At 48.8% G+C, this 57,671-nt stretch carries 48 protein-coding genes and 2 pseudogenes (2 of these 50 cut by a window edge); 9 read left to right on the forward strand and 41 right to left on the reverse strand.

The window, feature by feature from the left end; all coding sequences use genetic code 11:
- The 7 genes and pseudogenes from AC0LWN_RS25375 to AC0LWN_RS25405 form a co-directional block, all read right to left on the reverse strand.
- Positions 1 to 568, reverse strand: the beginning of a protein-coding gene (locus AC0LWN_RS25375; protein ID WP_474670303.1) for a restriction endonuclease subunit S. The gene continues 608 nt to the left of window position 1, outside the view; the window shows 568 of its 1,176 coding nt (coding positions 1-568); its start codon is at positions 566 to 568; its stop codon lies off the left edge, out of view.
- A gap of 176 nt (positions 569 to 744) precedes the next feature.
- On the reverse strand, positions 745 to 3,954 hold the full coding sequence (locus tag AC0LWN_RS25380) for a type I restriction endonuclease subunit R (RefSeq protein ID WP_474670305.1): 3,210 nt from the start codon (positions 3,952 to 3,954) through the stop codon (positions 745 to 747).
- On the reverse strand, positions 3,951 to 4,571 hold the full coding sequence (locus AC0LWN_RS25385) for a restriction endonuclease subunit S domain-containing protein (protein ID WP_474670307.1): 621 nt from the start codon (positions 4,569 to 4,571) through the stop codon (positions 3,951 to 3,953). Before AC0LWN_RS25385 ends, AC0LWN_RS25380 begins: the two co-directional genes overlap by 4 nt.
- A 436-nt stretch (positions 4,572 to 5,007) precedes the next feature.
- Positions 5,008 to 5,589 (reverse strand): annotated as a pseudogene (locus AC0LWN_RS25390) (SF0329 family protein).
- Positions 5,590 to 5,664: 75 nt separating this feature from the next.
- Positions 5,665 to 6,654, reverse strand: a complete 990-nt coding sequence (locus AC0LWN_RS25395; RefSeq protein ID WP_474670309.1) for a tRNA dihydrouridine synthase — start codon at positions 6,652 to 6,654, stop codon at positions 5,665 to 5,667.
- Between the two features lie 137 nt (positions 6,655 to 6,791).
- Complete coding sequence (locus tag AC0LWN_RS25400; RefSeq protein WP_474670311.1) at positions 6,792 to 7,079, reverse strand: YciI family protein; 288 nt, start codon at positions 7,077 to 7,079, stop codon at positions 6,792 to 6,794.
- 96 nt (positions 7,080 to 7,175) lie between these two features.
- Positions 7,176 to 8,057: a LysR family transcriptional regulator gene (locus AC0LWN_RS25405; RefSeq protein ID WP_474670313.1), complete on the reverse strand. Its 882-nt coding sequence runs from the start codon at positions 8,055 to 8,057 to the stop codon at positions 7,176 to 7,178.
- Between the two features lie 123 nt (positions 8,058 to 8,180).
- Here AC0LWN_RS25405 and AC0LWN_RS25410 point away from each other — a divergent pair, with 123 nt between their 5' ends.
- Both AC0LWN_RS25410 and padC read left to right on the forward strand, forming a co-directional pair.
- A complete protein-coding gene (locus tag AC0LWN_RS25410) occupies positions 8,181 to 9,140 on the forward strand; it encodes an NmrA family NAD(P)-binding protein (protein WP_474670315.1) in 960 nt (319 codons plus the stop codon).
- Positions 9,141 to 9,155: 15 nt separating this feature from the next.
- Entirely contained in the window at positions 9,156 to 9,662 is a 507-nt protein-coding gene (padC, locus tag AC0LWN_RS25415) for a phenolic acid decarboxylase (protein WP_474670317.1), read from the forward strand.
- Positions 9,663 to 9,826: 164 nt separating this feature from the next.
- Here padC and AC0LWN_RS25420 read toward each other — a convergent pair whose 3' ends face one another.
- The 7 genes and pseudogenes from AC0LWN_RS25420 to AC0LWN_RS25450 all read right to left on the reverse strand — a co-directional run.
- Complete coding sequence (locus AC0LWN_RS25420) at positions 9,827 to 11,140, reverse strand: alpha/beta hydrolase family protein (RefSeq protein ID WP_474670319.1); 1,314 nt, start codon at positions 11,138 to 11,140, stop codon at positions 9,827 to 9,829.
- A gap of 184 nt (positions 11,141 to 11,324) precedes the next feature.
- Positions 11,325 to 11,753, reverse strand: a complete 429-nt coding sequence (locus AC0LWN_RS25425; RefSeq protein WP_474670321.1) for a DUF3021 family protein — start codon at positions 11,751 to 11,753, stop codon at positions 11,325 to 11,327.
- A gap of 14 nt (positions 11,754 to 11,767) precedes the next feature.
- Complete coding sequence (locus AC0LWN_RS25430; RefSeq protein ID WP_474670323.1) at positions 11,768 to 12,214, reverse strand: LytTR family DNA-binding domain-containing protein; 447 nt, start codon at positions 12,212 to 12,214, stop codon at positions 11,768 to 11,770.
- 190 nt (positions 12,215 to 12,404) lie between these two features.
- Positions 12,405 to 16,409, reverse strand: coding sequence for an S-layer homology domain-containing protein (locus tag AC0LWN_RS25435; protein ID WP_474670325.1), 4,005 nt, complete (start codon positions 16,407 to 16,409; stop codon positions 12,405 to 12,407).
- Between the two features lie 546 nt (positions 16,410 to 16,955).
- Positions 16,956 to 17,819: an alpha/beta hydrolase family protein gene (locus tag AC0LWN_RS25440; RefSeq protein ID WP_458967022.1), complete on the reverse strand. Its 864-nt coding sequence runs from the start codon at positions 17,817 to 17,819 to the stop codon at positions 16,956 to 16,958.
- A complete protein-coding gene (locus AC0LWN_RS25445; protein WP_474670327.1) occupies positions 17,816 to 18,403 on the reverse strand; it encodes a TetR/AcrR family transcriptional regulator in 588 nt (195 codons plus the stop codon). The genes AC0LWN_RS25440 and AC0LWN_RS25445 overlap by 4 nt, the downstream gene beginning before the upstream one ends.
- An 837-nt stretch (positions 18,404 to 19,240) precedes the next feature.
- Positions 19,241 to 20,078 (reverse strand): annotated as a pseudogene (locus tag AC0LWN_RS25450) (IS4 family transposase); the annotation flags it as partial.
- A gap of 189 nt (positions 20,079 to 20,267) precedes the next feature.
- Between AC0LWN_RS25450 and AC0LWN_RS25455 the strand changes: the two are divergent.
- The gene (locus tag AC0LWN_RS25455; protein ID WP_474670329.1) at positions 20,268 to 22,106 is read left to right on the forward strand and encodes an HSP90 family protein; all 1,839 of its coding nucleotides are present in this window, start codon (positions 20,268 to 20,270) and stop codon (positions 22,104 to 22,106) included.
- Positions 22,107 to 23,165 carry a hypothetical protein gene (locus AC0LWN_RS25460; RefSeq protein WP_474670331.1) on the forward strand — a complete coding sequence of 353 codons (1,059 nt, stop codon included), beginning with the start codon at positions 22,107 to 22,109 and terminating at the stop codon, positions 23,163 to 23,165.
- A gap of 126 nt (positions 23,166 to 23,291) precedes the next feature.
- Here AC0LWN_RS25460 and AC0LWN_RS25465 read toward each other — a convergent pair whose 3' ends face one another.
- Complete coding sequence (locus AC0LWN_RS25465; RefSeq protein ID WP_474670333.1) at positions 23,292 to 23,504, reverse strand: hypothetical protein; 213 nt, start codon at positions 23,502 to 23,504, stop codon at positions 23,292 to 23,294.
- A gap of 491 nt (positions 23,505 to 23,995) precedes the next feature.
- Complete coding sequence (locus tag AC0LWN_RS25470; RefSeq protein WP_474670335.1) at positions 23,996 to 24,259, reverse strand: helix-turn-helix domain-containing protein; 264 nt, start codon at positions 24,257 to 24,259, stop codon at positions 23,996 to 23,998.
- Positions 24,260 to 24,308: 49 nt separating this feature from the next.
- Between AC0LWN_RS25470 and AC0LWN_RS25475 the strand changes: the two genes are divergently transcribed.
- Positions 24,309 to 24,542 carry a hypothetical protein gene (locus AC0LWN_RS25475; RefSeq protein WP_474670402.1) on the forward strand — a complete coding sequence of 78 codons (234 nt, stop codon included), beginning with the start codon at positions 24,309 to 24,311 and terminating at the stop codon, positions 24,540 to 24,542.
- Positions 24,543 to 24,837: 295 nt separating this feature from the next.
- Positions 24,838 to 25,731, forward strand: a complete 894-nt coding sequence (locus tag AC0LWN_RS25480; RefSeq protein WP_474670337.1) for an alpha/beta fold hydrolase — start codon at positions 24,838 to 24,840, stop codon at positions 25,729 to 25,731.
- Positions 25,732 to 26,719: 988 nt separating this feature from the next.
- Here AC0LWN_RS25480 and rlmD read toward each other — a convergent pair.
- The 4 genes from rlmD to AC0LWN_RS25500 form a co-directional block, all read right to left on the reverse strand.
- Positions 26,720 to 28,285 carry a 23S rRNA (uracil(1939)-C(5))-methyltransferase RlmD gene (gene rlmD, locus AC0LWN_RS25485; RefSeq protein WP_474670339.1) on the reverse strand — a complete coding sequence of 522 codons (1,566 nt, stop codon included), beginning with the start codon at positions 28,283 to 28,285 and terminating at the stop codon, positions 26,720 to 26,722.
- Between the two features lie 203 nt (positions 28,286 to 28,488).
- Positions 28,489 to 29,382, reverse strand: a complete 894-nt coding sequence (locus AC0LWN_RS25490) for a diacylglycerol kinase (protein WP_474670341.1) — start codon at positions 29,380 to 29,382, stop codon at positions 28,489 to 28,491.
- Positions 29,383 to 29,642: 260 nt separating this feature from the next.
- Entirely contained in the window at positions 29,643 to 30,413 is a 771-nt protein-coding gene (locus AC0LWN_RS25495) for a sirohydrochlorin chelatase (RefSeq protein ID WP_474670343.1), read from the reverse strand.
- 3 nt (positions 30,414 to 30,416) lie between these two features.
- A complete protein-coding gene (locus AC0LWN_RS25500) occupies positions 30,417 to 30,707 on the reverse strand; it encodes a YerC/YecD family TrpR-related protein (protein WP_019913624.1) in 291 nt (96 codons plus the stop codon).
- 370 nt (positions 30,708 to 31,077) lie between these two features.
- Here AC0LWN_RS25500 and AC0LWN_RS25505 point away from each other — a divergent pair, with 370 nt between their 5' ends.
- On the forward strand, positions 31,078 to 31,629 hold the full coding sequence (locus tag AC0LWN_RS25505) for a tyrosine protein kinase (RefSeq protein ID WP_458967045.1): 552 nt from the start codon (positions 31,078 to 31,080) through the stop codon (positions 31,627 to 31,629).
- Positions 31,630 to 31,682: 53 nt separating this feature from the next.
- Here the strand turns inward: AC0LWN_RS25505 and corA are convergent, their stop codons facing one another.
- From corA to AC0LWN_RS25540, 7 genes are all read right to left on the reverse strand, one after another.
- A complete protein-coding gene (gene corA, locus AC0LWN_RS25510) occupies positions 31,683 to 32,642 on the reverse strand; it encodes a magnesium/cobalt transporter CorA (RefSeq protein ID WP_458967046.1) in 960 nt (319 codons plus the stop codon).
- A 209-nt stretch (positions 32,643 to 32,851) separates the two neighbouring features.
- Complete coding sequence (locus AC0LWN_RS25515) at positions 32,852 to 33,841, reverse strand: inorganic phosphate transporter (RefSeq protein ID WP_474670347.1); 990 nt, start codon at positions 33,839 to 33,841, stop codon at positions 32,852 to 32,854.
- A gap of 13 nt (positions 33,842 to 33,854) precedes the next feature.
- Complete coding sequence (locus tag AC0LWN_RS25520) at positions 33,855 to 34,472, reverse strand: DUF47 domain-containing protein (protein WP_458967049.1); 618 nt, start codon at positions 34,470 to 34,472, stop codon at positions 33,855 to 33,857.
- Between the two features lie 208 nt (positions 34,473 to 34,680).
- Positions 34,681 to 35,784, reverse strand: coding sequence for a DUF3048 domain-containing protein (locus AC0LWN_RS25525; protein ID WP_474670349.1), 1,104 nt, complete (start codon positions 35,782 to 35,784; stop codon positions 34,681 to 34,683).
- A 188-nt stretch (positions 35,785 to 35,972) separates the two neighbouring features.
- Positions 35,973 to 36,749: a DODA-type extradiol aromatic ring-opening family dioxygenase gene (locus AC0LWN_RS25530; protein WP_474670351.1), complete on the reverse strand. Its 777-nt coding sequence runs from the start codon at positions 36,747 to 36,749 to the stop codon at positions 35,973 to 35,975.
- Between the two features lie 84 nt (positions 36,750 to 36,833).
- The gene (locus AC0LWN_RS25535; protein WP_474670353.1) at positions 36,834 to 37,664 is read right to left on the reverse strand and encodes an alpha/beta hydrolase family protein; all 831 of its coding nucleotides are present in this window, start codon (positions 37,662 to 37,664) and stop codon (positions 36,834 to 36,836) included.
- Positions 37,665 to 37,835: 171 nt separating this feature from the next.
- Entirely contained in the window at positions 37,836 to 38,036 is a 201-nt protein-coding gene (locus tag AC0LWN_RS25540; protein ID WP_458967053.1) for a hypothetical protein, read from the reverse strand.
- 182 nt (positions 38,037 to 38,218) lie between these two features.
- Here AC0LWN_RS25540 and AC0LWN_RS25545 point away from each other — a divergent pair, with 182 nt between their 5' ends.
- Together AC0LWN_RS25545 and AC0LWN_RS25550 are read left to right on the forward strand one after the other, a co-directional pair.
- A complete protein-coding gene (locus AC0LWN_RS25545) occupies positions 38,219 to 38,881 on the forward strand; it encodes a DUF1129 family protein (protein WP_474670355.1) in 663 nt (220 codons plus the stop codon).
- 40 nt (positions 38,882 to 38,921) lie between these two features.
- Positions 38,922 to 39,875 carry a hypothetical protein gene (locus AC0LWN_RS25550; protein ID WP_474670357.1) on the forward strand — a complete coding sequence of 318 codons (954 nt, stop codon included), beginning with the start codon at positions 38,922 to 38,924 and terminating at the stop codon, positions 39,873 to 39,875.
- Positions 39,876 to 39,930: 55 nt separating this feature from the next.
- On the opposite strand, the gene ilvA is transcribed toward AC0LWN_RS25550, so the two are convergent.
- From ilvA to purB, 14 genes are all read right to left on the reverse strand, one after another.
- Positions 39,931 to 41,193, reverse strand: a complete 1,263-nt coding sequence (gene ilvA, locus AC0LWN_RS25555) for a threonine ammonia-lyase IlvA (RefSeq protein WP_474670359.1) — start codon at positions 41,191 to 41,193, stop codon at positions 39,931 to 39,933.
- A 340-nt stretch (positions 41,194 to 41,533) separates the two neighbouring features.
- Positions 41,534 to 41,791 carry an aspartyl-phosphate phosphatase Spo0E family protein gene (locus AC0LWN_RS25560; RefSeq protein ID WP_474670361.1) on the reverse strand — a complete coding sequence of 86 codons (258 nt, stop codon included), beginning with the start codon at positions 41,789 to 41,791 and terminating at the stop codon, positions 41,534 to 41,536.
- Between the two features lie 235 nt (positions 41,792 to 42,026).
- Positions 42,027 to 43,436 (reverse strand): helix-turn-helix domain-containing protein, encoded by a 1,410-nt coding sequence (locus tag AC0LWN_RS25565; RefSeq protein ID WP_474670363.1) that lies wholly within the window; start codon positions 43,434 to 43,436, stop codon positions 42,027 to 42,029.
- 627 nt (positions 43,437 to 44,063) lie between these two features.
- Entirely contained in the window at positions 44,064 to 45,377 is a 1,314-nt protein-coding gene (locus tag AC0LWN_RS25570) for an SEC-C metal-binding domain-containing protein (RefSeq protein ID WP_474670365.1), read from the reverse strand.
- A 184-nt stretch (positions 45,378 to 45,561) separates the two neighbouring features.
- Positions 45,562 to 46,827 (reverse strand): phosphoribosylamine--glycine ligase, encoded by a 1,266-nt coding sequence (gene purD, locus AC0LWN_RS25575; RefSeq protein ID WP_474670367.1) that lies wholly within the window; start codon positions 46,825 to 46,827, stop codon positions 45,562 to 45,564.
- 24 nt (positions 46,828 to 46,851) lie between these two features.
- Positions 46,852 to 48,399, reverse strand: a complete 1,548-nt coding sequence (gene purH / locus AC0LWN_RS25580) for a bifunctional phosphoribosylaminoimidazolecarboxamide formyltransferase/IMP cyclohydrolase (RefSeq protein ID WP_474670369.1) — start codon at positions 48,397 to 48,399, stop codon at positions 46,852 to 46,854.
- A 254-nt stretch (positions 48,400 to 48,653) separates the two neighbouring features.
- Positions 48,654 to 49,265 carry a phosphoribosylglycinamide formyltransferase gene (gene purN / locus AC0LWN_RS25585; protein ID WP_474670371.1) on the reverse strand — a complete coding sequence of 204 codons (612 nt, stop codon included), beginning with the start codon at positions 49,263 to 49,265 and terminating at the stop codon, positions 48,654 to 48,656.
- Complete coding sequence (gene purM / locus AC0LWN_RS25590; RefSeq protein WP_474670373.1) at positions 49,265 to 50,305, reverse strand: phosphoribosylformylglycinamidine cyclo-ligase; 1,041 nt, start codon at positions 50,303 to 50,305, stop codon at positions 49,265 to 49,267. Before purM ends, purN begins: the two co-directional genes overlap by 1 nt.
- A 741-nt stretch (positions 50,306 to 51,046) precedes the next feature.
- The gene (gene purF, locus AC0LWN_RS25595; RefSeq protein WP_474670375.1) at positions 51,047 to 52,543 is read right to left on the reverse strand and encodes an amidophosphoribosyltransferase; all 1,497 of its coding nucleotides are present in this window, start codon (positions 52,541 to 52,543) and stop codon (positions 51,047 to 51,049) included.
- Positions 52,528 to 54,774: a phosphoribosylformylglycinamidine synthase subunit PurL gene (purL, locus tag AC0LWN_RS25600; RefSeq protein ID WP_474670377.1), complete on the reverse strand. Its 2,247-nt coding sequence runs from the start codon at positions 54,772 to 54,774 to the stop codon at positions 52,528 to 52,530. Before purL ends, purF begins: the two co-directional genes overlap by 16 nt.
- On the reverse strand, positions 54,752 to 55,441 hold the full coding sequence (gene purQ, locus AC0LWN_RS25605) for a phosphoribosylformylglycinamidine synthase subunit PurQ (protein ID WP_474670379.1): 690 nt from the start codon (positions 55,439 to 55,441) through the stop codon (positions 54,752 to 54,754). Before purQ ends, purL begins: the two co-directional genes overlap by 23 nt.
- A 5-nt stretch (positions 55,442 to 55,446) precedes the next feature.
- Positions 55,447 to 55,692: a phosphoribosylformylglycinamidine synthase subunit PurS gene (purS, locus tag AC0LWN_RS25610; RefSeq protein ID WP_474670381.1), complete on the reverse strand. Its 246-nt coding sequence runs from the start codon at positions 55,690 to 55,692 to the stop codon at positions 55,447 to 55,449.
- A gap of 270 nt (positions 55,693 to 55,962) precedes the next feature.
- Positions 55,963 to 56,853 (reverse strand): phosphoribosylaminoimidazolesuccinocarboxamide synthase, encoded by an 891-nt coding sequence (locus tag AC0LWN_RS25615; RefSeq protein WP_474670383.1) that lies wholly within the window; start codon positions 56,851 to 56,853, stop codon positions 55,963 to 55,965.
- A gap of 374 nt (positions 56,854 to 57,227) precedes the next feature.
- Positions 57,228 to 57,671 carry the 3' portion of an adenylosuccinate lyase gene (gene purB / locus AC0LWN_RS25620; RefSeq protein WP_474670385.1) on the reverse strand. The gene runs 852 nt beyond the window's last position, so the window shows 444 of its 1,296 coding nt (coding positions 853-1,296); the start codon falls outside the window, past its right edge; it ends in the stop codon at positions 57,228 to 57,230.

Genomic DNA, 57,671 nt, shown 5'->3' on the forward strand with positions numbered 1-57,671 from the left:
CGTTATATAGCTTACGCTGATGAAAGGTGATGAGGTTGTCAAGGTGGGTGAAGAAGGCCGTAATCCTCTCCTGCTCAGGCACGGAAGGTATGCAACACAAAACGTTAATAAACGAGTCCCAATATAGTCTTTTTCTGAAGTCAGTGACTCCGTAAGAGAGATTGTCAATCTGAATAATCGTTTCATCTCGTCGTAAACAATAATCCATAAACAAAGGGTAAAGTTGTGCACTAGGAATAGCAGTAATATATGCAGGACTTACCATCCCTTCTGACTTTACGACTCCGATTGCCCCTTGCCACGCACGCATCATGTTAAAAACAAGATCACCGAAATATACATGTTTATATAGAGACTTATCTTCGCTTCTGCGCACATTTTTCCCTAAAGCATCACTGTCTAATTCTTCGTTTGAAACACCATGATGGATGGAAACAGAAAGGATCGGTAATGAATCGCTTCCTCGTTCTTTCCTCTCTGTGTATAATTCCCCCAACTTATGCTGTTCCCAAGCATCATTAAACCCCGGGAACCTTATTTTTGGTACATTAACTTTGTCTTCACTCATTTCTGCTCTCCTTGTATGTCCTTAAATAAAACCTTTTTGGTGTATTCTTTGTTGTATGTGCAATTTCTGTACTAACCAACTTTTTCAATGGTTGAAGTGGTATTTTCTAAAATGAAAATAACCATATTCCTACTATAATCTAGTGGTTCATTCTTTAACAAGCTGCTTCGACCGGTTTAGCTTTCCGCCAATTCATCCGCTAGTTCATAAATCGCGTCGCGCAAACTGTTTCGATATTTAATTTTAGACAACGACTGCACTACTGCATCATGAGCAAGTGTCTTATAGTCAGAACTTGCTTGAGCAATAATGTCACGGATTTGACCGGTATCATCCAGGTCTTGCAAACCATAGCGATGGCGGCTAAACAACTCACGCATTTGAGTGCTGGTGATAGTATCTGTAATTCCCCACTTCACTCGGAAGTCAAGGAACATTCGATCAAGGCTGATATTGTTCGCCTGCTGGATGATATGTTCACTGTCACTTAGCTTCACTGGATACTTGAAGTCAGAACCTGCGGGCGGGAAATGGCCTTTGACAATTGCGGTAGCCGCATTCACAATCTTGGTCGCATAGTTTCGATCATCCAATCCATTCGCAAATTGGTTGATTTTCTCCTGCGTCTCTTTAGCCTCCTCCTTCTTGCCTTCGTGAACCTGGTTCAATAGTTGTTCTACGAGTTCAGTAAGATAATCATAGTCTACTTTAACATCCTTTACGTGCGTCATCCGCAGTTCGATTTGGTATAGAGGGATTTTCTTCTCCTTGGCAATATGTGACTTAAGTTCATTGGTTAAGACGGTTGTCAACATGACTTCTTGTTCTGCAGTCATCCCTAGCTTCTCTACTAACTCATCCGGATTATCATAATTAAATCCGATCTTCTCGCCATCAACTTCTTCGGGATCGTATTGCTTTAATTTGGCCATTCCCCGGTTATATTCACGAAGCAAATCTAGCATCTCGTCCTTCTTTTTATCAGATGGGGGCAATTGTTGAAATTCAGTCGTCAAGCTGCTTAATTTCTCAACAACTTGTTTCACCTCATTAAACACATCTTCAAATGGTTTGGCAATGATCCCGTCTTCTTGATTAGACTCGCGTTGTTCATCAACAGACAAGATAGCCGAGTTTTTATTCGCATAAACAGCAAGCGCTTTATTCATCAACTTCTCGTTTTGCGCTGGCCATCGGTAATTAACCACACGTCCCCATGGTTTCTCTTGCATATCTGCAATCCGGTTCGTTCGGGAATATGCTTGAATTAAACCCGCACCCTTCAAGGTTCGATCTACATAAAGCGTGTTCAGTTCAGGCGCATCAAATCCCGTTAATAATTGGTCCACCACGATCACCAAATCAAGGAATTTCTTATCTGTGGCCGATTTATTTAAGCGTGAAGTCACGTTTTGCGTGTAGCCCGAAACATCATCCATTCCAAAAGCTGTGCCAAATTCAGCATTATAGGCTTTGATGGCATCGGATAAACCTTGATTTGTAGCAAGCATGCTATCGTTATTGGAGGAATTTTGACTGAACGTAACGGCAACTTTTAAAGTCTGTCCACCGTTCTTCTTATTTTCTTCATTGACATGTTGAAACTCATAGAAATACATCATCGCCATTGGCGTGCTTGCTTTGCCGCCGCCCACGTGAGTTGTAAACAAAGCATTGTACTTGCCTTCATTAGAACGGTTACGCCAGTTTTTGAAGATATCCTCCACAACCAGTTTGATGTGATCCGGATTTTCATCATAGAAGCTGGGTTCCACCGCATCATCCATATCTTCCTGAGAGAGATGGTTGATTTTGTTTTGAATCTGTTCTTCAGTCCATTTTGGATAACGTTCACGGTAAAACTCAGGAAGATATTTTTCTTTCATCTGCTTCTCATCAATCGTTGTCTCAAAATCAACCTTAAAGCCTAATACATTCCGGTCAGCGATCGCTTCACGAATGGTATAGGCATGTAATAGTGGGCCGAATATTTTTTCTGTACGAAGACCCGAAGTTGTTTCATCAAACATCGGTGTTCCGGTATAACCAACCCAAGCTGATTTCTTAAAGGCTTTCTGGATATTCTCAAATGAGTCGCCACCTGTTGAACGGTGAGCTTCATCCACGATAAACACGATATTCTTGTCCGGAGCTTGAAAAGATTTACGTTTCACCAATGTATCCAGTTTTTGAACGGAAGTCACAATGATACTGTTGTCTTTACTTTTAAGCTTGCGGCTCAAATCAGTTGTGTTATTTGTGTTTTGAACGCTGCCAAGTGTGTCTTCTGTCGCATCCGGGTCGTAAGCTTTATAATTTTCATTGGTTTGCTTAGTTAAGGCAATTCGATCCACGACAAAAACAACCTTATCCACTTTAGGCATACGGCTTGCAAGCCAGGCCGTTTTGAAACTTGTAATGGTTTTACCCGATCCGGTTGTGTGCCAGATATAACCAATTTTATTCATACCGAATTCAAAATCAGCACGCTTCAAGCTCTCGATCACGTTTTGTGTCGCATATACTTGATAAGGACGCATCACTTTCAACATTTGTTTATTCTTTGTTCCGTCCAAAATCATGTAGTTGGTAGCCATTTGATGCGCCATTGGAATGGAAAGCATGGAATCCGCAAATTCCTTCCAGCTACGTACAATAGAATTGTCACTCTTACGTTGCCAGTTAAACGCGAAATCCTTATTAAATTTATCTGGCGTGGTATTTGCCATATACTTCACATTGTTTGGCGTGATAGCCACCAGAATTTGCAAGGTCGAAAAAATATCACGGTACTGATTCTCATCAGCATATTGCTTCATTTGATTGAGAGCTTCATTGACATCACGCGTGTTACACTTTTCTTCAATTTGAATAATTGGCAGACCGTTAATCAGAAGAGTTGTGTCAAAACGGCGATTTTCTTTCCCTGTGATCACTGCTGGTCGCTTAATTTGATTGACCACTTGATAAACGGTATCTCCGGCTCCTATTTGCTTTTGATCAAAAACAGTAAGGAATACATGACGTCCGTCGCTCAAATCTATCTCGATTTGCGACACCCCATTTAAACCATACAAGAACTGCCCCGCTTCGTAAGGTGTCTGAATGCCGGAGATTATTTTCTTAACTTGATTAAATTCCACAACACTTAAAGGATGTTCTAGCGTGTTCTGATTGTGTTGTTCCAGGATAGCTTTGAAGTTATCCCAGAGTTGTTCTGTAGTTTTAATATGGGGTTCATATTTCCAATGTTTTGTTTTTACTATGTAATCCACATTTGATTCATTGACAACAAAATTGCTTATCCCTTCGAGATGTTCTGATTTTATAATTGCGCCACTTGTAAGGTATTGAATTAATTCGGTTTCAAATTGATTCTCGGTCATTTACGGCTTGCCTCCCTAAGCTTTTCCAATGCTATAGTAGTTTCTGAATTTGCCGATCTATTTCTTAATGCCTCCAACCGTAATTGGTTAAAATACAGCTCACCGATCAACCGCTGCTTGTCTATCGTTGGCAAATTCGGCAACTCAAGTTCTTTTACTTGCTTCAGCGTATATTTTAGAACCTGAGAGCCCTGCAAGCCCAATTGAAACTGCTTCTTGATGGATTGATCTTCATTAAGCAAGAAAACTAGATATTGTGAATCAACCTGATTACCAGCCACTAACCTGACGTAGTTTTGCGTGTATAGATACCCCTGATGCTTCACACCAACGATAGTAGATTTTCCCGATATCAAACTGAAAACAACGTCCCCTTGACATAGCGTATTGACCTTATCAAAGGTCCGCACTTGTTTACCCTCACTACCACTAGAATCAATACCAACCAAATCCCCTTCCAGATCGGGTTGTCCATAATAGGTGTAGAGTGGCGCTGTATTCTCAGGTGCTTCTTTTATTCTAAACTGCGGCGAACCACTCACAAACTCAACCATGTCCTCTAATCTTCTCATATGGATTCGTGCCTTTCTAAAATTAATATTTTTTTCGATACTCATATCTTATAAGATCGTTTTAAAAAAAGCAAGAAGTAAATTTATTAATTTCAAGAAATTACTTTTCTATTATTCGAAGTGATAGTAAACTCTATATAGAAAAAGTTGCCTACTCTGTTAAAGAGCAAACAACTTTTCCCTCGCTGTTTAGATACCTTTATCATCTGCTTGATTATATTATACTATTTATCGCCTATCATCTTTGTAGAAATGTGTATTCTACTCCGTTCTATTTTTAATAAGATATAGTATCTCTCTTTAATGAATTAACGGATCATTCTACAAAAATTCAATTACATAGAAGCCTCTTAAATTCTTGGCCGCTTCCACAGAGAAGAGGCTGAATACTTCCTGGATAATCTCCCGTAGCTTCTCCCCTGTCTATTTTCCGTGTACCCCTTGCCCATCTATAATCCTTCACAGGTAAAAATTATTCACTTCATAATGTCTTACGCCGCAGTTCATAAAAATACTGCACAACCGGATGCTTCAACTTCATCTTCTCGGACATGCTTACAATCCGCTTTTTCCCAACCCTTCTATCCACCAAAGCCAGAATATTCAACACAATATCATTGCTCTTCATACTTTCCACTATAGGAGTAGTTAAAAACTTACTGCCACAACGATAAAATTCGATTTACTTAATGCAGCCTGTGCTGACGAAAGCTCTTTTGCATGTTCTGTACTTTTTCTACTTCTAGCCATTACTACTAGACGATCCTCCGGTACCGGTCCCTTGGTAGCTTCTGACCGCTTCAATGTCGTCACTAGTGATAGGAATTTGGATATCTGGATCATTCTTAATTTCCAGCTCCGTTTGATACCAACTAATAGGGTTTGTTTTATCGCTCATGTTGAGCACGTTCTTTTTATCTACCGCGATATAACAAATACCTGATTTATCAGGCAGATAACGGTAACCTGGTGCGCGGTATTCTACCCTTCCATTTAGCGCAGGACAGAGAAAGCTCTCCAGTTGTTGCTTCAATTTGCTCCAGGACATGTAATCCCCCTCCATATAAAAACAGAGGAAAGGCTTGTTGGCCCTGGGTTTGTCCCCCTCTCCATTCAGCCGATCCTCAATCTTTGCAGCTTACTCCCCACGTTCCTCCGCCCCATCCGGCTCCTTGCTTCCAAATTCATCGAGCAGCGCGCGCACTTCACTTGTTGACTTGGTGTTCATTAAGTTATTTCTTAATTCACTTGCCCCGCGAAATCCACGCACATATATTTTAAAGAATCGTTGAAGAGGGCTGAACGAACGTGGTGCCTGTACTGAGTATTGATCATGGAGATCCAGATGCAGCCGCAGCAGATCAAGCAATTCTTCACTACTGTGATCCTTCGGCTCCTTCTCAAAGGCAAATGGATTATGAAAAATACCGCGCCCAATCATAATACCATCCACACCGTACTCTTCAGCGAGCCTCAGGCCAGTCTGACGGTCAGGGATATCCCCGTTAATGGTCAGCAGTGTATCTGGTGCCACCTCATCACGAAGCTTCTTAATCTCCGGAATCAGCTCCCAGTGGGCATCTACTTTGCTCATTTCCTCTCTTGTGCGCAGATGAATGGACAGATTCACAATGTCTTGCTGCAAAATATGGGTTAACCAGCCGCGCCATTCGTCTAAGTCACTGAAACCGAGCCTTGTTTTTACACTGACGGGTAGTCCCCCGGCTTTTGCGGCCTGGATGATCTCCGCTGCGAGTTCGGGACGGCAGATCAGGCCGCTTCCCTTCCCGTTCTCTGCTACATTTGCTACAGGACAACCCATATTGATATCAATGCCTTTGAATCCTTCCTTCGCCATACCGATGCTCATTTGACGAAAGTATTCCGGCTTATCTCCCCAGATATGAGCTACAATGGGCTGTTCATCCTCTGTGAACGTCAAACGCCCGCGTACAGCATGGTTCCCCTCCGGGTGACAATAGCTCTCTGTATTCGCAAACTCCGTAAAAAACACATCCGGTCTGCCCGCTTCACTTACGACATGGCGAAAAACAACATCCGTCACATCTTCCATGGGCGCCAGTATAAAAAAGGGCCGTGGTAAATCACGCCAAAAATTATCTGTCATATCAAAAACCTCTCTATGCATACCAGGACAAATCTTTATCCCGAAGTGGTAAAACAGCATGTTCCAGCAAAGTATATCATAACCCCGGGACAACCACGACTGCTCACACGGCAGCTCATAATCATGTAGCCCTTTTTCTAATCAATGAAGCATTTGAAATCGGGAGAATACTTTGTTGGATAGAATTCAATTATTTCATAGTTAGCAATCTTATTTACGTGAAATGGGTCTTCTGATATAATCTGATTCATTTCAGTTTCATCTGTTGCATTAAATAAGATAATTCCTCCGTTACGAGGATTTTTCCTCCCTGAACAGATGAATTTTCCTAATTTATAATACTTTTCCAAGAATGCAATATGCTCTTCTAAATATTTTTCCACCTCTTCCAAAGGTTTTACATAAGTCAAATTTGCAATATACATTTCGTGTCCTCCTTGTAGTAGGATGCATTCACTTGACTAGTATAAAAAACCTGAAGTCAAAGCAAAGATTTCTCATTGCCCGGTTCAGGTTTCGGTTTAAGTGAGTAACTCTTTTATAGTTGAAATCCAGCGTTTTACTTCTAAGCGCTCTTCGCTTCTAAGGCAAGCAAGACCGTAAACCACTTCTTCAGTATAGCTTAAAGGAACAATCGCGATCTCGCAATCCTCTCCAATCACAAAGTCCGGCAGAACCGAAACGCCAAGATCACTTTTTATCATGGTATGGACTGTATTTATGGTATCACCATAGGTATAAATGGAATCGGGACAATTCTCAATAATTTTCCTGTTCATCCTTTTTAGGGTTGGGGGGGATTGGTGTTCGTCAAATAAAATGATCGATTGATGATTTAATTGTTCAATGTCCAGCTCACTTTCATTCGCGAAAGGATGATTTTTGAGCAGCACACAAACATAGGACCCCTGAAGTACCGGATAAAAACAAAAATCAATGTCCTTTCCCAAATTATCTTCCGAAGTAAATATGATATCAAACTTTTGGTTTAATAAATCTTCTTTCTCTCTAGTCAAATTAGACTTTTTCAACTGAATTTGAATCTGCGGGTATTTTTCCTTAAATCGTCTAATCATGTCCGGCAAAACTTTCTTCTCAAAAACAGTCTCCGTGTATCCGATAACCAAAGTGCTTTCATATTTTTCCGAGAGCCGTTTTGCTTTCTTAATGGATTGGTCTAATCTAAATAGAAGTCCTTCCATATCTTCGTAAAAGCTTTTGCCGGCTAAAGTCAAATTAACAGTCCTTTTGCTGCGAACAAATAAAATGATTCCCAGCTCATTTTCTAAACTTTTTATGTTGTGGCTTACAGCAGGTTGTGTCAAATTTAATTTCTCAGCCGTTGTTGAAAAATTCAGTGTCTCGGCAAGAGAAACAAAGCACTTTAATTGCTGAATATTCATTTGAAACACCCTTTTTATTAATAAATCCTTTTTATAAATCATAACATAGGGTAATTTCACTCTATTGTCAACCTATGCTATTCTTCCCTTGTGAAAGCTATCACTAGGGAAGAAGGAATAAACATGCGTTATATTGTAACAGGCGTAGATGGTCAACTAGCAAGCCGTGTGGCGGAAACGGTTCTCGCAGAAGTAGATGGTCGCAATTTAACCTTCACATGCATGAAGAAAGACAGAATTCCCAAAGATACGGTTCAACGTTGGGAGAATGCGGGAGTCAAAATTTTTGAAATCAATTATGATGACATTCCATCCATGGAACGGGCTTTCAAAGATGGTGATCGTATCTATATTGTCTCCGGCCTTGAAGTAGGCAGAAGAGTCCAACAGCACAAAAATGCGATTGATACAGCAATCAAAGCAGGAATCTCTCACATCACGTATAGTTCATTTATCGGTGCGACAGATCCTAATTACGCTCACGTTTTTGTAACCCCAGACCATACAGCAACTGAAAACTACTTAAAGTCAACAGGTATTACCTACAATGCAATGAGAAACAACTTGTATTTAGAAAACTATCTGACCATGTATACGATGTTGGCACTAATGTCCAACAATAAATGGTTAAGCACTGCCGGCGAAGGCCGGGCTACTTTAGTTCACAAAGATGATTGCGCAAGGGCCGCAGCCGCAGCCCTACTCGGAAAAGGCAAAGATAACAAGGCTTATAATATCGTAGGATCAGAGTCTGTTTCCGTAAGGGATCTGTGCAACCTCATTAAAGAAGTTTCCGGTAGAGACCTGGAGTATACTCCCGTGAATGCGGAGCAATATTACGAACACCTGGAAAAACTGCACATTCCCAGAGAAATTACCGGAGATTTCTCCTGCTCGCCTGTTCCATTCTGCGGCGATGATCTCGTGACAACCGATGCCAGCATTAAAGAAGGGCTTTTAAACGTTCAATCCGATGCTATTGAAGCTTTGACTGGACAAAAGCCAAAAACAGCAAGAGATATTATCGGAAAATATAAATATATTTGGGAGAACAATATCCAAAACTGGCGGGATATGAAATAATAAGGAGAACTCTATATGCAACCAAAAGAAGGTTTAATAGACTTTGTAGGAAGCCATATGATTTATACTTATGAAATTGGTTGGGAATACGAAATCTACATCAAGAATGACCATACCATTGATTATCGTATCCATAGTGGCATGGTTGCGGGCCGCTGGGTGCGTAACCAGGAAGTTGATATTGTAAAACTAACAGAAGGCGTTTATAAAGTATCATGGACCGAGCCAACAGGAACGGACGTTTCCTTGAACTTTATGCCAAATGAAAAACGAATGCACGGTGTTATTTTTTTCCCAAAGTGGGTTCATGAACATCCGGAAATTACGGTTTGTTATCAAAATGATCATCTTGAATTAATGAAAGAAGCGCGCGAAAAATATGAAACTTATCCCAAATATGTTGTTCCTGAATTTGCTGATATCACATTTTTGGAAAACGCCGGTATTGACAATCAAGAACTAATTTCCCAAGCGCCTTATAAAGGGATGACAGACGACATCCGTGCAGGAAAATTGAAATAAGTAAATCTAAAAACGAATTACCGAAATGATTCGGTCAAACTGAAGAAGAACAAAAATCGGCCTCTTCGCATGCAATGCGAACAAGGCCGATTTTTCATATGGTAACCCTACTCCCCAAACCCGCTCCACCACTACAATCTCAGCTCTCTGTACGGAACAGATACTCAATACGTCGCTTTTGGAGCAAACTGACCTTGATTCTTTAGAGCATAGTCAAAAAAACGAAGGATAAGTTCATTTTGAGTTTCAATCGCATAATATTTATCTATATCTGCTTTTCCGCCTTGCAACAGGTTTGCCAGTATAGGCGAGAATAAAGGTAGATCGGTTAAGCTTAAATGTTTTGCGCCTTTAAAATGAACGGTGTATGCACCTTTAAAATTTTCATTCGAAATTCTATTCGCGATATACGGAAGATACGAAGAACTGCTGTCGAGCTGTATCCACACATCATCCGAATAAACGTTAAGAAGCGGGATGGTATAAGCTTCGGATTTTGCAGTTAATTCGTTCGTAGCTTTATCATACACAAGCTCACTATAGAACGGAGCATCTATATTTACTACGGCATCAATGTCATCGCGCTCCCTGCTCAGTGCTACGCTTGCCGAACCCCCCATAGAATGACCGAACACGCCTATTTTCTGTGTATCGATGCGTTCATATACAGAGTCTTTTTTTTGCCCGGCTTGTTCCAGGATCGTATCTATGACAAAATCCATATCATCCGTTCGCAATTTCATCCATTTTTGATTAAGCTCGAAAAACTTACCAAGCGGATAAACCCCTTTTATATTTGCATTGCTGAATTCTTGCAAGTACTTGGGATTAACCGTCACGACCTTTCCATCCTCGGAGACGGTATAAAAAGAATGGTAGGGATGGTCAATCGAAACGACAACATAACCGTGGCTCGCAAGTTCTGTAAAGGTAGAAGTGTTGCTTTCTTTAATACCGAATGCTCCATGGGAGAACACAAGCAAAGGATAGGTTCCGTCTGCCTGTTCAGGATACCAAAATTCCACGTTAACAAACCGATTGTCTCCCTTATCCGTAAATTCTTCGATACGATTCTTGTCCACATAGGTGTAAGTGGCGGTCACCACTGGATACGGACCTGTCACTTGCGGCAGCCTATACTGTGGAAAAAGTAAAACAGGAACAAGGGTAACGACTACGGTCAGTGCTAACAAAAAGAATTTCCATATCGTAGAAAAAGCTTTGTAACGCCGAGTGTGTGTTTGTTTGCGCAGGAGTGCAACCATTTCCTTGAACGCTAATATAAAGAGCAAGCCTGCAAACAGCACCCAAGTGTACTCCCATACGACAACTTTCCCCAAGCTCAGTATTATGAATCCTATAAACATTGCGATCCTCGTCCAACTCTTTATCTTGTGGCGGCTTTGCTTGGTTACAATGGAATAAACGGCAATTGCCAGCTCGAAAACCAACGTAACAACAAGTATTAAAATCTCCATAAGACTTCTCTTCTCCTCCAACTTTTTATGAGTTCATCATAATAAATGGAAGAGCAGGAGTATACGCATACACGATAAGCTGTAGCTGAGAGTCAATAAGTTGTAAAAAACAACGCAAAGATGTGTACTTACGCTTCGAATACAACTTTATTGGGGAGCGGTTTGTGCGGTTTGTGTATATCTTCTAAAGCTCTTTTTTAAATGTTCTTAGTCTTTCATTGATCTTTTGAGCTTCCTTTTTGTCATTCTTATACGTCAGCAGGCGAACGATAGCGTATACTGCGGCAATTTGCACAGCCAATAATAGTATGCCGAAAGTGCCGTATACGAGATTCAATAGGACAGCCAGAGAAATTAATAGGGCTTCCAGAAAAAAGAAATGCAAAATCACTCGGAGGCGCATTTTATTCTCGCTAATCCCATCCGGCATATATAAAATGATTCCGGTCAAAGCACCCAGAAAAGAGAAAGCCATAATTGTAAAAATCGTCTTTAACTCGAAACTTGCATCAGGAACATAGATTTGCCGCAAAATAGCGATGATTATAATGATGGAGGCAAATATAATTAAGAAATCTCTAATCATTTCTTTTATGAGCTCGGAATACTTCATATAGGTTCCCCCTTTTATAATCCAAGCATATGTTTAAGTATTGGCACATACTGCCGTGATATGACTACCTTTTCCCCGTTATCCAATAATGCTTGAAAACGGCCGCTGATCGAAGGATGAATACTGGCAATCTTAGCTATATTTAGAATGGTCGATTTGGAGGCGCGAAAACAATGTTTCTCTTTGCAAAGTTCCTCCAGTTCATAAAGCTTTTGTTTGACTTCATGAACGTTGTTCTTTCCATACGCAAACACTTTTCCGTCAACAGCTTCAAAATAATAAATATCACTAAGTTTGATGCGGCTGATCTTATCCTCATGATAACCAAGTATAATGAACGTTTCGGTTTTAATTTTATTAACGAGCTCATGCGTTTCTTCGTCTACTTGGTGACACCTGATGCGGATCTCCTCTTCTTCTGTATGTTCTATTACTTCGATGGAAATTTTGATAGAAATCACCCTCGGAAATTCGAATTAAAACTTTTTTCGACTTCAAGACCTATACATCCTTCTAAGAGAACCATTTTCTCCAAAATCAGTTTAGCCTATCTTCTTTAATCCCGGAGTTTCCGCCTCCCGACGGACGCACATAGCAAGAAACCGCGCCAGCAATAGCTGTCGCGGTTTCCAACTTTCTTATGCGAATCTTTTACTTATTATACAGTCTGTAGAGGAATACCGCAGCTTCTGCTTTGGTTGTGTTTCCAGTCGGATTGACTTTGTTGCCGCTGCCTTCGATCAACCCTTCCTTAACCATGGCAGCTACGCTGTTCACGGCATAGGAAGCAACTTCGGACTTGTCGGAGAATCTCTCCAGATCCGCAGCCGCACCCTGGGTATTCAACTTCTTCTCAAGCTTCAAGGCTCTTTCGGTCAACACCATCATGTCCTGTCTTGTGATCTTACGAGCGCTGCCGAATTTGTCGTTGTCTATGCCATTGGCAATACCAAGAGCTTTGGCAATTGCAATTTCATTATAGTAGTAAGCATTCTTCTGTACATCACTGAAATTTCCATCTACTTTTGCAGTCAAGCCAAGCGCCCTGACAAGGGAGTAAAGAAAATCTGCCCTTGTGATATCGGTTGACGGATTGAATACATCACCCTCTGTCTTGAGAATATCCTTTGATGCAAGTACTTCGACTGCGTTCTTGGCCCATGCTGCCTTTCCGAGATCTGTGAATGTCTTGGATACGTAAGCTACTGCGTAGTCGCTGAAATGAGTTGTTGTGAAGGTTACCATACCGGTCTTGGGAGCATAACGTCCGCTCGGTACTGTTAGAACATTGCCGCTTCCGTCAATGTACCAGACAACAATCATTTCGGGATTCTTCAATTCATCTGCAGACGGCTTGTAAGGCACGGATACGGTTACAGGTGCAACGGGATTGCTCCAGGCCGTTTCTTTTCCATCCACCTTAAGGCTAAGCTGTATGATCGGTCTATCGCCGAGAGCCGCCTTCACTTCCGCCGGGAGCTTGGACTTGTCGCCTTTTCCAATCTCCAGCGCTACTTCCTTGCTGCTGCTTTCAGTTGTGCCTGTCAACATGTTACCGGATATTACTACCTTACCCAATTCCGTAGAAATTGTGAGCTTGTCATCCTTTGTTCCGCTTGACAGTGCTGCAGCAGGCAAGCCTACCGAGTATGAATTCACTCCTTGCGCCACAGGAATGTCTAGGGTAACATTTTTCTCCATAAATTCCTTTGCTTTTGCCAGATCCAGTGTCGGAACAAATGCGGTACCATTCTTCACAGTTGTCTGCATGGTTACTGTCTGGTCCTGAACAACTGGTGCTGCAGATGCAGGGGTTGAAGATGCTGCAGGTACAGGCGTTGAAGGTGCCGCAGGTGTAGGTGTTGCAGATGGTGTTCCGGAGCTTGGAGTAGGCGAAGCCTCTGTCCTGCCATTAGTTACTTTTATGGTGTACGTTTTTACCGTACCGTCCGCAGCTGTCACCTCTACCTTTATATCTGCTTTTGTACCAGGTGTCAGCGTTATGGCTCCGGAAGCTATACCGCTGGCAATAACTGTGCCGTTCACTTTAATGGATGACCTGCTGTCTGCCGCTGTTGTTGTCACTGTAATGCTGCTGGCATCCTGCAGGGATACATCGTACTCTGTGGTGGCTGCGTTGAAAGCCGGCTGGAGTGTTCCCGCACTCAGTGTCAAGCCGCTGAGGTCCGCACTCACACTACCGGGTGTATAGACTCCAAGATCGCCAAGGTCAACGGCAGCATTCTGGATTTTCCCGTATTCACCTGCAAAGAAACCATCCAGATACGAATGTCCAAGAATGAATCTGTCCGGATTCATGGCGCCATAGTAGCCGGCATTAGCATTGCTCTGACTGTCAAACAGGACATAACTTCCCTGCCATCCTGAACCTGCTACGCCCCAGCTGATGATGTGATCTATATACGGGGCGAACTTGGTAAATGTTTTGTACAGCAGCGCGTACTCATAACCAAGGGCATCCGACTGTCTGACATTGAGCACTGCGGGAGCGGTCGCGCCGCCTCCGGGGGCATCGGTCGGCACCTTAAGGTCAAGCTCTGAATAGGTAATACCAGATAGCAGGCCCCGGTCAACGAGAGAGGCATAGAGAGCCATCGCATATTGGTTATCGCTTGCAAGGGTCTTACCAACCGCGTCATGTCCCTGGATACCGATGTCTTCGATAAGGGGTCTTCCATCATATAGCGGATCGGAGCGCCATGCGGTATTTAATTCGAGAACCATGTTGTATACTGTTCTCGCTTTGCTGCGGGTCGCAAGTCCGTAATCGTTGTAGGTCAGCTTCGGAGGATTGTCAACGATGTAAGCGTCAATGCTGCCGTCGTTGTCGTGTCCGTCGAGCTTCATGTACTCCGGAAGGTTAGCGTAATTGGCCTTGTAAGCTGCTGCCATCTTAGCGTTGGGGGCCGCGATGTGCGCGTTTTTGAAGAGCAGGTAAATGTAATGCTCGGTGATATCGCCGCCAATTTGATCATCCGACATTGCAGCAAGCCAGTTGGTGTGTTTAAGGCTCGTTCTCCAGCTGTCCGCATTTGTGGGGATGACTTCGCTGTGACGGCTTTCGTGAACCTCTTCGTTGAGTACATCCCATGAATTGAAGGGAATTACTCCACGGGATACGCTTGAGCCGTACTTCGTATCTGTGGTCAGGAAGTGCCGCATCACATACATGGTGTGGTTAAACTGCACTCTTCTCGCCATTTCTTTGTCTACCTTAACCGTAGTTGTAACGCCGTTGCCAAGTCCGTAGAAATTAGTAGAGCCATTATACCCGGAGGACAGGTTCGCGGGAATAATCTGTGTCATCCATCCAGGGGCCTGGTTGTACCATGCCAAAACATGGCCGTGAGACTTGTACTGTCCGGGAGTTCCGGAATCCCTGATCGCCTGATATGAGTTGGTCGGGAAACTGTATTCAGCTAAGCCAGGGGTAGTGGTTGCGCCGTTCAGGGCCGCGCCGGTAACATCTTTCAGCCATTCGGGGCCACGGGGATGCGTTCCATCGGCCTTTAGATTGTTGCCGTCGACAAAGATTTCATAGTGATTGGCTCTGGTTCCGGTTACTGCTCCAGTTCCGATCGAGCCGACCATGAACAGGCCATTCTCCTTATTGTAAACACTCTTTAGAGGCGCTACGGCACTCTGGTTTTCCTTGTTGACTACTTCGGGAAGCGCAATGCCGTTAGGATCAGGTGCGGTAATTTGGATGTTGGCGACAAGCAGCATACCGGTTTCTGCAGGACGGGCATTCTCGCCATGAAGCTCAAGAATAAAGTTCGAGGAATTGCCCGTTGAGGCGGTAATGCTGTGATGAGCCTTCAACCAGGATTCACCGTTGTAGCTGCCAACCCAGTCGGGATTAAGGTTGTTGTACTGATAATCCCTGAGGTAGGCATCGAGGTTAGTGTTAGTATTTCTGATTCTCCACCTCATATATTTGCCCTGCGCGCTCTTGGGATAGAAGACATCGAATTCAATAGTTGAACCCTCTGTGACATTTACGGCAGGGGACAACGGGGATTCAATACTTATGCCGCCGAACGTGCCTTTTCCGCTATGGGCGTAATTAATCTGGAGCACTTCAGCTTTGTCTTGGGAATCTGCAAAAGGATACGGAATCATTTTGAATGTGCCACCGGCAAAGTCGGCGGGAACACGATTGTCAAGCGGAGTTCTTGCAGTCCAGTTATTAGTGGGCGAAGTAACTTTTACAGGAACTTTACCAGGACCCGGATCAAGACGGAAATAGGGATCAGAACCGTCTGATTTGATATTTTTAGTGAAATTCACTATTGCTTCTTTAAGAATGGCTATAGCTTCGCCCGTGGGAGTGTTCACATTGCGCGCGAACTCAAGAGCATTATTAAGAGCTTGGAGTTCGTCGACGTGTACCCAGGGAAGAGCCCGGTTCACATCGGATCCATAGACGGATCCATAGACAGACTGACTGACTTGGAGCGGGAATTCCTGATTGCCGGTTTTTAAAGCTTCGGCTTGAGCAATGAGGTCGTTCAGTTCAACTGGCAGTTCATCTCTGGCCGCAGCAGCCGGGACGGGAGCATACGTGAATACGGAGAACAACATGATGATGACGAGGAGGCGGGAGATGTTGATTACACATTTTCTACTGTTCATCTTAGTTTGACTCCTTTTCTTAAGGAAGCCTCTAAAGTCTCGTTTTAGAGTCACCCCAATTAATATGTTGTTTCGGTTGAAGATCTGAAAACGCATTCATAAAAACAAACGGGTAGAAGGCCTCGATTATCTACAGCCCTAACATTTGAATACAGTCCAGCTTCTGCTGATCACGCTGATCCGTCAAAAGGTCTTGCGCAATAACATAAAGATGCCCTCTCCCCTTCCGATGATAATTGTATGCGCTTTCCCCAGCAGCACTTAAACGCCAATTACTCCCTGTATCAGCTTTCATATTAACAACAGGAAGGGAAAGTCTAAATATGGGTAATGCACGAATCATTTTAATATATTACGAAAATAGATAAACTTCTCATCTGATCCTATGTAAACAGGGAGTCGCGTTGACGCCACAAAATGTTCATTATAGTACAAAATAAGCCAAAAAAAAAAGAGGGGCTATGCCCTCCTTTCCGCTACACACTCCACGTCAAAACCAAGGCCCAGCACGACCAAAACCTTGATTTTCACTCAATCCAATTAATCTCATTTCCAGAATCTGTTCAGCAGAGAAAAATACTCATCTTGACAGTTTACCATCGTTACATGACCACCAGACTTAAAATGATATTCTTGCGCACCTGGGCATAATTTTAACATTTGTGCCCGTTGCATAGGGTTGGCGATTTTGTCAGTAGGGCTGTCCACGATTAAAACCTCTTGTGGCTTATTTACATACGGCTCAGAGGTAAATGTATAATTGAAAAGAAAATCCTCCATACAACTTGCCATCATAAGAAAATCCTGCTTACTATATCTTTTCATATCTTCTTTACAGAGCCCTATCAACCGATCTGTATCTTTCTGACCTGATTGTAAAGAAAACTTTGGAAAAACCATCCTCCCTAGGGCAGTAGTCAGTATAGATACCGGAAGCACCTTGAGCATCCTGCGCATAAGTTTGTAGGCTTTTACTTCTGATGCATTGGTAGTATAAGCATCGTTTTTATCCATAGAGGTAAGGCTATGGGAAAATATAATTTTATCCGCTACATTCGGGTAACGGCTTATCAGGTTTTGCAGATGCACACCACCGTTGGAATGCCCGATTACGTTACAGATTCTAACATCCTCAGAATCTAACAATGTCTTTAACCCTTCTGCGGTTTCACAAAAAGATTGTATAGGCGGCACGGATAATGCAATCGTTGTATATGTATCACTGAATTCCTCCGCCAAAGGTAAGCCTAGCAGATGACCAGTGGTGTTTGACAGTATAGCCAAAATAAATCTGTTTCCATTACCACTAACAGTATAACGCCAATGTGTATTATTCCAGTTCATGAGCTTTTCCGTCACCGTAATGTTGCCAAACGCATGTGTCGCCACTACCGTAGTATTTATGCTCATTGTACTTCCTCGCTTTCTGAATACAGGCATCGCATTAATATTTCAGTTTTCTTGAACTCATAATCAATAATATCCTCTGTTATTTGTCCTGTCAGCGCAAGAACATTCAATCCGTGCAACATGACATATATATGATTGCACAACTGTTCCGTGGTCTGAGGATTTTCAAATACTTTTGAAAGAATAAGGGTCATTTTGCCTATCGTTTCAGTATAAGCAGCTTGCATTTTGCTTTTTCTAATTTCTGCCGGAAAACTAAAGTAGTATTGATAGGAAATCGAGTTAAGTGTATTTTCAACATTTAATAAATCTGTCTTTTCCGCTTTAAAATACTTTCTAAAAACATTAATTAAACTTTCTATATCATTGACTGCCTCAAAAATACTCCATACATTATCGGTTTCATTAGCTGCTAAATCCAAAAATATTTCTTCTACGGAACGATAATGATAATAAAGGCCGCCAACAGAAAGATTGATGCGCTGTCCAATATCAGACATTGTAACGGCAGAGTATCCCTTTTCTATGATAAGCTCTTTCGACGCTTTCTGGATTTCCAATTTTCGCTTACTTCCTTTTTTCATAGTGCATCATCTCCCTATAAAACCGACAGTATCCTCGGTTTTATACTAGCAAATATTTCAGCCCCTATCAAGAAAATTATTAAATTGACTTCTCAAATCTAATCACTGAGCCATATAATTAGCTAGTTGCTTAAGCACAACAAAGACGCTTCAGGAGTAATTCCCGAGCGCCTTCTTGCTTTCTTTTATGTCAAATTATATTTATTTACTAGTGATTATTTAGGTTTTTCACATCAATTACACATCAATACACAATCAGGCTCGCTGTCCCACTAACTTCCCAGCTTCTGGATCAGCACAAAGCCCCTTGATACACAAAGCTTCTCTCCACTGTACTACTTCAGCTCCAGTAATGCGACTGATTCGATATGCACCGTATGCGGGAACATATTATCCTTGGATACGATCTGTAGTAATCCGCTGAAACCTTGATTTGACGGATTTTTTTCAATACACTTCCGTTCTAGGAAGCTGATTTCCACACGTTTCTGTTGATGTTTTACATCAATTTTACATCAATCAGGTTTAACTAGCACCAGCCCCAGGTAGTGCAAGGTAAGAGGATATGACATTACAAGGCATCGGCACCCCCACCCTGTTGAAAAGCACTTACAGGGGGATTTTGTTTTTGTGAGGAACCGATGAAGTGCGGATTTTATGACAGATATTAAGAGAAAAATGTTCAACGAGGGCAAAAGACTCAAAACTTCTTTGCCTTCCATGAGCTTCAGCTGAAAGTTGCTGCTGGCAGAGTACACAATTCGAGTCTGTCTCTGTATTCGCTTCTCACCTTCCGACGGCCAAGAGGCGAATACCCCAATGCTTGAGCTTCTTTACTCAACCTTCGCAGCTTGAAAACGGCAAGTAAGCCTTGATGTAGTTGGGCAAAGCGGAAATCCAATGCTGGAGTTGACTTTTAATCATAGCGGATAGTTTCTGACCGACTTGATTGGCGATTTCGTTCATTAATTCCACCAGTTGTTGTAAAGCAACTGCCCAATCCAACGTACCAACTTCATCACAAAGCAAATAAAACAGTCCGCCGAGCGTCCGCTGATCGGTGCTTTGCCGATGCTGCCAGGCCAGCAGAATATAGCGGGAAAAGACAATCGTGGTATGGCTAATCAGCAAATCGTAGGAGCGGCCTTGAAACTCTTTTTGTAGACGCAGCAAGGACTTGGTGCATTTAAAAAAGACTTCAATGTCCCAGCGGAGACCATACGTTTGAATGATTTCCGGTGCCGTCAGCGTAAGATCCGTCGACAGAATGGCGAGCCACTCGTTTTTCTTAGAGCGATGGCGGACAAAAACGACTACGACTGGAATACCGGGAACCAGCTCTGTATAAATCTGGCGCAAAATATTCCGATGCCTCCCCTGGACGCGCGAGGCGGCTTGGTAAAGACCTTTGAGATCAACCTGTTTGCCATGAATGAGATACCGCTTGTTGTCGTTTTTCACCATGCCAATGACGTGAAGGCCCCGGTCTACAATCCGCCCGATCAGGGGGGGCATGTGTAAACCAGCTATCCATGAGTACGTAAGCCGCAGAAACCCCGGAAGCGATAGCCCGCTCGAGCAGCTCAGAAACCAGATGCGGGGCAGAAAGTAAGGCTTCCTTCCGGCGTTTGTACCCGCAGGAGCGCTTGTCTATTCCCGGATTCATGCCGGTGATGCGTAACCGTTGAAGCTTGACAGAAACCCAGGTCTTTAAAGCCCTTGGGTTTCTTTTGTATTTCAAGACATCATGCAAACGGGATCACGGGAGGATTGGCAATATCTGTTTCTTATAATGCGGCTTCTGGGTAATACATAGAGTTGCATCCGTCTACATATCAAATGATTACAGAACAGGAGAACAAGAATGGAGAACCAGAACCGGGATACCTACCGCTTCCAGGTCAACTTAAGCGGTATGATCAACATTTTGTCTAACCATTTGTATAGCAGCCCGAAGGTATTCTTAAGGGAGCTGCTGCAGAATGGCATAGATGCGATTACTGCACGGCAGGCTTATTCCCCTGACGGATACGAAGGCAAGATTCATGTCGAGGTAAGCGGGACCTCAACCGGGGCGACCTTATTGGTAGAAGATAACGGAATCGGGTTAAACGAAGCAGAGATTCATGAGTTCCTGGCGATGATCGGACAATCCTCCAAGCGGGGTGAAGACTTTCTCTCCACCAACACCTCTTTTATCGGGCGGTTTGGCATCGGGCTCTTGTCCTGCTTCATGGTGAGTGATGATATCGTCATGGTCACCCAATCCGCCAAGGGCGGACCTGCACTGGAATGGCGCGGGAAGCCGGACGGCACCTATACGATCCGCAAGCTCGAAGGGCAACATGCTCCGGGCACCAAGGTTTTTTTGCGTTGCAAAGAAGGCTCCGAAGCTTACTTCGAGGAAGGCAATCTGCAAGAATGGCTGTTCCATTACGGCGCTCTGCTGCCTTATCCTATCCAGCTGGTGTCAGACCATACCACCCGCCTGATTAATCCGCAGTCCCCGCCGTGGGTCAAAGACCCGCAGCTGGCCCGGAAGCATCGCGACGAGGTGCTGGCCTTTGGCAAGCAGGTGCTTGGAGAGACGTTCCGCGATTTCATTCCCCTGCACACCACCTCGGGCCGGACGGGAGGCATCGCCTTCATTCTGCCGCAGGCGGTGAACCTCAACGCCAAACGCAATCACCGGGTGTACTTGAAGCACATGCTGGTCTCTGAAGCTGCCAGCAATATCCTGCCGGACTGGGCGTTCTTCGTGAAATGCCTGATCTGGACTGATGAGCTGCAGCCGACCGCTTCCCGGGAGCATTTCTATGAGAATGCCCAGCTGGAGCAGGTGCGGGAAGAGCTGGGGAACTCCATACGTCAGGAATTGATGCGGATGGCGGAGTACGACCCGGATCGCCTGCAATCTATCATTTCGCTGCACGCCTTATCCATGAAGGCCCTCGCGGTGGAAGATTTGTCATTCTATTCGATTATTCATGAATGGCTGCCGTTTGAGAGCACATTTGGCAGGAAGCCGCTTGGCGAGCTGAAGCAGCAGCCTCCTCTTTACTTCACTGCGACGCTGGACGAATACCGCCAGATTACCCATGTGGCTTCGGCCCAATCCATGCTGGTGGTGAATGGCGGATTTATTTATGATGCCGAGCTGCTGTCCCGGCTGCCGCTCGTTGACCCGGACGTGGAGACTGAACGGCTGCTGCCGGAGGAGGTATCGTTATCCTTTACCGATATTACCCCTCAAGAGCGGCTGGACTATTATGAATCCGTAAGACTCGCAGACAGTGTCCTGCAGAAATTCCGCTGCCAGGTGCAGCTGCGCCGCTTCAAGCCGGAGGAGATTCCTGTACTCTACACGCTGTCCGAGGAGTCCGCCCAGTGGCGCGTACTTGAGGCAACGAAGGAAGTGAGCACTGACGCCCTGTCCTCCGTGCTGGGCAGCCTGGGCGCTACGCTCAAGGATGCGGCATACGCCACGCTCTACTTCAACCTGAACAACCCGGTCATCGGGCGGGCATTTCATCGGGCGCACCAGAAGATGCTGCCCTCCATTGTCGAAATGCTGTACTGCAATGCGCTGATGATGGGACATTATCCGATGAACCGCCAGGAGATCGCGCTCCTGAACAAAGACATTATTCAATTTATTGATTGGGGATTGACGGCCAGTCACGTCACAGGAGGAGACGAATAGATGAACTTTACCGAGATGAGTTTCGACGACTTGATGGAAGAAGCCTATGGCCTGCCGGGAGGCAAGGCTAAGCTGGAGCTGCTGGAGCAGGCGGTACGGGTGGCAGATGCCGCAGGAGATATCGATCAGGGCTATGAGGCCCGCAGCGAAATCGTAGAGCTGGGCAGCTTCCACGGCTATCCGATGAAGGCGCTGGTCGCCTTTTCCTGGCAGCTGGGACAGTATGACAAGAACCCGGGCCGGTTCGATGATTATAGCCTGATGTGGTCGTACAAGTGGGTGCTGGACCGCATCTCCGCTTTTGCAGATATTAGCCGTGTCCAGATTGAGAACCTGCTGGAGGATATGAAGACCCGCTTTGCGGCCGAAGGCTACAGCAGCCGGACCTATCACTACTACCGGGCGCACATCCTTGCAGAGTTCGGGGAACTGGACGCTTCCCAGGCCGAATGGGACATTGTGCAGACTATGGACCGGGATGAAATGAGCGATTGTCTTGCCTGTGAGCAGCACCACCTTGTCGAGTTTCTGGCGAAGCGGGAAGACGACGAAGCAACCGTGAAGGCTGCCGAGCCGATTCTCAAAGGGAAAATGAGCTGCGGCGAGGTGCCTCATGTGACCATCACGAAGGTGCTGTTCCCCCTCCTGCGGCTGGGCCGTCAGAAGGAAGCGGATAAGCTTCAGAAGAAAGGCTACAAATTGGTAAAGGGAAACCGCGACTTTCTGTATCACCAGGGAGAGCACATTGGTTACCTGACCTTGACCGATCCAATCAAGGCGCTGGAGGTCTTTGAAGAGTATGTCGCCTCCTCTCTCGATCATGAGAACCCGGTCGATCAGATGATATTCAATGCCTATTCGGCCAAGATGTTCCGCCGGCTGGCGGAAGAATCCATCCGGTTCCAGGTCAAGCTTCCGGCAGGGCACCCGTATGAGCGCCAGTCCGGGGAGGTTGAGTCGCTCGCGAAGCATTTCCAGCAATTGGCTCTCGCCACAGCGGAAAAGCTGGATAAGCGAAACGGTAACGCCTACTATACCACACTCTTGCAACAATTGTAGACTGTGTTCCGGCAGCCGTCCTTGATTAAGGACAGGCGCGGCAAAGAGCAGCTCCCGTATTGGGGGCTGCTTTTTGTGTTGAGAAGCAGACACTATGCGTTCCAATCTTTTGCAGACAAACTGCATTCACTGATTCGTTCCCAGCTTTTGCTTAATGGAGCTAAGCTTTTGATTATCGTGATAAGCACCCGCCCGTATCACAGCGTTAATTTTATGAAGATTTTGTACGCTTTCTATGGGGTTGGCGTCCAGAAGGACCATATCGGTGTTTTTGCCAATATCCACGGTGCCCATATCGTTCATCCGATCCAGAAATTCAGCCCCATTCAGAGTTGTCATCTGAAGAACATGAAGCGGCGGTAATGTATCGTATTGGCAATGATAAACGAAAAACACAATCGGCAAAACTGGTTTGTAAGGACCTGGAGGAATTAATGCGGACGCTTAATTATAATGACATCACCGTAACACATCGTCAACACCTCCGGTGTGGGCAGAGCGACCTTTTATCGGTTGTTTGACGACAAGTCGGATGTTGTCCTGTACCAGATGGAATCAGTCTTCACTGAATTACTAAGGAGTGTGGGACCTTATTCCGATTCCAACGCGATGGTTGAGGCTTTATTTGAGATCTGCTATCCTCAGCCAAAAACTGAGCTTCGTTAAAGAAAGGATCGGTTTGGATGACAGGAGCTGGCAGTACTTTATACAAGTCCGCACGGCAATGCTTTTGTCCGCTCTGCGCGTTGCGATTACTCAGTTTAACGAAGACAATCCGCCGGATGTACTGGAGACACTAAACAAGCTTTTCGGCAAACAGCCGGCGTTATTCAATTAAGCGGGGATATCCGCGTGCTTTCGATTCGTCTCAGGTTCTCAGTGTCCCGGGCTGGAGATGAACCGAAGAAGCGGGAGTACTCTCGATTGAACTGTGAGGGACTTTGATAGCCAACATGATATGCGGCACTTGCTACCGGATAGCCCTCAAATGCAATGAGGTTCCTAGCCTCCAAAAGCCTTAATTGCTTTTGAAATTGAATAGGACTTAAACCCGTTGCCCTTTTAAACTGACGGTGAAAGGTATTTATAGCCATACCAGATTTTGATGACTTCAGGTTTTGTTATGGACCTATTGCTATTATAATTTCATCATTGCTTTATGGTTTTGGCTCCGGAACCATTGCGCCAGCGCTGCAAGCTTGGGCAGTAAATGCTTCACCTAAAGAAAGAACTGGTGCAGCAAATGCGACCTATCTGGCGTCTGTTGATTTTGGAATTGCCATAGGATCATCGTTATTTGGCATGATTTCAGCTTATACAGGATTAGCTATGGTCGTCTTAGAGCAGGAAGAATTTCTTGAAGTTATTGAAGAATAGATTTTCGGGGTCTGCGAGTCTTTTTTCGATTGATCTTTATGTGGTGTTTCTTCAAAATATTGTCATCCTGCGAAAGCCCCGATCGGGATGTCCTGTATATAATCTCATCAGTTATCCGTTTTATATATAGTTCTTCCTCATGTATGGGCACAGGATGGTAATATAGGCTTGTACGGCTTATACTCAGCAATTCCGCTTGTGATGAATAAATGTAACTCCATTATCGCTTTCATTAATTTGATGAGTTCATGATAAAGACGGTATCAATATAAAAATACTAAGGGGGATATATGCTATGGCACACGTAAAGGCAAATGGCATACAAATTGAATATGAAATTTTTGGAAAGAAGACAAATCCTACAATAGTGCTTATTGCAGGTAATGGTGCACAGCTAAATTTTTGGGAACCAGATTTTTGTGAAATGCTTGCAAAGGATAACTTACAAGTTATACGCTTTGATAACCGCGATGCGGGATTGTCTACAAAATTTGATGCGGCTGGTATTCCTGATATGGAAAGAATATACCAGGCAGCACAAGAGGGAAAAGCAATTAAGACTGCATATACATTGGAAGATATGGCTGATGATGTGGCTGGTTTGCTCGATGCGCTGGAAATAAAGAAGGCTCACATCTGTGGTGCTTCTATGGGAGGCACGATTGCTCAGGTTTTTGCCTATAGACATCCTTCGCGTATATGTAGTTTAATTTCTATTATGTCATCTACAGGTAATCCAAATAATCCGCCAATATCACCAGAAACATTGGCGATTGTTACAGCAACACCTCCAACTGGACGGGATGCATATATTGATTATACTTTACGTATGTGGAAAAACCTTTGGAGTAAGGGATTTCCTTTTGAAGAAGAACGCGCAAGGCGGTATTGTGAAGAAAGCTATGATCGTTCTTATTATCCACAAGGAGCTGTACGCCAAAATGCAGCGTTGGTCGCTAATGGGGATAGGAGACAACACCTTTCATTATTAACAACTCCAACACTGGTAATTCATGGAACTGCAGATACATTGTTTCTTGTTGAAGCAGGAAAAGATACAGCACGCACAATACCTAATGCTAAATTACTTTTGATCGAAGGAATGGGACATGATATGCCTAAGGGAACATGGAAATGCATAGTTGAAGCTATTGCTAGTCAGGTAAACGACACATCTCATTCATGTTAATGGTGCAAGATGCAACCATGTTTATTATGTGAGCAGAAAATAGATTAATTATTATCAAAAATTCCAGTTTGTCGAATTAATTAAAAATCTTATCAAGCAGAAAAGCGTGCCAGAAGTTCATTTAATACACAGAACTTTTGGCACGCTTTTTATTAATTATTCAGCCTTCCTTGGAACATGGTTGACAATTCACCATAAACTTTTCCCCAGTTACGAATAGGTATAGTCCATTTTTTCGCAGCCTCAAAAGTTGCCAGATAAAGAGCCTTGAGCAATGCCTGTGAGTTTGGAAATACACTTCTTTGGCAATTTAGACTACGGCATGAGGAATTTATGGTGGCCAACTATGAGCGGATCCCTACGTAAAGCTTTCCCATGAATGTAAAGTATCCTATCTTCGGAAATGCCATAAGTGCTTTCAAGAGTAGGCTATGGCTTCAACAGGAGTGTTTCCCTCCAATCTTTTCATTGTAATTAATACGAATCTAAAAAGGCATAAAAAACTCGTCCTGGCTGGCGAGAAGGATCAGGTATGCACCTGTATCCCGGCGCGTCATATAATTCCGACCGCATGTGCGTCACGATAATCACTTTTTCTTTCTGCATTTAATCAACTCCTACTGAAATAAAAAAAGCGCCCTTCAGTTTCAGGTAGAAACCAAAGAGCGCTACATGTTCATCTGCAATCCCTGGTTGGGATAGAGGCAGTCTGCAGCTTTTCCGCCTCACCGTTTTTAATAATTTCGTGGTGTGAGCCGATCCATTGTAAGTCCTCCAAAGCAACTGGCTCGGGAGGGCCTTGTCCATACCGGAAGGATTGGACAACCACAGAGATATATTCCGAGCAGCCGCAGTCCTCTACCAGCTCCTGATATGTCTGAGATCTTTGTATGTCCGCCACTTCAGGAATGCCGCCCATGATTGCGATGCCGCGGATACCGGTGATGGTTTCCAGACCGATGAGAGAAAATATCTTGCTTAATTATCTTTAATTTCTTACCAGCACCGCCACAGACTCCACATGCACCGTATGCGGGAACATATCCACCGGAGTTACCTCTACCGTTCTGTACCCGCCATCCTCCAGCACTCTTAAATCCCTCGCCAGTGTTGACGGATTACACGACACATACACCACCCGCTCCGGCTGCATTGCCAGAATGGTGTCCAAGAGCCGCGGATCGCAGCCTTTGCGCGGGGGATCGACGACGATTACGTCTGGCGTGATGCCCCGCTCTTTCCAGGCGGGAATGACTTCCTCGGAAGCCCCGACCGCAAATTCCACGTTATTCATACTATTAAGCTTCGCGTTGGCACGGGCGTCCTCGATGGCTTCGGGGACGATTTCTACGCCGTAGACCTGCTTGGCGTGTTGAGCCAGGAACAGCGAGATTGTTCCGATGCCGCAGTAAGCGTCGATCACGGTCTCGTTCCCTGTAAGACCGGCGTACTCTACGGTTTTGCCGTACAGCACCTCAGTCTGGGCAGGGTTCACCTGATAGAAGGAACGGGCAGATATGGCGAACTGCACATCGCCGATATAGTCATAGATTACATCTCTGCCCCACAGGACACGGGTTTCGTTGCCAAAAATAACGTTCGTGCGCTGGGTATTGACGTTCTGGCAGATGCTCGCCACCTGTGGAAGCAACTCGCGGATGCTGCCGATCCAGGCGTCCTGGTGCGGAATGTCGCGGCCGTTGGTTACGAGGACGAGCATCATTTCGCCGGTGCGGAAGGCTTTCTTCACGACGACATGGCGCAGCAGGCCTCGTCCGTTCTCTTCATCATAAGCGGTAATTCCCAGATCCTTGCCGATGCTCTTCACAGCGGCTACAACCTGATCATTGTCTTCATGCTGGATGAGGCAAGTCTCCATGTCAACGATCCGGTGGCTGCCGCGCGAGTAGAACCCGCCAACAAGCCCGCCTTCGGTGACGCCGATCGGCACCTGAGCCTTGTTCCGGTAACGCCAAGGCTCGGCCATGCCCAGGGTAGGCCGGACGATGATGCCTTCCGTGCGGGATGCTTTAGGGTTGGCAAGAGCCTGCCCGGAAAGAACCTCACCGTCAGCAACCCCTTCAGCCCTCTCAGCACCATCGCCATCACGAACAGCCTCACCAATGCGGCTGTCCTGACTGCCATCCGTATCTGCAATCTGCAGCTTCCCGATCCGCTGCAGGTTGTCCACCACCAGCTGGCGTTTCCACGCCAGCTGGGCGGTGTAATCCATATGCTGCAGCTGGCAGCCGCCGCATTGGTCATAGATCGGGCAAGGCGGCGCTATGCGGGCGCTGCTTGCCTGTACCAGCTCCAGCAGCTTGGCGTAGCCATACTGCTTCTTGGTCTTCAGGACCTTGGCCCGGACCTTCTCACCGGGAAGAGCTCCCTGCACAAAAAGGGTAAAGCCCTCTACGCGGCCTACCCCTTCCCCCTCATGGGTCATGCCGACAATATCCAGCATCACCTCGTCATTCTTGTTCACTGGCAGGTCGGCGGCAGGGGCCGCACCCTCCCGGCGGCTTGCACTGCGTCCACTGCGGTGTTTACTCATCTATGGGTTCACTTCTTTCATTACATTGTTCTATTAGGCTTTTAAATGGAAAAACTCCAGCTAATCCGCCGCTCAACATCCAAATTGGAGCTTATTGCACGAATTAAGTGGAGCAATTCCAACTATTTCTGCGCCCAGGGGCTTTTCGGCCCATTTAGTTGGAGTTTTTCCCTCTATTGAAGGTATTAATACTGCTACCCCGATTAATTATTCTGCGCAAAAATCCGCAGATGCTGCGGCAGTATATTGAAATTGCCCGGCAGGGTGCCGCCTAGCTCACCGTCCAGGTTAAGCTGGACATATCCCGGTGAGGTGACTTCCATGGCATCGGTGCGGAAATAGACAACCTTCTTGTCCTGCAGATGCTCACCGCGGATCGTCAGGCTGACGAGGCGGATGAATTCAGCCAGGTTGCATTTCTTAACCGCGATTACGTCGAACAGCCCGTCGTCGATACGGGCATCTGGAGCAAGCTTCTCGAAGCCGCCTACGGAATTGGTATTCGCGATCAGGAAGAGCATGAACTCGTCATGGATCAGCTCTTGGCCGTTCGCGCGGATGTACAGCTCCTGCGGAGAGAGGCTGGCCATTTTTTCAATACCCTTCAGGTAGTAAGCAAGCTGGCCCATCATGGTCTTCAGTCTGCTGGGAACCTCGTATGTCAGCTCGGTCAGTCTTCCGCCGCCGGCTATATTAATGAAATAACGGTCATTGGCTTTGCCGAGGTCAATCAGCCGCGACTCCTGGCGGAGAATCAGATCACAGGAATCCTCCCAGTTCTTCGGAATGCCCATCGCCCGGGCAAAATCATTGGTAGTCCCCAGAGGCAATATTCCAAGCGGAGGCAGATTCGGCTTCTCAGCCATCCCGTTGATTACCTCATTTAATGTGCCATCGCCGCCCGCTGCTATAATCAGATCATAACATCCGCGCTCTACGGCTTCCGCTGCCGCTGCTGTAGCATCGCCTTCCCCGGTTGTTGCATGGCAGGAAGCTTCTATGCCGCCAATGTCCAGCCGTTCCAAAACATCGGCGAGCCTCTTCTTCATTTCTTCCCGACCCGAGGTGGGATTATAAATCAATCTCGCAGTTTTCATTACCGGAACGCCACCTGTTTATATGATAGATAACTTTACTGATTATACCCAATTCGGGCCCCCACAAGCAATGTTGAAGACCGGGAAGAGGAATATTTCTATGCTTCTACAGGAACAGCAAGCCCAATGCGCCAGCCAAAAGCATAAATATATGTATGCCTCAGCAGGTAAAATAGATACCAGAAAACGCTATCTTTTTATTCCAAGTAAAAACGGCTACGCCGTCCATATAAGGACAGTATCCGTTTCAAAAAAACAACTCAACTCTGTCCCCGCAACCGCCCCAGCATAAGCTTCACCTGCTGCTCAATCCAATGCGGCAGCAAGGGATGCGGCAGCAGCGTCTGGCCCGAATAGGCGTATTGCAGACCCCGCAGCCGTTCCGGAATCACATGTTTGGTGAAATAGCCCTCACTTAAAAAGAGCGGGGCCACCAGTACCTCATAGCCCTGCTCCTTCCAGTACTCCACCTTGCTCCGCACACTGTCCGGGTTCAGCAGCCCGTAATCCGCCGCTGCGACCCCGCTGATCTGGCGCACACGCTCCGCCAGCGAGGAGATGCCCTGCTGCCAGCGCTGGCGGAAGCCTTCATGCCTGCTGCCGTGGCCCACGAGCAGTATCGCTTCCCGCTGTGGATGCTTCGACAGCCCGCGCAGCTTGTCCCAGATCATGACCGCAATATCCGGGTCATCATCGACCGGATAGCCGAAGTGCACCTTCGCCTTGACCGCAAAGCGTTCAAGCTCCGTCTCCTTCTCCGGCGCAGGTTTGGCTCCCAGCGCATACTCTATCTCATCGACATGCGTACTGCCGGAAGACACAAACAAGGGGATCACTAAGATATCTGTGACCCCTGCATATTCCAAGCTCTGTATGCCATCCTGAATCAGACGGCCTTCTACCAGCTCCAGGAAAGACACCGCTACGGGCAGCTCTTCTCCCAGCGATAAACGACTTACCGCCTCCTCAACCAAAGACACCCAGGCCTTGTCGCGGGAGCCGTGACTGATGATGAGTACGCCCGGCTTCATGAATTATCGTCCCAAACGTTCCAGCGTTAATTTATATCCGTCATTTCCGTAATTCAAGCAGCGCTTCACACGCGAAATCGTCGCTGTGCTGGCTCCCGTTTCCGCTTCAATCTGGTTATATGTAGAACCTTTGCCCAGCATACGCGCTACTTCCAAGCGTTGTGAAAGGGATTGAATTTCGTTAACTGTGCACAAATCATCGAAGAAAACATAGCACTCTTCCATATTTTTCAATGTTAAAATAGCCTCAAATAATTGGTCTATACTTTTATCGTTTAGCTTCTTAAGCTGCATCGATTATCATCCCCTAAATAGCCTAAATTTAACTATCTTGCTCTACTATATTGTACTGGAGCACATTTTTCAAGCATTAACGATTTCACGCTGTAAAGAATGAAAACGATGGACAAACGTCCACCCCAGGCGCACACAATTATTGCAGCTAATCACTTTCTCCTCCACAATTCATAGGATTTGCCACCTTAACTATAGTACTACATAAGCACTGAAAATCAAGCATGGACACGGTTTTTTCACTTCCGAAGCTGCCGGATAGGCGTTCGCCCTTTTCCGCTGCTATCCCGGTAAACCGGGCGTTCGTCTATACCTTATGTTCGCCTATGACATACAGTATAGCAAACCACTAACGAAGGAATGTGATGTTATGCCTGATCATTACTATAATCATTCCCGCCGGAACGGGCGTTCACTGGCCGGGTCATATCCTTCATCGCCATATCCCGGGATTAGCGCATTTCCCCAGGCACCTCAGACGCCACAGTTTGGTGAAGCCACATTGCTCCCTGCAGTAGGGACGGAAGTTGTGGATACCTCGCTCGCTGCACCCGCTGCCGAAGCGGCAGCCTCCAAGGCTGGCGGATTGCTCGGGGGACTTGGAAATCTGCCGAATATGGACCAGATTAAGGGGATTATAGACCGGCTGGGCGGCGTAGACGGGATTGTAAGCTCAATGGGCAAAGTACAGAAGGTTATGCAGGGGTTTCAGCAGATGGCGCCTATGGTGAAGCTCCTTATGAGCAACTTCGGCAAAGGCAAGAAATCGGCAGCAGGGGAAAAGGCGGCAGAGGAAGATGCAGCGCTCTACAGCCCCAAACGGCGTAAGAAGAGACGCCAGGGATCACAATCCCGCAAAAAAACGGCTCCGAAGAACCGTCGCAGATCCGCCCCTTCCTCCGTTAGACGCCGCCGCAGATAAGGCGGCGTTTAACGCTTTTAGCGGGCAGTCGTTAATCGTTCTGAGTTATCAAGCTACTTAAACCAGCCGCTGCGCCGGAACCAGTGAAACATCCCCACGCCAAGCACCAGCATAAGCAGCAGCACCCCAAGGTAGCCATATTTCCAGTCCAGCTCCGGCATTACTTTGAAGTTCATTCCGTAGATCCCGGCAATCAGCGTCAGCGGCATAAATACGGTGGTGATTACCGTGAGCGTCTTCATAATAGAATTCATACGGTTGGAGTTGAGCGAGATGTAGCTGTCGCGCAGATCGGCGGTCATTTCACGGTCTACTTCAATCATATCGGTCAGCTTCAGCAGATGGTCATAGATATCGCCAAAATAGATCCGCTCCTCCCCATTGCTCTGCACATGCTGCGAATTAACAATCCGGTACATCAGGTCACGCATCGGCACAATGGTTCGGCGCAGCTTAAGCAATCTCCCGCGCACGTTAAACACCTGACTCATTAATTCCTCCACCGACTCTTGGCCGCCCTGGCTTTCCAGATCGGCCAATTCGTCTTCAAGAGTGTACAGGCTCGGGAAATAGCGGTCCACCAGCTTATCCATCACCGTATACGCAGCAGCTATCGGACCGCCCGACCAGCCTTTGCGGCTATGTATTTCCGACTTCACTAATTCCCAGGCCTCGTCCATCTCCGGCTTCTCCTGATGGTGGTAGGATACCAGGAAGCTTTTGCTGAGAAAAAGGTCTATTTCTTCCGCCTCCAAGGTCTGTTCATTCAGCGCATGCAGCACGAAAAACTGGACATCCTCGTAATAATCCAGCTTCGGCCGCTGCAGCACATGCATGCAGTCTTCAATCGCCAGGGGATGGAAGTGAAAATAGGTATCCAGCAGCAGCGTTTCTTCCATTGTCGGTGTGGCAAAATCCGCCCAAATCCAGGCATAGTCCGCAAGCACAATACTTTGAAGCGGCAGATCTGTTATCACCTCACCCTTATGTGTTACCGCCAGTGTTCGTATCATCTATGAGTCCTCCGTTAGGTGCAATATTCCGTTGCCGTTGTTCATAATCATTGTACAGCATGAAGCCGTTCTCCCCCAAATTCAGGGTTATAGCCGCCAGCCTGTTTCCACAAAAAAAACCGCCAGCCCGCATTCCAGCGGTCTGACGGCGTACAAAAAAAGATGTCCGCAGCCGTCCGTGGCTTGTCGTGACATCTCATTCATGCTGCTTAGAATATGATTTTGAACACAATTCCCGCCAGCACTGCGCTGATCGGAATCGTAATGAACCAGGTAATGACAATACGTCCGGCTACTCCCCATTTCACGGCGGAGAACCGTTTGGCCGAGCCTACACCCAGAATGGATGATGTGATGGCATGCGTCGTACTTACCGGCAAATGCAGCAATGTAGCTGAGAAAATAACGGAAGCGGCGGAAATATCCGCTGCGAAGCCGTTGATCGGCTCAATCTTGAAAATCTTCGTTCCCATAGTCTTGATGATCTTCCAGCCGCCAATTGACGTACCAAGCGCCATTGAGGTTGCTGTAGCAATCTTAACCCAGAGTGGAACCTCCATTGTATCGAGCCGGCCCGAGGTTACGAGCGCAAAGGTAATGATCCCCATCGCCTTTTGGGCGTCGTTCGTACCGTGCGTGAAAGACTGAAAGGCTGCAGTGATGATCTGCATCGAGCGGAAGCCTTTGTTTACCGTATGCGGGCTGCGTCTGGCGAAGATCCATTTCAGAATCGTCATGACGATATAACCGATAACAAAAGCAATCAGCGGGGAGAATATCAGCCCCTCGACAATTTCAATGAAGCCGTGCCATTTGATATGCTCATCGCCTGCTCCCACATATACCGCTCCCGCGAGCGCACCGATAAGCGCATGGGAAGAGGAGGAAGGGATGCCGAGCCACCAGGTAACCAGGTTCCAGATAATCGCGGCGATCAGCGTAGCTATGACGATATCTACCCCGTTGTCCAGCAGGGTGGGATCGGTGATGCTGCCGCCGATTTTTTTGGCTACTCCGGTAAAGAGCAATGCGCCAATAAAGTTCATCGAGGCTGCCAGAAGAATGGCTGTGCGCGGCCGAAGCGCCCGTGTTGATACCGAGGTGGCGATGGCGTTGGCCGTATCATGGAACCCGTTGATGAAATCGAAGGCAAGCGCGAGAAAAATAACAAATCCTAGCACAAATAATGATGTTTCCATATTTCTAAGCCCCTTATGAGTTGCGCATGATGATCGATTCCAGCATGTTAGCTACATCTTCGCATTTATCGGTTGTAGTTTCGAGCCGCTCGTACACCTCTTTGCGCTTGATCAGCTCAATAGGGTCCTTAACGGTTTCGAACAGGGCTTTGGTGCAGATGCGGAGCACTTCGTCGCCTTGATTCTCCAGATCGTTTAGACGGATCGTATACTCGCGGATCGCAAGCAGCTTCTTCTGGGAGAGCAGGTGAACCGCTTTTTGAATTTCATAGGCGGACTGGCGGAGAATCTCTGCGAACTGCACGATGTATTCATCCGGATCCAGCAGGCTGTACATATAGAAACGTGAGGCTGAAGCTTCCAGACCGTCAATTACATCATCCATGCTTGTAGTGAGGTCCATAATGTCGTCCCGTTCCAGCGGAGTGATGAACGTTTTGTTCAGTTCCTTGATGATGGTGTGCGTGTAAGTGTCGCATTGGGATTCATATTTCTTCATCACCGCTGCGAAGTTCTCGACATTTTCCCGGAGAGAGGTAATATTCTGAGCGAAATAGTCTGCCGCCTGGACAATGGTATCGGCCATATTTTCCAATGTCTCAAAGAATATGTCCTTTTTTCTCAACTTCATTCGATTAAGCCCCTTTACATAAAATTGCCGTGTAAATGAAATGTGAAGCCATTCATATGTAAACATCATGAAAATGAATGACAACCCTTGTTATCTTATCATATCGATAGAAGGTATTGAAGACAAAGAACCGAACTTTTTAACATTAAAATGACATATTTCTAGAATATCCATAACAATTGTCAGATTTGCATGGTTTTCCGCTGCTTCAAGCCTTGCCGGGAGCCGGCGAGATATCTACATGGCTGTCGAAGGACGGGCTGTTCGGCACAATCAGAAAATGGGTCACGCCGGGATACAGGAGCGCCTCTTTGCCGTCCTTCTTCACAAAGCGGATCACATCATCCGGCTTGCGTGCCCATCTGCCCTTGATCACTTGTCCACGCTGAAAGAGCAGTGCTTCTCCCCCCAGCTCCACATCAATTTGCAGTCTCCCCACATCATCCAGCACCTTATGATCCGCTCCCAGCACGATGACATTGGCGGCTTCCACCGGATTCCCGTTGTTCAGATCCAGATGCGGACTGCCGTTCACCCATCTTAGATAAGTTCCCCGTTCCTCACTGTATTTATAACCCACAGTATAGCTCTTTAGCTGAAACTGAACATTGAACTCAGCAGCAGGCTCCCCTTCGACTGGAATATAATCTGGATTTGTGAAAAGATAGCCCGGAACCTGTACGGTCCCGGCGTATCCGAGCTTGTCCGCCCCCTCGCGCAGCTTGGCGGCATTGCTGTACAGATTATGCGGCGCTTTACGTTCCTTGTCCCGCCAGAAATAAGCCCCGGCCCGGCCAATCTCGTCCATGTCATCCTTTTTCTCCTTCTGGAGAATGGCATATGCCGCCTGGCTTCCTCCAGCGTGTACCGTCACGCCCCCGTAGCTCTCGCCAAGGTCGATCAGATAGGGGCGGATGCTGCGGATGGGTCCGATTTTGACGACGCCGGTATGGCTCTGGAAGATCCCGATCAGCCGCGTAATCCCTCCTTCGGCCAGCACCTCATACAAGATATCGGCCTCGCTGATTCCTGATTGCGGCCGGGCGGCCGGCGCGTTGTTGATCATTACCGCTAGCGGCCGGGGGAGCACGCTATCCTGGACCGGAAGCCCTGTCAGACCGGAGGTTAGCCCTCCACTGGCAGGCTCGGCTGTCGGCGATGGCTCGGCAGAAGCAGAAGGCGATGGCGCGAGGGTAGGCGCATCCGTCGGAGAGGGTACGGCCTCCGGCTGCTGGGCTCCGCAGGCGGAGAGCAGCAGGCCCGCAAGCATGCAGCATAATATAAGACGGGAAGAATAGCCACTAAGGGTCATATGTTTTGTTTCCTCCTAATTTCTCTTGAATTTATTTCACAGCAAAGCTTGCTTCGCAAGCAGCCGTCGTTTTGCTGTGCTGTCAGTTATCTTCCATTTAATCACAGCGGGCAGCATTTGTCTTGATCCCGGCGCATTAAAAAGGATACAGCCCATGTGTCCGGCTGTATCCTGCGTTTATTGTATGTCTAGTCAATCATCCAGCAATTCAGGCTGAGTGTTCCGTATTGGTAAGCCTGAATCATTAGCTGCGCCCTTCTGCCTTCATCGGCCGTTCCCATAATATAGAAGAGCGGAACAAAATGCTCCCTTCCGTATGTAGGAACCGCATTACGTGCATGCGGCGCTTTCGTGTCATAGCTGAACAGTGTTGGCAAATCCCATGCTGTAAGGCCCTCCGCTATCCAGGCATCGAAGTCGAGCGCCCATTGCTCCGGCTGGTCATCCTGTTTAAGCAAGCGCAGATTGTGTACCAGGCCGCCGCTTCCAATCAGCAGAATTCCCTCATCGCGCAGCGGCGCCAGCATTTGGCCGATACGGTACTGCTCCTCAGGGGAACGCAAGGAATCGACAGACAAGACCACTACCGGAATATCGGCTTCCGGGAACATCTTCTTCAGAATTACCCAGACCCCGTGGTCGAGTCCCCGGCCCAGCACAGGCTGGTGAGGAAGATTCTTGTCTGTAAACAGCCCGGAGATTCGGCGGCTGAGTGCGGGGTCACCCGGAGCCGGATAAGCCAGCGAATACAGCTCGCCCGGGAATCCGTAGAAATCATGCAAGGTTTCGTGCTGTTCGTCCACCGTTAGCAGCTGCTCCGGACTGTCCCAATGCGCAGAGAAGACAACTATGCCGCGTGGCGTCCCCAGATCAGCCCCCAGCCGCTCCAGGAAACGGGTATATTCGTTATCCTCAAGGGCAAGGAGCGGTGAGCCGTGTGCAATAAAAAATGCCGGTAATTTCATAGGGTGCCAACCTCCATAACCCAGTATATGGTCTGCCCCTATATTTTACCGCTTAATCTGAGTTAATGCGAGTCTGGAGTATTCCTATATCATCCAGTTCTGCCATTCCTCCTGCACATGCTCCTGCTGATTCATCCAATCCTTGGTCCGTTTCAGCACCTGCGTCTGGGCCTGGCCTGAAGAGAATGTATGATCAGCCTGAAAAATCACCTCTTTGTCGCAGCGCCCCTCAGGACGTGTCCAGAACAGCTTCTGGTAAAGGAAGGCATAGTCCACGGGAATCACATCATCGGAGGTTCCGTGAATCACCAGCACATCGCCGCTGAACTTAGCCGCCTCCTGAAAAGGCTGGAACGCAGCGAGCGAGTTGAAGTAGACCGGGGTGAAGTTATATCCGGCAAAATCCGAAGACCCGCTCTTAACCGAACGGTCGTAGGCTTCCCTTCCCACAATCTTTACGATATCATTGAACGGATAGCCAACCGCAGCCCACAGTACGAGATTCTTGACCCGGCGGTCCCGTACCCCGGTCAATAATGCCACTGCTCCGCCAAGACTGTGTCCGATCAGCGTTACACGCTGCGGATCCACATCTGCAGAGCTGATGCCATAATCGAGCACAGCCCGGGTCTGGGCAATCATGGATTCCATGTCCTCACTGCCGTAATTGCCGCTGCTCTCCCCGCAGCCTGCATAATCAAAGCGAATTACCATATATCCGTCCGAGGCCAGCTCACGGGCTGCTTTGACGAAGATCCGGTCCACACCGATCCGGTTGCCTACGAACCCGTGGCAGATTACCGCGAGCGGCACCCGGTCCTTGCAGCGCCCTGAGCCCCCTTTTCCACCGGATGGATAATGGATGCTCGCTGTTAATTCTTCCCCGTTATGCCGGATGATAATATTCCGTTCCATTGCCGAACCCTCCTCAGAAAGGTAACTTATCTTAAATTATAATAATTCCGATTAATTTAGTAAGATTTATATCTTAATTATACGGCTTGCGTTATTATTGTCAACAGAAAAGACCTCTTTCGCTCCACAAGGAACAAAAGAGGCCTCAAACATGCCAGGTTACCGCTTCACTCAATCGTAGCTGTCGTGAAACATATCATGGGTTTCCCGTCTGCCCGGCCAATCCCCCAGCCCATTCTCCAGCGAATCCTGCGAGGAGTCCCATAAGCTGAAGCCATCGGAATTGCCCCAATCCCCTACTCCATACGTTGGCACAGGCGCGAAGCCGTCACCCACGAATTTGCCGAATCGCTGTCTTTTCTCAGTTTCCATAACGCTCCCTGCCTTCCTTTAGCCTAGTTTGTGAAGCAGATGCAGATTCTTTAACAGTGTTCACTTATTCACAAGGATTATTCCCGGGAGCATGGATGTCCTTGCACACAGCAGCCAGGCAAACGTATACTTTAGGTTGAAGGCTGTACCGATCAACCATACTGGAGGTTTACGTCCATACAATGAAAGTCAAAGCTATGATTAAGCAAAATAATGTGCTGCGCGAGCAGATGACACCGTTTAACCGCTCTTATTATGAAGATATGCTGCTGGCGCTCCGGGCCAGCAGGCTAGATCCTGTCCGTACGGAGGAACTGCTTCTTGAGGCAGCGGCGCTCCTGCTGGAGGGACAGAGCAAGGGAAAGAATGCCAAGCAGATTTTCGGCGAGCACCCGGAGGATTATTTCAAGGAGATTGCCGGGAGCGCTCCCGCACGAACTGAACGCAGCAAGCTGAACTATTACCTGATGATTCCCTGGGCAGCACTTACCGGCCTCTTCGCTATATACGCAATTGCCGGACTCTTCCTGCTATGGAGCTCCGGGACCGCAGGTATGTTCGGCCAAATCAGCATCTTCACAATCGTGGTCGCCGGGGCAGGCTCTATTGTCCTCATCGAGCTGATTATGAAATGGATGTCCTCCTTATCCGAGGACGATGCCCCGAAGCCCAAGAAGTTCGATATCAAAGGACTTGGAATCTATATCGGCATCGCTGTCATTGCGGTATTCCTTGGGGTATATCTCGATAACCTATTTCCGGTCATTTCCCTCTCCCCGTGGGTGAGCCTCGCTCTTGCTGTGGCCGGAGGGCTTGGATTGAAATTTATATTTTTCAAATCATAGATGGCGATTTCATTTCGGGCTCATACAGGAGGAAACTTCCATGAAGAAGATACACACCATTCTTTCCGTAGCAATAGCTGCAGCTGTGGGACTGCAATCAGGCCTTGCCGGGCATGTGCTTGCTGAAGGTTCAGGAAGCAGCACCGGCGGGGCTTCCACCGCAGGCGGCAAGGCGGCTTCTGCGGTGACAGGTAGCCACGCTGATGCCGTCTACAAGACGGCCCTGACGCTGCTGGCCTCTTCCGCTAAGCTCCCGGAAGCTATTCAATACTTGAACAGCAATATTTATGCGGTCACCCCCTATCAGGCGACTATATTGACCCTGAAGCTGGAAAATCTCCACAAGGCCGCCCTGAAGGCCTGGGAGAGCAAGTTCAGCAGCAGCATTACCCAGCGGAAACTTACCTCGGTGTACAAAGCGGGAGTCAGTATGGCCAAGCTGGCCGAGAGCACAGAGGACGTGTCTTTGCGGAGCCTGCTGAAAAGCGCGGGAGAAAGCGGGTATAAGCTGGAGACGGCTGAAGGTTCCTTTTTTCCGGTAATTGATTATGCAGCCTACCGTAAATATAAGCTGTATGTTACCAGCGATATCCGTGATTATATTTCGATTATGGGTACAGAAGCAGATCTGCCCTCTTCCAAGGATAACGGACTCATCATTTCCTGGGGCGATGTTGCCGCCAGAGCGCTGGCCCAGGAGCAGTTCATTCAGGCCTATCCCAAATCCAACCGGATATCAGCGGTAAAGACCTTATATTCCATGTATGTTATCAATACCTTTTACGGGCAGAACAATACGCCGCTCTTCCATTATGACAACCTGGAGATGGATTTGGAGGCACAGAAGGCTTACAGCGGCATTCTGTCGAAGAATACCGGCAGCAGCCCGTTTCTGCAAAAGCTGGAAGGCTTCATGAAGCTGATGAAAGAGAATGACTATAAGCTGGATGACGGTGTAAAGCAATACCTGAAGACGGAAGCGCCGCTCTCCTGATCCTGTTACATTGCAAAAGGCCCGCCCCTTAATCATTGGGGCGGGCCTTTATATATTAGATCAGCATATTAAACAAATTCGGGTCCTTGTTGATCTCCAGATAATCCACGCCCTTCTGCTGCATCCGCTCGATGAGCGGGGCGTAGTCCTCCTTGTGCTGAAGCTCGATCCCAACAAGCGCCGGGCCGTTCTCCTTGTCGTTCTTCTTCGTGTATTCGAAACGGGTGATGTCATCCCCGGGTCCCAGCACTTCAGCCAGGAACTCACGCAATGCTCCGGCCCGCTGCGGAAAATTAACCATGAAATAATGCTTCAATCCTTCATAGATCAGCGAGCGCTCCTTGATCTCCTGCATCCGGTCAATGTCATTGTTGCCGCCGCTGACGATACAGACCACGGTTTTGCCCCGGATCTGATCACGGTACAGATCAAGCGCTGCAATCGGCAGCGAGCCCGCTGGTTCTACAACAATTGCATTCTCATTATACATCTCCAGAATGGTTGTGCAGGCCTTGCCTTCCGGCACCTTAACGACATCATCCAGGCGGCGGGAGCAAATGTCATAGGTCAATCCGCCGACCCGCTTCACAGCCGCTCCGTCAACGAATTTATTGATTTCCTTCAGCGTAACCACTTCTCCGCGCTCAATCGCTTCACTCATGGAGGCCGCTCCAGAAGGCTCTACGCCTATAACTTTGGTGGACGGACTAACCGTCTTCACATAGGTCGCGACACCGGCAGCCAGGCCGCCTCCGCCGATGGTGACGAACACAAAATCCGCCGGCTTGTCGAGGCTCTCCATAATCTCCATAGCAATGGTTCCGTTGCCGGCGATAATCCGCGGTTCATCGAAGGGATGGATCAGTGTCATGCTATGATCAATGCAAGCCTGGAGCGCCTCATCGTACGCATCATCGAAGGTGTCCCCCTTCAGAATCACCTCAACGTACTCGCCGCCGAACTTCCGGACCTGCTTAATCTTCTGGTTAGGGGTGGTGCTAGGCATATAGATCTTGCCTTTGATTCCTAGAGCCTTACAGGAAAACGCTACGCCCTGCGCATGGTTTCCCGCGCTGGCACAGACAATACCCTTGGCTCTGTCCTCTGCAGACAGACTGCGAATCATATTATACGCGCCGCGGATCTTGAAAGAGCGGACAATCTGCAGGTCCTCACGTTTTAGATACACATTGCAGCCGTATTTGGCCGACAGCACCCCATCCAGTTGAAGCGGGGTACGGGTAATAACCTCACGAAGCACATGATGTGCCCGCACAATATCTTCCATTCCTACGATCCGGTCTTCGCCTTCTCTCATTTATCCTCGCCTCACTGTCTTCTGTCTAATCATATCGCTTCTTGTAACATACTCTTCCGAAGACATTTTATCAAGCATTGTCCTTTCCAGGCAATACAAATACCGCTTCAGCGGGGATGAGAGTTGTTGGATTTTATGGCAGGAAGGTTTGGAGGGGGAATCTTACAGAAATATGAGGCGCAACAACAGCAGTACTTTATAAGCCTTTGCTCAAAAGAAAAACATGCAGTGTAACGCCCCGCTATTCCATTCTATTAAAATCGAAATTGCATACGCTGCTGTAATCGTTAGAAGAAACAAAGAAGGCTATGTAGTGCGTAGAGTGGTTCTTGCCTCTGTTTTATGAGGCGGAGTTTGCAGTACGATAGATCTGCGAATGGGCGTTCCACAGGTCCTCGCCAGGCAGTCTGCCGCCTGCTGAACCCGATCTTTTTCTCACTTGTGCGACATTGCTTCTCGTGTATTGATTAATCAGTTCGTCGAGCACCATCGACTGATGAAGCACGGCTGGATGATCCAAGTCGTACTGATATTGCAGATTATTCAGGTCTTGCCGGGCTTCTTCCAAAATTTTCTTTAGACATTCTACTTCTCTCACTCTTATCCCTCCTTAGTTAGTATTTTAGAGGGCTATGCCTTTTTTGGGGTGAAATTTTTTTCTGATAATTTTTATGGAGAAATCAAGAAAAGACCAGCCGTAGGACTGGTCTATCCCGAGCTATATCGTTAACTCCAGAACTATAGAAATAGATTAACCCCCATGAAAGTCAGCGGCAATGCTGAAGGAATGATTGACCCCTGCAGAAATCGGAATAACCAACACTAAAGCAAAACTAGCTACGACCAATAGGAATGCCAATTTTCTTTTCATGTTCTTCTTCCTCCTCTTTTAATAGGTTCTGATATTTATGTTGTATTTCATGGGGTGCAAATGCTCTATATTTCTCGAATAACCTCACACAGGCAAGAATGTGAGTTTCGTTGTTGATGAGGGATGACGTGAACAGACTAACCAATAAGTATTCAAAACCCTTCAGGTACAAGCATTGCCTCAGATAATACTGGGCAATCCCATACAGAAAACGGGCATGCTGCTCGGAAACCACTTGCTTCGTATATACCCCCACAGCCTCCTGATGTTGCACCTGCATATAACCGTTGATTTCAGAAGCATAATACTGCAGGATGTGATCCACATTGAAGTCAAACAGGTTAGCCGCCGCTGTAATGTTCAATAAGCCAACCAAGAGCTCGTCCTTGTTCTGCTCGATATAAGCTACATAATCGGCAAGCACGCTTTCATCCCCGCGCATCAGCTTGGACACATACATATTGGCCTCTGCCCATCCTTTATACAGCTTCAGCCAATGCAAGGTGTCCTCATCCGTTTCCTTAACCCAGCTCAAGTCTTCATAAGCGTATGCATATTGCATCTCTTGCTCATGATCGCCCCTGGCATTACAGACATTTCCCCGAAGCAGATAAGAGAAGGCCAAATATACAAACATGGGTTTCTTCGGCTTCTTGCGTTGCTCCTGTGCGGCTCTCGCCGGTTGGAGAGGTGTAAAGAGCTGAATATGCGCCAGCCGCCCCATTTCCTGGGCGATCCGATCCACCTTGTCCCAGCGTCTCATCGAACGGTACGTATTTGCCAGATCTCTTAGTGCATCCAACTGGTCTATCTCGTCAAGCCGGTCTACAAAAGGCTCAAATTGCAGCGCACATTGGAGGTTATCCTCCTGATTATCGCTTAGCCGGAGCGTAAACAAACGATACTGGCAAAAAGCCAGCCGTTCGGAATGCTGCCGTCTCTCACTGAGCGCCACACTCTCATAGAGCAGGGCCGCCGCAGCGTGCTTGCCTTCCGCGAAGAATTCCTCAGCTACCTCGAAGAGCAATGGCGAATAAGTCAGATTGTCGAGCAGTAGCGGCAGCATTTGCTCGATACAGTCCAGCTTGTCCAGCTCCGCACAACGGTACAGCAAGGGTCTGACTCTACGCCAATTCGGCACGGCTTCCACCATGCACTCCTGAATGTACTGCTCGTAGAAATGACCTTGATTCAGATCCAGCACCGCAGTCATCCGGTCCAACTGATCCACAGCCATAATCCGGTTGCCCTTCAGGATGGAACTCACCGTACCTGCGTTGAGGCCAGCCAGCCTTCCCAATTGGCTAAAGCTTAGCCCTTCGCGTTCTATAAAACTCTCCAGCTCGGTACGAATCGTGGTTGTATTGTTCAAATAAACCACCCCTTAGGCACGCTTCACAATGTCGGAAATCCCCGTTGCAGCTTCGCTAGCATTTGATAATATTTCCTAATATATTGCAAATATAACCATAAAACTCGCCCAGGTCAATTCTTTTTTTTGCATTCTCTTTTTTTCTGCATTATGTTATATAATACGTCATTTTTCGCGTTGAATTTTGTTAGATATCGCGTGATCCCATCGTGCATTGTGCTTGAGTCACCTTGCCCTGCGGGGACAGACCCAAGTGGAAAAAGGGAACTTAATTTTGTCCCCTTCCGCTCCATAGCAGCGTTTGTGGGAAAAAGTCCACCTAATACGGTCGATTCGCGACATTCTAGCTGGAATCACTCCAATTAAGTTTACTTATTCCCACTAACGTCCCTACGGAACGCTTTTGAGTATATTTAAGTTCACTTTTTCCACTTCACTCCGGGAATCATAACCTCCAAGCCCCTTCCGTAAAGCGAATCACATTCGTCCTGCGGAAATTGGGACCAAAAGTAGCTTATCCCCAGCTTTATACACGCCTTATCCCACAAGAGGCGGAAAATCATAATCTCCTAACAAACAAAAAAATCACAGCCGCATGCGGCTGTGATTGGTTGTCTGGATGATATCCTACTGCTTAAGCATCCACTTGAGCAGGTCCGGTACACTCGCCCATAGACGGGAGTGCATAATCACATATTCGATTGCCTCATTCGGATCACCCATCCCGACAAAATCCGGGAGGTTATGCGGCAGACGCTTCACACCCAGCAGGTAATCGGGCACATGCTTGTTCACGCCCCGTGCCACGCGGTACAGCATTTTGAGCTGGGAAGTGATTCCGTTCTTCTTGTACTCCAGAATGATCCGGTCATAGGCAAATGCGGCTGCGGCGTCATCCTTGCCGTACTTCTCCAGCACCTGCTCCGCCAGGTCCAACTGGTTGCTGTACAAGTACACAGCGGCGAGCAGGTAGCGTGCACCGGTATTGTCTTCCGTATTCAGCTCAAGGATATGCTCCAGGGTCTGCGCCGCTTCTTCGGCGTTTCCGCCAAACCAGCAGGACTCGGCGTAGCTTTTGCAAATGCGGATATAAGGGCGGGTCTCATGGAGGCCCCAGAAGTGTCCTTTATTCTTTGCAAAAAACAGATCGCCCAGCTCGCGTTCGCCTGCAGCGATTCCCGCCTTCAGATAAGCCCGGGCCTCTTCCTCGTTCTCCGACTCCTCGGCCAGAATGAGATAAGCGTCAGAGCTGCCCGGATACATTTCCAGCGCTGCTTGTGCCAGTTGTATTCTCCGTTTGGAAGAAGTCGCTTCCATCGCCTTGTAGAGCAGAGCCTGCGCTTTATCCTTAGGTGTGCCCGGGCCGTTCAGCGCCAGAAGCTCATCAGCCTCGCCGCCCATCCCGTACTCCTCGATATAGTTAAGCATTTCCTTAACCTTGCGTGAAATCGTCGCCGTTGTAACCTCATATTTTCCGGCAAGCTCAGCCTGCGAAATATTGAAGCCGTACTCCTCGGACAGCAGATACTCAATAGCCGCGCAGAAGGAGCCTGTCTTCTTCACGGCAGGCTTAGTCTGGCGGGAATAGCCGTTCCACAACACCAGCGCTTCATAAATCAGCTCCCGCTCATATTGGTTCCGCATACTCTCAATAAGCTGCAGCGCCAGTTGCTCATGGGCCGGATGCTCCCATTGCAGCTCACGCGCCACCATTTTTTTCAGCTTGGTCAATGTAAGCTTGCTCTCAGGCCGGATCGCGGCTGCCTGGACCGGCTGTTCTATTTCCGGCTGGATATCTGCCGGCTCATAGGCAGCCGCTTCCTCGGTTGTTACCATCCGCAATATGGATTGGACTGCGGATTTTTCTTTGTCCAGACAGCATCTTTTATATTTTTTCCCGCTTCCGCATGGGCACAACTCATTTCTTCCAACCTTACTCAAAAGTAATTCCCCCTTGAAGCTAATGATTTAAAAAAGGCCTTTCCTGAAAGGAAAGACCCTTTATCTGTATATTTCCGCACATTTTTCCCCCGTACGAGTTGTATTATAGCACTTCTTCTATCACTTGTCAGTCCTTTTTTAGGACTAATAGCGTAAAAGCCTGCTGTAATACAGTTCTTTATCCTCAGACAAGTGCCTTCATTGCAATATCGCTGCGCTTGTGCATCCCGGAAAAAGAAATTGTTTCTGCGCTGGCATATGCCGCTGCACGCGCCTCGGCAATGGTTGCGCCCATGCCAACGACTCCAAGCACCCGGCCGCCGTTCGTTACCCAGCTTCCGTCTTCGCCGCGTGCGGTTCCGGCATGAAAGATCAGCTCATCCGGTCTGTTCTCAAGCCCGGCAATCGGCACACCCTTGGGATACGTTCCGGGATACCCTTCCGAAGCCAATACCACGCAGACCGCCGCTTCCTCGCTCCATTCGATCTCGATGTCCGCCAGCCGTCCCTCGGTTACGGCAAGGAAAATCTCTAGCAGATCACTCTTCAGCCTTGGAAGAACCACTTGTGTCTCGGGATCACCGAAGCGGGCGTTGAATTCAATCGTCTTCGGCTTGCCGTCCGGTGAGATCATCAGACCGGCGAACAGCACACCGCTGAAGGAACGGCCTTCCGCCACCATCGCTTTGGCTGTCGGCTTGATAATTGTCTCCACCGCTTCATCAATAATGGCCTGATCAATATGCGGCAGCGGCGAATACGTACCCATACCTCCGGTATTGGGACCCTTATCCCCGTCATACGCCGGCTTGTGATCCTGGGCAGCAGCCATCGGGCGCACCGTCTCCCCGTCCACAAAGGCCAGAATCGACATTTCCTGCCCGGCAAGGAATTCCTCAATGACAACCTGTGCACCGGCCTCCCCGAACACCTTGGTCACCATAATATCCCGCAGGGCAAGCTCCGCTTCTTCCAGCGAGTAGGCCACGGTTACACCTTTACCTGCGGCCAGCCCGTCCGCCTTGATGACAATCGGCAGCCCCTGGCCACGCAAGTAGGCAAGCGCCGCTTCATAGTCGCTGAACTTCTCGTAAGCTGCCGTAGGAATGCTGTATTTATGGAGCAGGTCCTTCATAAAGGTTTTGCTGCCTTCAATTTCCGCTGCATTCTTGCGCGGCCCGAATACAGGGATACTATGCGCTTCGAACGCATCGACGATGCCAGCCGCAAGCGGATCATCCGGTCCGATGACAACGTAGTCGATCTCCCGCTCCTTGGCAAACGCTACCAGTTTATCGAACTCGAATACGCCGATTGGCACACACTCCGCAAGCTGCGCAATCCCGGCATTGCCGGGGGCGCAGTAGATTTTACCGGCTTTGGGGCTGCGGGACAGGCTCCAGATGATTGCATGCTCCCGGCCGCCGCCGCCAACTACTAAAATATCCATTGAAATGAAGCCCTCCCCGGCGTTCTAGTGTTTGAAATGGCGAACGCCGGTAAAGACCATGGCAATACCATATTCATTAGCAACCTTAATTGACTCTTCGTCCTTGATGGAGCCTCCCGGCTGAATAACAGCGGTAATTCCTGCCTTCGCCGCCATTTCCAGCGTATCTCCCATTGGGAAAAAGGCATCGGAAGCCAGCACGGAGCCTTTGGCTTTCTCCCCGGCCTGCTCAATGGCGATCTTGGCCGCACCGACACGGTTCATCTGGCCTGCGCCTACGCCGACTGTCATATCATCCGCAGCAAGCACGATGGCATTGGATTTCACATGCTTAACGACCTTCCAGCCGAACAGCAGTTGCTTCAATTCTTCCTCTGTAGGCTTGCGGTTGGTCACAACCTGCAGCTCCTCAGGATTAACGGAATGCACGTCGCTCTCCTGCACAACCATACCGCCCTCAATGGAGGTTACTACAAAGCTGGATTTGCGGGCCGCAGCGGTGCTGAGATTGCCGATTTTGAGCAGACGGATATTCTTTTTCTTCGTGAGAATCTCCAGCGCTTCGTCCGTGAAGCCCGGCGCCAGAACGATTTCGAGGAAAATATCCTTCAGCATATTCGCGGTATCGGAGTCAATAATCCGGTTCGCCGCAACAATGCCGCCAAAGATAGAGGTTGGATCGGCGTTGTACGCTTTTTGATAAGCTTCATATACGCTTGCCCCTACACCCACACCGCAAGGATTCATATGCTTAACCGCCACAACAGCCGGTTCTTCGAATTCCTTCACGATCTGCAGCGCTGCATTGGCATCGTTGATATTGTTGTAGGACAGCTCTTTGCCATGCAGCTGCTCAGCAGCCGTGAGCGTATCCTGCGCAGCCAGCGGCTTGCGGTAGAATGCAGCCTTCTGGTGCGGGTTCTCGCCATAACGCAGATCCTGGATTTTCTCGTAAGTCACAGTATAGCGCTCCGGCAGCGGTTCACCGGTCACATTCGCCAGATAATCAGAAATCAAGGCATCATAAGCCGCCGTGTGGCGGAACACTTTTGCCGCAAGACGTTTGCGTGTTTCAAGAGTCGTATCTCCACCTGCGCGCACTTCCTCAAGTACAGTCGCATAATCGGCTGCATCCACCACCACACTGACAAAAGCATGGTTCTTCGCCGCCGAACGCAGCATTGTCGGTCCGCCGATGTCAATGTTCTCGATCGCTTCCTCGTAGGATACATTAGGCTTAGCAATCGTCTCTGCGAACGGATACAGGTTAACCACTACCAGGTCGATGTAGTCGAGACCCAATTCCTGCATCTGCTTCGTATGCTCTTCGTTGTCACGAACTGCCAGAAGGCCGCTGTGTACGGCGGGATGGAGTGTTTTAACACGTCCGTCCATAATTTCCGGGAACCCTGTCACATCGGAAATACCGATGACCGGTACGCCTTCTTTGGCGAGAAGTGTGCTGGTGCCGCCTGTAGAGATGATTTCTACGCCCAATGCAGACAGCTCGCGGCAAAAATCCACGATGCCCTGTTTGTCCGATACGCTGACCAGCGCTCTTTTGATACTCACTTTGAATAGTCCTCCTCCGGAAAATACAAGATTTAGTTTCTGGTAATCTGATCTGCTATGTGAAAAATAACGCTGTGAAAATGATCTTGCCCATTTATTGCCGCTATCTTTAGAAGCCGCGTTTACGACAAACGTCTGCAATGCAAGCAAAATCTACTGACGCTCGACACCCGGGTACCCGCCGCGCGATATTTCCCGAGAAATATCAGAAACGCTGGGGCTTGTCCGGACGGGAAGGTCGATTGTTGCCGCTACTATCGGATAACCGTCTTTCTGCCATCCAGTTCTATCTTTCCAGCAGCTAAAGCGCCCACAACTTCAGGATACAGCTCATACTCCACCTTATGGATACGTTCCGCTAACGATTCAGCAGTATCCTGAGGCTCTACGGCAACACTGCGCTGAGCGATTACCGGACCGGTATCCATGCCCCCATCAACAAAATGCACTGTCACTCCCGTCAGCTTCACGCCGTAATCCAGCGCTTGGCCTATCGCGTCTTTTCCGGCAAAGGCCGGCAGCAGCGAGGGATGAATGTTAACGATCCGTCCGGCGTATGGCGTCAGCAGCACCGGCGTAATCAGGCGCATGTATCCTGCCAGCACGACCAGTCCGATGTCCCGGCGCTGCAGCTCGGCTACAATCTCTGCCTCATAAAGCTCCCGGCTTGCGAAGTCCTTCGGCCGCAGCAGAAGAGATGGAATGCCCGCCTCCTCCGCACGCTGTGCCACAGGCGCTTCCGGCCTGTCGGAGACCAACAGCTCAATGCGGCCTCCGCCAAGCTTACCGGCCTTCTCAGCCTCTGCCAGTGCGGCAAAATTGCTGCCCTGCCCGGAGGCAAACACAGCGATCCGGCTCCATTGCATCACACTTCAGCTCCCGTAAAGGTAACCTTGCGTTCCCCTTCAGTCACTCTGCCGATCAGGTAGGCTTCTTCCCCGCTTGCTTGGAGCAGCTCCAGCGCATGTTGTCCATCCGCCTCAGCGACAACCAGCACCAGGCCCACACCCATATTGAAGGTGGTGAACATATCACGGTTGCTCACATTGCCTTTGTTCTGCAGCAAATCGAAGATCGGCAAAATCGGCCAGGAGCCATAATTAATTTCCACGTTCACACCCTCAGGCAGCACGCGCGGAATGTTCTCGATGAACCCGCCTCCTGTAATATGGGCCATGCCCTTGACCGGAAGCTGCTCCAGCAGCGCCAGCAACGGCTTCACATAAATCTTGGTAGGAGCCAGCAGCACATCCACAAGCGGAGCGCCCAGCTCAGGAACCACATCGTTCAGCCCGTAGCCGCCATCCTCCAGCAAAAGCTTGCGCACCAGCGAGAACCCGTTGCTGTGCACACCGCTGGAAGCAAGGCCGATTACCGTGTCCCCCGGTGCAATGTCCGCACCTGTCACCAGCTTGGCCTTGTCAGCCACGCCAACCGTAAATCCGGCGATATCATATTCGCCCGCAGCGTACATACCCGGCATCTCGGCAGTCTCGCCGCCGATCAAGGCGCAGCCTGCCTGGTGGCAGCCTTCAGCGATTCCGGCTACAATCGCCTCGATCTTCTCCGGCACGACCTTGTCGCAAGCCAGATAATCCAGGAAGAACAGCGGTTCTGCACCCTGTACCACAATATCGTTCACACACATCGCTACGGCATCAATACCAATCGTGTCGTGGCGATCCGCCGCGAAAGCGATCTTGAGCTTCGTGCCTACGCCATCGGTTCCCGATACGAGCACCGGCTCTTCGTATTTGTCTTTATTCAAGCCGAAAAGCGCGCCGAAGCCGCCCAGCTCCGTCATGACTTCAGGACGGTAGGTGCGCTTCACATGCTTCTTCATGCGTTCTACCGCTTCATTGCCAGCCGCAATATCCACTCCGGCGTTTTTATAAGCTTCCGACACTTTTGGACACCTCATTTTAGTTAGTTTAGAGCGCGGTTTCGGGGCGGCAGGATTTGGTTGGTGGCTATAATCGTCATTACGAGGAATGTTTGGACTTCCGGTCGCTGTTATATTTGGATTTCCTGATTTGAAACCGCTGTTCGCGGTAGAAATCCAAATATAAAGGCGAACGCTATCGCTCCTACAGTTCCAAACTTCCTCTCCATGACTCAAGCCACCGGGGGCAAACCCAGCCGCAAGCCGCTGTACGCGCCTTGCACAGGGGCAGCAGGCTCGGCGCCCGGCTTCGCCAAGGGCGCCTCACTTAGCGAGAGCTCCCCCGCTTTTGCGTTAGCAAACAGGCGGGGGGCGCGAGCTTCTTGTGCACGGAGCGAAGCCGTGCGCGTCCTTAGGCGAGAGCCTCCCCGCTTTTGCGTCAGCAAACAGGCGGGGGCGCGAGCTTGCTCGCGCACGGGGCGAAGCCGTGCGCGCCATTAGAGCGAGAGAACCTCCAATTTTGCGGAGCAAACAGGTCAGGTTCTTGAGCTTTCAGGCCCGGCGAGGCAGCATGCCGCCGGGGCTCGCAGCGCCGTAGAGCGTGTCCGTCAGGACAAAGCGGGCACCCGCACCCACGCTAGCTTAGAAAGTTTAAAGCAAACTCCTACCGCCAAGCTTTCGGGTGGCCGGAGGGCAGCGCCCTCCGGAATCCCCCTTTGCAAGGGGGACTTAGGGGGATGACCACATTTAGGGGGATGGCCCAAACTAGCAGCTACACCCGTCTTTCTCTTCCCCGCCGAAATCCACCTGCGTCGGGTAATCGTTATCGAAGCAGGAGAGGCACAAGCCGCCTTTGTAATCGCTGCTGTTATGGCCGCCGATGGACTGGATCAGGCCCTCCGGTGTGAGGAATGCCAGCGAGTCGGCGTTGATCTCCTTACACATTTCTTCAATCGTCTTGTAGGAGGCGATCAGTTCACGTCGGTCCGGTGTATCAATGCCGTAGAAGCAAGGGTTCTTGAACGGCGGCGAGGTAATCCGCACATGGACCTCGGTCGCACCGGCTTCACGCAGCAGGTTGACGATCCGGCGCGAAGTTGTACCGCGCACAATGGAGTCGTCAATCATGACGACGCGCTGGCCTTCAACGACGCGGCGGACGGCGCTCAGCTTCATCTTTACGCCCTGCTCGCGCAGCTCTTGGCTCGGCTGGATGAAGGTCCGGCCGGTGTATTTATTTTTGATCAGGCCAAGCTCGTAAGGGATGCCTGTCTGCTCGGCATAACCGATGGCCGCCGAGATGCTGGAGTCAGGCACGCCGGTTACAATGTCGGCGTCAACGAACGCCTCCAGCGCCATCCGGCTACCCATCCGCTTGCGGGCGGCGTGCAGGTTGGAGCCGTTCAGATCGCTGTCCGGCCGGGCAAAATAAATATATTCCATCGCACACAGCGCCTTGCGCTTCGGCTCGGTGAAACGGTCTTCCAGGAGGCCGTTCTGATCAAGCACCAGCAGCTCGCCTGGCTCAATGTCGCGGACGAACTTCGCGCCGATGACTTCTAGCGCACAGGATTCCGAAGCGAAGACATAGGCTTCGCCTACCCGTCCCATAACAAGCGGACGCAGGCCATGCGGGTCGGAAGCCACAATGAGCTTGTCATTGGTCATCAACAGGAAGGCGAATCCGCCCACGAGCTGCTGCAAAGCATCTTTGGTCGCTTCGACAAAATCCTTCTGCGAGCGCGCAATCAAATGCGCCAGCACTTCGGTGTCGCTTGTCGTCTGGAAGATCGAGCCGCTTTGCTCAAGCTGCTTGCGGATCAGCGGCTCGTTTACAATATTCCCGTTAGTGGCAATCGCCAGATCTCCATCGCGATATTTAAAGACAAGCGGCTGTGCATTGGTCAGCCGGCTGTCACCACTGGTGGAATAGCGCACATGTCCGATAGACATATTGCCGATCAGTGAGGCAATTTTGTCTTTATCGAACACTTCCTTTACCAGGCCCATGCCGCGGTGATAGTTGAAGTCGCGTCCATCCGCCACGCAGATGCCCGCGCTCTCTTCTCCCCGGTGCTGCAGGGCATGCAGTCCATAGTAGGACATGGAGGCGGCTTCCGGGTGTCCGAAGACCCCGAAAACGCCGCACTCCTCTTTTAAGGTGTCAAAAATATCTCCCGAGCCCGTTCCTTCGTTATAAAAGTCGCCGGTCCACAGGATTGGGGTCTCCTGCTTGTTCCCGGTCTTTATTTCATAAGACATGGAATAGCATCCTCCCAAATAGTTTTGAGTTCTGTTACAGACTCGTCCAGAGCGGCTGTGCCGTCCAGATGAACACGCAATCTGTCTCCACCGACAGTTCCGATGATTTCCACCGGTACACCGTAAGCGGCAACCGCCGCTTTCAGCTCTTCCGCACGTTCAGGTGCCGAAGTCAGCACAATGCGGGATTGGCTCTCGCTGAACAGCGCCACGTCAGGACGCAGCCCGCCAGCGGACAGCTCGATATTCGCACCGATAGAACCGCTGATGCAGCTCTCAGCCAGCGCAGCAGCCAAGCCGCCTTCGGAGAGGTCATGTGCCGAGCGGACCAGCCCGCTGCGGATGACGCCAAGGACAGCATCCAGCAGCTTCTGCTCGGTTGCGAGATCCAGTGCCGGCGGACGGCCTTCGGTCAGACCGTGTACAGCATATTGGAATTCACTGCCGCCAAGCTCGGCTTTGGTTACTCCGAGCAGCAGGATCGCATCGCCTTCCTGTTTGAAAGCCTGAGTCGTAATATGATCGGTATCCTCAACCAGACCGACCATGCCGACAACCGGTGTCGGATAGATCGCGCCGGTAGCATTTTCGTTATACAGACTGACGTTACCGCCGATAACCGGCGTATCCAGCACGCGGCAAGCTTCAGCCATACCGTCTACAGCACGTTCCATTTGCCAGAAAATCTCCGGCTTCTCCGGGCTGCCGAAATTCAGGTTGTCCGTAATGGCCAGCGGCTTCGCACCGGAGCAGACAATGTTACGCGCCGCTTCGCTGACGGCAATCCGTCCGCCCACTTCAGGGTCCAGATACACATAACGTCCGTTGCAGTCTGTAGTCATTGCCAGGCCCTTACGTGTTCCGTGGATGGTAACCACAGCCGCATCAGAGCCGGGACGAACCGCCGTACTGGTCCGCACCATATAATCGTACTGGTTATACACCCATGCTTTGCTTGCTACTGTAGGTGAAGCGAGCACGGTGCGCAGTGCGCCGCCCAGATCGGTTACTTCATCATAGCGCAGCGTATCGACAGTTGCGTTCTCTTCATAGTAGGCAGGAACGGTTGAAGGCTTTTTATAGATCGGGCATTCGTCTACCAGAGCTTTTACCGGCATGTCGCCGACAACCTCGCCATGATGGAACAGCTTCAAGCGGCCGTCATCGGTTACCTTGCCCACTTTGCGGCAGATAACCCCCCAGCGGTCAAAAATCTCCTGTGCCTGCGCCTCATCCTTAGGCTCAACCACGAACAGCATCCGTTCCTGCGATTCAGACAGCATCATCTCATAAGGGGTCATGCCTTCTTCACGCTGCGGCACCTGATCCAGGTACAGCTCCAGGCCGTTGCCTGCTTTGCTCGCCATCTCGGCGCTGGAGCAGGTAAGCCCCGCTGCGCCCATATCCTGAATACCAAGTACGATGCCGCTGTCGATCAGCTCCAGACAGGATTCCATCACCAGCTTTTCCATGAACGGATCGCCGACCTGCACCGCTGTTTTCTTGGCTTCCGACTCTTCACTCAATTCCACAGAGGCAAAGGTCGCGCCATGAATACCGTCACGGCCCGTTGGAGGACCTACGTAGAACACGGGGTTGCCTACACCTTTGGCGACACCGCGCTGGATTTTATCATGGTCGATCAGTCCGACACACATCGCGTTGACCAGCGGATTGCCGTCATAGCTGTTGTCGAACATAATTTCGCCGCCCACGGTCGGAATACCGATACAGTTGCCGTAGCCTGCAATACCGGACACGACATGCTCGAACAAATATTTTACACGGTCGCTCTCGAGCTTCCCGAACCGCAGAGAGTTCATCAGCGCCACCGGTCTTGCACCCATGGAGAAAATATCGCGGATAATCCCGCCCACACCGGTCGCCGCGCCCTGATAAGGCTCTACTGCCGACGGATGGTTATGGCTTTCGATTTTGAAGACCACTGCCTGATTGTCTCCGATGTCCACGATTCCTGCACCTTCGCCCGGTCCCATTAGAACACGCGGTCCACTTGTCGGGAAACGTCCCAGCAGCGGCTTGGAGTTCTTATAGGCGCAGTGTTCAGACCACATTACGCTGAAAACACCGATTTCCGTATAGTTCGGCTTACGGCCCATGAAAGAAGTGATCAGCTCATATTCGCTGTCCGAAACTCCGAATTGACTATAAATCTTCTGCTCCGCGATTTGCTCTGCAGTCGGCTCCTTAGCGGATACTTGCTGCGTCATAACGATCCCTCCATGTCTTGAGAATGGATGTGAACATCCGTTTGCCGTCCTCCGAACCGAGCAGGCTGTTAGCCGCGCGTTCCGGGTGAGGCATCATGCCAACCACATTGCCTGCTGCGTTGCTGATACCCGCAATATCGGCTACCGAGCCGTTAGGGTTGTCACTGTATGTGAATACGATCTGATTGTTTGCTTTGAGCGATGCCAAAGTCTCCTCATCACAGTAATAGTTGCCTTCGCCATGTGCGATCGGGATGACGATCTCTTCATCCTTCGCATAATCAATAGTAAATGGGGTTGTGTTATTAACGACCTTAAGCACTGTGTCATGACAGCGGAACTTCATCGACATGTTGCGGCGCAGTGCTCCCGGCAGCAACCCTGCTTCGGTCAGAATTTGGAACCCGTTGCAGATGCCGAGCACGAATTTGCCTTGCTCCGCGGCCTTGGCCACTTCAGCCATAACCGGAGCGAACCGGGAAATCGCGCCGCAGCGCAGATAATCACCATAAGAGAACCCGCCCGGCACAAGAATGCAGTCATACGCCGACAGGTCTGTCGCGGTATGCCATACATAATCTACTGATTCGCCGAGGCTGTCTTCTACCGCTTTGTAGCAGTCAATGTCGCAATTGGAGCCGGGAAAGACAAGTACAGCAAATTTCATGACTTTTAGTCCTCCAATTCGTAGCGGTAATCCTCGATCACCGTGTTGGCCAGCAGCTTCTCGCACATTTCCTTCAGACGTCCTTCCGCTTCAGTGCGGTTGTCGGTATCGAGAGTCAGCTCCATATACTTGCCGATACGCAGAGATTCAACCTCTTGAAAACCTACGGAATGCAGCGCTCCTTGCACGGCTACACCTTGGGGATCGAGCACACTCTTCTTAATGGTGACATAGACTGTCGCTTTTAACATACGCTTGTAGTTCCTCCTAAAATTTAATGAGCACAAAATTACAATTCAATTAACTGCATATTGTGCAGCTATTCTCTCCATATCTCCGGCAAAATCAAGTTTAGTTGTATTCTCTACAGTTACATTTCGGAATAACAGCTATTTAAGGCCATTTCATCCATTTTAGCTGTACCAAATACAATTAAATTAAAAATGACATATACTTTGTGCAAAATAACTGCAGAGAGTGCAATTAGCAGATGCTACAGTTGATTTTGCTCATTTCACACTCTATAAAGACTTGCCGGTGAGACGATGATAAATATCCAGATAACGGCGGGTGGTTTCTTCTACGACTTCAGCAGGGAGCGGGTCCGGGGTGCTGTTCTTGTCCCAGGAGGATGCGGACAGATACGTCCGTACCGGCTCTTTGTCCATGCTGTCGATTTCGATATCCAGTTCGTATTTTTCCTTGGACCAGAAACGTGAAGCATCCGGTGTAAAAATCTCGTCGATCAGAATCACCTTGCCGTCCAGCAGCCCGAACTCGAATTTGCAATCCGCGAGAATAATCCCATGCTCTTCACAGTACTCTCTGGCAAAAGCGAACAGCTTCAGGCTCTTCTCCTTAAGCTCCAGGGCAAGCTCTGCGCCAATCAGCTCCTGCATCTTCTCAAAAGGGATATCCTCGTCGTGGCCGACATCGTTTTTGGCTGCAGGCGTGAAGATCGGCTGGGACAGCACTGCATTTTTGCGGAGTCCTGCGGGAAGCGCGATTCCGTTCACCTTGCCGGTCTCCTGATACTGCCGCCAGCCGCCGCCGGTAATGCAGCCGCGCACGACACATTCAATATCAATGCGCTCCGCCTTGCGGACAACCATGATGCGGTTTCTCAGCGCTTCCTTGTCCCGCACAACGTCTCCAAGCTTATCCACATCAATGTGTACGACGTGGTTCTCTATCAGCTCCTGAGTTTTGCCGAACCAGAAGGCACTGAGCCGGTTAAGCACATTGCCCTTCTCCGGCACCGCCGGGTCAAGCACATAGTCGAACGCGGAGATCCGGTCCGTGACGACGATCAGCACCTCTTCCCCCAGATCGTACAATTCGCGAACCTTTCCTTTGTAGAGCAGCGGTGCATTTACGAGATCCACAGCCGTGGATACGGCAGGGTATGTCATGACCTTTCCTCCCTTGAACTAATGATCTTGCTTATACTCTGGCTAAAAAACGCACTAAGCACGGATTCTTCCCCGCTCAATCAAAAGCCCGTAACAACGGTCTGGCAAATAAGATCCACTGCAAGAAATGTTTGGACTTCCGATCGCTGTTATCCTCAGATTTCCTGATTTGAACCGCTGCTCGCGGTAGAAATCCGAGGATAAAGGCGAACGCTAACGCTTCTACAGTTCCAAAATTTCTCTCCGTTCCTCTTTTACCGCACCTTATATTTCAAGCTTCCAGTTGCGCTTGATTAAGAATAATCCGCTCTTCCCGCTACTTCACGCCATTTTATTGCTGCGTTCCTCAGTTCACCACTAACTTACCTTTTAAATTAGATAAGTTCCAGCTTGCGGAAGATGGTGTCCACATGCTTAAGGTGCCAGGAAGGGTTGAATGCATCCTCGATCTCTTCCGGGCTGAGCACGGCGGTGATTTCCGGTGTCGCTTCGACGATGTCGCGGAACTGGGTTTGCTCTTCCCAGGCCTGCATTGCACGCGGCTGCACCGTATCGTAGGCCTGCTCGCGGCTGAAGCCTTTGTCGATCAGCTTGGTCAGGATGCGGCCGGAGAACGGAACGCCGAAGGTGCGGTTCATGTTGCGCTTCATATTTTCCGGGAAGACGGTCAGGTTCTTCACGATGTTGCCGAAGCGGTTCAGCATATAGTTCAGCAGCATGGTCGCATCCGGCAGGATAATCCGCTCCACCGAGGAGTGCGAGATATCGCGTTCATGCCACAGCGGCACGTTCTCGTAAGCAGTAACCATGTGTCCGCG

The organism is Paenibacillus sp. sgz302115 (assembly GCF_056120445.1).

What these genes read in the sequence shown, in the direction of transcription:
- AC0LWN_RS25380 (WP_474670305.1), bottom strand. Translation starts at nt 3,954, where the DNA reads ATGACCGAGAATCAATTTGAAACCGAATTAATTCAATACCTTACAAGT.
- AC0LWN_RS25385 (WP_474670307.1), bottom strand. Translation starts at nt 4,571, where the DNA reads ATGAGTATCGAAAAAAATATTAATTTTAGAAAGGCACGAATCCATATG.
- AC0LWN_RS25395 (WP_474670309.1), bottom strand. Translation starts at nt 6,654, where the DNA reads ATGACAGATAATTTTTGGCGTGATTTACCACGGCCCTTTTTTATACTG.
- AC0LWN_RS25400 (WP_474670311.1), bottom strand. Translation starts at nt 7,079, where the DNA reads ATGTATATTGCAAATTTGACTTATGTAAAACCTTTGGAAGAGGTGGAA.
- AC0LWN_RS25405 (WP_474670313.1), bottom strand. Translation starts at nt 8,057, where the DNA reads ATGAATATTCAGCAATTAAAGTGCTTTGTTTCTCTTGCCGAGACACTG.
- AC0LWN_RS25410 (WP_474670315.1), top strand. Translation starts at nt 8,181, where the DNA reads ATGCGTTATATTGTAACAGGCGTAGATGGTCAACTAGCAAGCCGTGTG.
- padC (WP_474670317.1), top strand. Translation starts at nt 9,156, where the DNA reads ATGCAACCAAAAGAAGGTTTAATAGACTTTGTAGGAAGCCATATGATT.
- AC0LWN_RS25420 (WP_474670319.1), bottom strand. Translation starts at nt 11,140, where the DNA reads ATGGAGATTTTAATACTTGTTGTTACGTTGGTTTTCGAGCTGGCAATT.
- AC0LWN_RS25425 (WP_474670321.1), bottom strand. Translation starts at nt 11,753, where the DNA reads ATGAAGTATTCCGAGCTCATAAAAGAAATGATTAGAGATTTCTTAATT.
- AC0LWN_RS25435 (WP_474670325.1), bottom strand. Translation starts at nt 16,409, where the DNA reads ATGAACAGTAGAAAATGTGTAATCAACATCTCCCGCCTCCTCGTCATC.
- AC0LWN_RS25440 (WP_458967022.1), bottom strand. Translation starts at nt 17,819, where the DNA reads ATGAGCATAAATACTACGGTAGTGGCGACACATGCGTTTGGCAACATT.
- AC0LWN_RS25445 (WP_474670327.1), bottom strand. Translation starts at nt 18,403, where the DNA reads ATGAAAAAAGGAAGTAAGCGAAAATTGGAAATCCAGAAAGCGTCGAAA.
- AC0LWN_RS25455 (WP_474670329.1), top strand. Translation starts at nt 20,268, where the DNA reads ATGGAGAACCAGAACCGGGATACCTACCGCTTCCAGGTCAACTTAAGC.
- AC0LWN_RS25460 (WP_474670331.1), top strand. Translation starts at nt 22,107, where the DNA reads ATGAACTTTACCGAGATGAGTTTCGACGACTTGATGGAAGAAGCCTAT.
- AC0LWN_RS25465 (WP_474670333.1), bottom strand. Translation starts at nt 23,504, where the DNA reads ATGACAACTCTGAATGGGGCTGAATTTCTGGATCGGATGAACGATATG.
- AC0LWN_RS25470 (WP_474670335.1), bottom strand. Translation starts at nt 24,259, where the DNA reads ATGGCTATAAATACCTTTCACCGTCAGTTTAAAAGGGCAACGGGTTTA.
- AC0LWN_RS25480 (WP_474670337.1), top strand. Translation starts at nt 24,838, where the DNA reads ATGGCACACGTAAAGGCAAATGGCATACAAATTGAATATGAAATTTTT.
- rlmD (WP_474670339.1), bottom strand. Translation starts at nt 28,285, where the DNA reads ATGAGTAAACACCGCAGTGGACGCAGTGCAAGCCGCCGGGAGGGTGCG.
- AC0LWN_RS25490 (WP_474670341.1), bottom strand. Translation starts at nt 29,382, where the DNA reads ATGAAAACTGCGAGATTGATTTATAATCCCACCTCGGGTCGGGAAGAA.
- AC0LWN_RS25495 (WP_474670343.1), bottom strand. Translation starts at nt 30,413, where the DNA reads ATGAAGCCGGGCGTACTCATCATCAGTCACGGCTCCCGCGACAAGGCC.
- AC0LWN_RS25500 (WP_019913624.1), bottom strand. Translation starts at nt 30,707, where the DNA reads ATGCAGCTTAAGAAGCTAAACGATAAAAGTATAGACCAATTATTTGAG.
- AC0LWN_RS25505 (WP_458967045.1), top strand. Translation starts at nt 31,078, where the DNA reads ATGCCTGATCATTACTATAATCATTCCCGCCGGAACGGGCGTTCACTG.
- corA (WP_458967046.1), bottom strand. Translation starts at nt 32,642, where the DNA reads ATGATACGAACACTGGCGGTAACACATAAGGGTGAGGTGATAACAGAT.
- AC0LWN_RS25515 (WP_474670347.1), bottom strand. Translation starts at nt 33,841, where the DNA reads ATGGAAACATCATTATTTGTGCTAGGATTTGTTATTTTTCTCGCGCTT.
- AC0LWN_RS25520 (WP_458967049.1), bottom strand. Translation starts at nt 34,472, where the DNA reads ATGAAGTTGAGAAAAAAGGACATATTCTTTGAGACATTGGAAAATATG.
- AC0LWN_RS25525 (WP_474670349.1), bottom strand. Translation starts at nt 35,784, where the DNA reads ATGACCCTTAGTGGCTATTCTTCCCGTCTTATATTATGCTGCATGCTT.
- AC0LWN_RS25530 (WP_474670351.1), bottom strand. Translation starts at nt 36,749, where the DNA reads ATGAAATTACCGGCATTTTTTATTGCACACGGCTCACCGCTCCTTGCC.
- AC0LWN_RS25535 (WP_474670353.1), bottom strand. Translation starts at nt 37,664, where the DNA reads ATGGAACGGAATATTATCATCCGGCATAACGGGGAAGAATTAACAGCG.
- AC0LWN_RS25540 (WP_458967053.1), bottom strand. Translation starts at nt 38,036, where the DNA reads ATGGAAACTGAGAAAAGACAGCGATTCGGCAAATTCGTGGGTGACGGC.
- AC0LWN_RS25545 (WP_474670355.1), top strand. Translation starts at nt 38,219, where the DNA reads ATGAAAGTCAAAGCTATGATTAAGCAAAATAATGTGCTGCGCGAGCAG.
- AC0LWN_RS25550 (WP_474670357.1), top strand. Translation starts at nt 38,922, where the DNA reads ATGAAGAAGATACACACCATTCTTTCCGTAGCAATAGCTGCAGCTGTG.
- ilvA (WP_474670359.1), bottom strand. Translation starts at nt 41,193, where the DNA reads ATGAGAGAAGGCGAAGACCGGATCGTAGGAATGGAAGATATTGTGCGG.
- purD (WP_474670367.1), bottom strand. Translation starts at nt 46,827, where the DNA reads ATGGATATTTTAGTAGTTGGCGGCGGCGGCCGGGAGCATGCAATCATC.
- purN (WP_474670371.1), bottom strand. Translation starts at nt 49,265, where the DNA reads ATGCAATGGAGCCGGATCGCTGTGTTTGCCTCCGGGCAGGGCAGCAAT.
- purF (WP_474670375.1), bottom strand. Translation starts at nt 52,543, where the DNA reads ATGTCTTATGAAATAAAGACCGGGAACAAGCAGGAGACCCCAATCCTG.
- purL (WP_474670377.1), bottom strand. Translation starts at nt 54,774, where the DNA reads ATGACGCAGCAAGTATCCGCTAAGGAGCCGACTGCAGAGCAAATCGCG.
- purQ (WP_474670379.1), bottom strand. Translation starts at nt 55,441, where the DNA reads ATGAAATTTGCTGTACTTGTCTTTCCCGGCTCCAATTGCGACATTGAC.
- purS (WP_474670381.1), bottom strand. Translation starts at nt 55,692, where the DNA reads ATGTTAAAAGCGACAGTCTATGTCACCATTAAGAAGAGTGTGCTCGAT.
- AC0LWN_RS25615 (WP_474670383.1), bottom strand. Translation starts at nt 56,853, where the DNA reads ATGACATACCCTGCCGTATCCACGGCTGTGGATCTCGTAAATGCACCG.